The organism is Granulicella rosea (assembly GCF_900188085.1).
In the GTDB taxonomy this organism is placed as follows: domain Bacteria; phylum Acidobacteriota; class Terriglobia; order Terriglobales; family Acidobacteriaceae; genus Edaphobacter; species Edaphobacter rosea.
This window is the reverse complement of record NZ_FZOU01000001.1, coordinates 623,111-678,718: the sequence shown is the minus strand read 5'-3', so window position 1 is coordinate 678,718 and position 55,608 is coordinate 623,111. Positions and strand designations below refer to the sequence as shown.

Annotated in this window: 58 protein-coding genes (2 of these 58 only partly in view); 25 read left to right on the top strand and 33 right to left on the bottom strand. The window is 64.2% G+C overall.

Annotation, left to right across the window (positions count from 1 at the left end; genetic code table 11):
• From CHB87_RS03155 to CHB87_RS03125, 6 genes are all read right to left on the bottom strand, one after another.
• Window positions 1–650, bottom strand: partial view of an MSCRAMM family protein gene (locus tag CHB87_RS03155; RefSeq protein WP_089406911.1) — the start only. It extends 712 nt beyond the left edge of the window; the window shows 650 of its 1,362 coding nt (coding positions 1–650); its start codon is at window positions 648–650; its stop codon lies off the left edge, out of view.
• 240 nt (window positions 651–890) lie between these two features.
• Window positions 891–1,565: a PspA/IM30 family protein gene (locus CHB87_RS03150; protein ID WP_089406910.1), complete on the bottom strand. Its 675-nt coding sequence runs from the start codon at window positions 1,563–1,565 to the stop codon at window positions 891–893.
• A 28-nt stretch (window positions 1,566–1,593) separates the two neighbouring features.
• Window positions 1,594–1,818 carry a hypothetical protein gene (locus CHB87_RS03145; protein ID WP_089406909.1) on the bottom strand — a complete coding sequence of 75 codons (225 nt, stop codon included), beginning with the start codon at window positions 1,816–1,818 and terminating at the stop codon, window positions 1,594–1,596.
• A 62-nt stretch (window positions 1,819–1,880) separates the two neighbouring features.
• The gene (locus CHB87_RS03140) at window positions 1,881–3,323 is read right to left on the bottom strand and encodes a flotillin family protein (RefSeq protein WP_089406908.1); all 1,443 of its coding nucleotides are present in this window, start codon (window positions 3,321–3,323) and stop codon (window positions 1,881–1,883) included.
• A 252-nt stretch (window positions 3,324–3,575) separates the two neighbouring features.
• Entirely contained in the window at window positions 3,576–4,145 is a 570-nt protein-coding gene (locus CHB87_RS03130; protein ID WP_089406906.1) for an NfeD family membrane protein, read from the bottom strand.
• 32 nt (window positions 4,146–4,177) lie between these two features.
• On the bottom strand, window positions 4,178–4,660 hold the full coding sequence (locus CHB87_RS03125) for a helix-turn-helix domain-containing protein (RefSeq protein ID WP_089406905.1): 483 nt from the start codon (window positions 4,658–4,660) through the stop codon (window positions 4,178–4,180).
• 175 nt (window positions 4,661–4,835) lie between these two features.
• Here CHB87_RS03125 and coaBC point away from each other — a divergent pair, with 175 nt between their 5' ends.
• The 5 genes from coaBC (at window position 4,836) to CHB87_RS03100 (ending at window position 9,034) form a co-directional block, all read left to right on the top strand.
• On the top strand, window positions 4,836–6,068 hold the full coding sequence (coaBC, locus tag CHB87_RS03120; protein WP_089406904.1) for a bifunctional phosphopantothenoylcysteine decarboxylase/phosphopantothenate--cysteine ligase CoaBC: 1,233 nt from the start codon (window positions 4,836–4,838) through the stop codon (window positions 6,066–6,068).
• A 377-nt stretch (window positions 6,069–6,445) separates the two neighbouring features.
• Entirely contained in the window at window positions 6,446–7,345 is a 900-nt protein-coding gene (panB, locus tag CHB87_RS03115) for a 3-methyl-2-oxobutanoate hydroxymethyltransferase (protein WP_089406903.1), read from the top strand.
• The gene (gene panC, locus CHB87_RS03110; RefSeq protein WP_089406902.1) at window positions 7,345–8,184 is read left to right on the top strand and encodes a pantoate--beta-alanine ligase; all 840 of its coding nucleotides are present in this window, start codon (window positions 7,345–7,347) and stop codon (window positions 8,182–8,184) included. The genes panB and panC overlap by 1 nt, the downstream gene beginning before the upstream one ends.
• Window positions 8,185–8,189: 5 nt before the next feature.
• The gene (locus tag CHB87_RS03105) at window positions 8,190–8,585 is read left to right on the top strand and encodes an MGMT family protein (protein WP_245817785.1); all 396 of its coding nucleotides are present in this window, start codon (window positions 8,190–8,192) and stop codon (window positions 8,583–8,585) included.
• A gap of 23 nt (window positions 8,586–8,608) precedes the next feature.
• Complete coding sequence (locus CHB87_RS03100) at window positions 8,609–9,034, top strand: nuclear transport factor 2 family protein (RefSeq protein ID WP_089406901.1); 426 nt, start codon at window positions 8,609–8,611, stop codon at window positions 9,032–9,034.
• On the opposite strand, the gene CHB87_RS03095 is transcribed toward CHB87_RS03100, so the two are convergent.
• The 4 genes from CHB87_RS03095 to CHB87_RS03080 form a co-directional block, all read right to left on the bottom strand.
• Complete coding sequence (locus CHB87_RS03095) at window positions 8,985–10,070, bottom strand: nucleoside hydrolase (RefSeq protein ID WP_089406900.1); 1,086 nt, start codon at window positions 10,068–10,070, stop codon at window positions 8,985–8,987. The genes CHB87_RS03100 and CHB87_RS03095 overlap by 50 nt on opposite strands.
• A gap of 5 nt (window positions 10,071–10,075) precedes the next feature.
• Window positions 10,076–10,753 (bottom strand): tetratricopeptide repeat protein, encoded by a 678-nt coding sequence (locus CHB87_RS03090; protein ID WP_089406899.1) that lies wholly within the window; start codon window positions 10,751–10,753, stop codon window positions 10,076–10,078.
• 44 nt (window positions 10,754–10,797) lie between these two features.
• Window positions 10,798–12,180, bottom strand: a complete 1,383-nt coding sequence (locus CHB87_RS03085) for an ATP-binding protein (protein WP_089406898.1) — start codon at window positions 12,178–12,180, stop codon at window positions 10,798–10,800.
• A gap of 89 nt (window positions 12,181–12,269) precedes the next feature.
• Entirely contained in the window at window positions 12,270–12,614 is a 345-nt protein-coding gene (locus CHB87_RS03080) for a hypothetical protein (RefSeq protein WP_089406897.1), read from the bottom strand.
• A 53-nt stretch (window positions 12,615–12,667) separates the two neighbouring features.
• Between CHB87_RS03080 and CHB87_RS03075 the strand changes: the two genes are divergently transcribed.
• Window positions 12,668–15,115 (top strand): endonuclease MutS2, encoded by a 2,448-nt coding sequence (locus CHB87_RS03075; protein WP_089406896.1) that lies wholly within the window; start codon window positions 12,668–12,670, stop codon window positions 15,113–15,115.
• A 157-nt stretch (window positions 15,116–15,272) separates the two neighbouring features.
• Here the strand turns inward: CHB87_RS03075 and CHB87_RS03070 are convergent, their stop codons facing one another.
• Window positions 15,273–17,186, bottom strand: a complete 1,914-nt coding sequence (locus CHB87_RS03070) for an NHL repeat-containing protein (protein WP_142988187.1) — start codon at window positions 17,184–17,186, stop codon at window positions 15,273–15,275.
• Between the two features lie 174 nt (window positions 17,187–17,360).
• Between CHB87_RS03070 and CHB87_RS03065 the strand changes: the two genes are divergently transcribed.
• Window positions 17,361–17,897, top strand: coding sequence for an SRPBCC domain-containing protein (locus tag CHB87_RS03065; RefSeq protein ID WP_089406894.1), 537 nt, complete (start codon window positions 17,361–17,363; stop codon window positions 17,895–17,897).
• A 183-nt stretch (window positions 17,898–18,080) separates the two neighbouring features.
• On the opposite strand, the gene CHB87_RS03060 is transcribed toward CHB87_RS03065, so the two are convergent.
• Window positions 18,081–19,037 (bottom strand): DUF1700 domain-containing protein, encoded by a 957-nt coding sequence (locus CHB87_RS03060; protein ID WP_089406893.1) that lies wholly within the window; start codon window positions 19,035–19,037, stop codon window positions 18,081–18,083.
• 3 nt (window positions 19,038–19,040) lie between these two features.
• Window positions 19,041–19,427: a PadR family transcriptional regulator gene (locus CHB87_RS03055; RefSeq protein WP_089406892.1), complete on the bottom strand. Its 387-nt coding sequence runs from the start codon at window positions 19,425–19,427 to the stop codon at window positions 19,041–19,043.
• A 155-nt stretch (window positions 19,428–19,582) separates the two neighbouring features.
• Here CHB87_RS03055 and CHB87_RS03050 point away from each other — a divergent pair, with 155 nt between their 5' ends.
• Entirely contained in the window at window positions 19,583–21,178 is a 1,596-nt protein-coding gene (locus tag CHB87_RS03050; RefSeq protein ID WP_245817784.1) for a DHA2 family efflux MFS transporter permease subunit, read from the top strand.
• Between the two features lie 365 nt (window positions 21,179–21,543).
• Window positions 21,544–22,812 (top strand): glycoside hydrolase family 5 protein, encoded by a 1,269-nt coding sequence (locus CHB87_RS03045; RefSeq protein ID WP_176441551.1) that lies wholly within the window; start codon window positions 21,544–21,546, stop codon window positions 22,810–22,812.
• A 56-nt stretch (window positions 22,813–22,868) separates the two neighbouring features.
• Here CHB87_RS03045 and CHB87_RS03040 read toward each other — a convergent pair whose 3' ends face one another.
• Window positions 22,869–23,858 (bottom strand): hypothetical protein, encoded by a 990-nt coding sequence (locus CHB87_RS03040; RefSeq protein WP_142988186.1) that lies wholly within the window; start codon window positions 23,856–23,858, stop codon window positions 22,869–22,871.
• A gap of 234 nt (window positions 23,859–24,092) precedes the next feature.
• On the opposite strand from CHB87_RS03040, the gene CHB87_RS03035 reads away from it, so the two are divergent.
• The gene (locus CHB87_RS03035) at window positions 24,093–24,977 is read left to right on the top strand and encodes a hypothetical protein (protein ID WP_089406888.1); all 885 of its coding nucleotides are present in this window, start codon (window positions 24,093–24,095) and stop codon (window positions 24,975–24,977) included.
• Window positions 24,977–26,218 (top strand): radical SAM/SPASM domain-containing protein, encoded by a 1,242-nt coding sequence (locus CHB87_RS03030; RefSeq protein ID WP_089406887.1) that lies wholly within the window; start codon window positions 24,977–24,979, stop codon window positions 26,216–26,218. The genes CHB87_RS03035 and CHB87_RS03030 overlap by 1 nt, the downstream gene beginning before the upstream one ends.
• Before the next feature lie 126 nt (window positions 26,219–26,344).
• Here the strand turns inward: CHB87_RS03030 and CHB87_RS22135 are convergent, their stop codons facing one another.
• Window positions 26,345–26,515, bottom strand: a complete 171-nt coding sequence (locus CHB87_RS22135; RefSeq protein WP_176441550.1) for a hypothetical protein — start codon at window positions 26,513–26,515, stop codon at window positions 26,345–26,347.
• 100 nt (window positions 26,516–26,615) lie between these two features.
• On the opposite strand from CHB87_RS22135, the gene CHB87_RS03025 reads away from it, so the two are divergent.
• The gene (locus CHB87_RS03025; protein WP_089406886.1) at window positions 26,616–27,500 is read left to right on the top strand and encodes a helix-turn-helix domain-containing protein; all 885 of its coding nucleotides are present in this window, start codon (window positions 26,616–26,618) and stop codon (window positions 27,498–27,500) included.
• Between the two features lie 262 nt (window positions 27,501–27,762).
• Here the strand turns inward: CHB87_RS03025 and CHB87_RS03020 are convergent, their stop codons facing one another.
• Complete coding sequence (locus CHB87_RS03020; protein ID WP_089406885.1) at window positions 27,763–29,484, bottom strand: amidohydrolase; 1,722 nt, start codon at window positions 29,482–29,484, stop codon at window positions 27,763–27,765.
• Between the two features lie 226 nt (window positions 29,485–29,710).
• Window positions 29,711–30,178 (bottom strand): hypothetical protein, encoded by a 468-nt coding sequence (locus tag CHB87_RS03015; RefSeq protein WP_089407495.1) that lies wholly within the window; start codon window positions 30,176–30,178, stop codon window positions 29,711–29,713.
• A gap of 133 nt (window positions 30,179–30,311) precedes the next feature.
• Here CHB87_RS03015 and CHB87_RS03010 point away from each other — a divergent pair, with 133 nt between their 5' ends.
• Window positions 30,312–30,965, top strand: a complete 654-nt coding sequence (locus tag CHB87_RS03010; protein ID WP_142988185.1) for a hypothetical protein — start codon at window positions 30,312–30,314, stop codon at window positions 30,963–30,965.
• A gap of 183 nt (window positions 30,966–31,148) precedes the next feature.
• Here the strand turns inward: CHB87_RS03010 and dnaN are convergent, their stop codons facing one another.
• Window positions 31,149–32,321: a DNA polymerase III subunit beta gene (gene dnaN / locus CHB87_RS03005; RefSeq protein ID WP_089406883.1), complete on the bottom strand. Its 1,173-nt coding sequence runs from the start codon at window positions 32,319–32,321 to the stop codon at window positions 31,149–31,151.
• 383 nt (window positions 32,322–32,704) lie between these two features.
• Here dnaN and CHB87_RS03000 point away from each other — a divergent pair, with 383 nt between their 5' ends.
• Together CHB87_RS03000 and CHB87_RS02995 are read left to right on the top strand one after the other, a co-directional pair.
• Window positions 32,705–33,343: an NAD(P)-dependent oxidoreductase gene (locus tag CHB87_RS03000; protein WP_089406882.1), complete on the top strand. Its 639-nt coding sequence runs from the start codon at window positions 32,705–32,707 to the stop codon at window positions 33,341–33,343.
• Between the two features lie 20 nt (window positions 33,344–33,363).
• Window positions 33,364–33,945 carry a hypothetical protein gene (locus CHB87_RS02995; protein WP_089406881.1) on the top strand — a complete coding sequence of 194 codons (582 nt, stop codon included), beginning with the start codon at window positions 33,364–33,366 and terminating at the stop codon, window positions 33,943–33,945.
• 142 nt (window positions 33,946–34,087) lie between these two features.
• On the opposite strand, the gene CHB87_RS02990 is transcribed toward CHB87_RS02995, so the two are convergent.
• The 4 genes from CHB87_RS02990 to dnaA all read right to left on the bottom strand — a co-directional run bounded on the left by CHB87_RS02990 (window position 34,088) and on the right by dnaA (window position 38,221).
• Complete coding sequence (locus CHB87_RS02990) at window positions 34,088–34,486, bottom strand: very short patch repair endonuclease (protein WP_089406880.1); 399 nt, start codon at window positions 34,484–34,486, stop codon at window positions 34,088–34,090.
• The gene (locus CHB87_RS02985) at window positions 34,483–35,427 is read right to left on the bottom strand and encodes a DUF4928 family protein (RefSeq protein ID WP_089406879.1); all 945 of its coding nucleotides are present in this window, start codon (window positions 35,425–35,427) and stop codon (window positions 34,483–34,485) included. The genes CHB87_RS02990 and CHB87_RS02985 overlap by 4 nt, the downstream gene beginning before the upstream one ends.
• A complete protein-coding gene (locus CHB87_RS02980; RefSeq protein ID WP_217896999.1) occupies window positions 35,424–36,632 on the bottom strand; it encodes a DNA cytosine methyltransferase in 1,209 nt (402 codons plus the stop codon). The genes CHB87_RS02985 and CHB87_RS02980 overlap by 4 nt, the downstream gene beginning before the upstream one ends.
• Before the next feature lie 164 nt (window positions 36,633–36,796).
• Complete coding sequence (dnaA, locus tag CHB87_RS02975) at window positions 36,797–38,221, bottom strand: chromosomal replication initiator protein DnaA (protein ID WP_089406877.1); 1,425 nt, start codon at window positions 38,219–38,221, stop codon at window positions 36,797–36,799.
• A gap of 630 nt (window positions 38,222–38,851) precedes the next feature.
• Between dnaA and rpmH the strand changes: the two genes are divergently transcribed.
• From rpmH to CHB87_RS02945, 6 genes are all read left to right on the top strand, one after another.
• Entirely contained in the window at window positions 38,852–39,007 is a 156-nt protein-coding gene (gene rpmH, locus CHB87_RS02970) for a 50S ribosomal protein L34 (protein ID WP_089406876.1), read from the top strand.
• A gap of 103 nt (window positions 39,008–39,110) precedes the next feature.
• Window positions 39,111–40,034, top strand: coding sequence for a diacylglycerol/lipid kinase family protein (locus CHB87_RS02965; protein WP_176441549.1), 924 nt, complete (start codon window positions 39,111–39,113; stop codon window positions 40,032–40,034).
• Window positions 40,035–40,049: 15 nt separating this feature from the next.
• Entirely contained in the window at window positions 40,050–40,460 is a 411-nt protein-coding gene (gene rnpA, locus CHB87_RS02960) for a ribonuclease P protein component (RefSeq protein ID WP_089406874.1), read from the top strand.
• Window positions 40,461–40,523: 63 nt separating this feature from the next.
• Window positions 40,524–40,784: a membrane protein insertion efficiency factor YidD gene (yidD, locus tag CHB87_RS02955; RefSeq protein WP_089406873.1), complete on the top strand. Its 261-nt coding sequence runs from the start codon at window positions 40,524–40,526 to the stop codon at window positions 40,782–40,784.
• Window positions 40,785–40,885: 101 nt separating this feature from the next.
• On the top strand, window positions 40,886–42,763 hold the full coding sequence (yidC, locus tag CHB87_RS02950; RefSeq protein WP_089406872.1) for a membrane protein insertase YidC: 1,878 nt from the start codon (window positions 40,886–40,888) through the stop codon (window positions 42,761–42,763).
• A 185-nt stretch (window positions 42,764–42,948) separates the two neighbouring features.
• Complete coding sequence (locus CHB87_RS02945) at window positions 42,949–43,356, top strand: hypothetical protein (protein ID WP_142988184.1); 408 nt, start codon at window positions 42,949–42,951, stop codon at window positions 43,354–43,356.
• Between the two features lie 53 nt (window positions 43,357–43,409).
• Here the strand turns inward: CHB87_RS02945 and CHB87_RS02940 are convergent, their stop codons facing one another.
• From CHB87_RS02940 to CHB87_RS02905, 8 genes are all read right to left on the bottom strand, one after another.
• Window positions 43,410–44,330 carry an NADP-dependent oxidoreductase gene (locus tag CHB87_RS02940; RefSeq protein WP_089406870.1) on the bottom strand — a complete coding sequence of 307 codons (921 nt, stop codon included), beginning with the start codon at window positions 44,328–44,330 and terminating at the stop codon, window positions 43,410–43,412.
• 11 nt (window positions 44,331–44,341) lie between these two features.
• On the bottom strand, window positions 44,342–44,848 hold the full coding sequence (locus tag CHB87_RS02935; RefSeq protein WP_089406869.1) for an SRPBCC family protein: 507 nt from the start codon (window positions 44,846–44,848) through the stop codon (window positions 44,342–44,344).
• A gap of 93 nt (window positions 44,849–44,941) precedes the next feature.
• A complete protein-coding gene (locus CHB87_RS02930; protein ID WP_245817783.1) occupies window positions 44,942–45,352 on the bottom strand; it encodes a hypothetical protein in 411 nt (136 codons plus the stop codon).
• Window positions 45,353–45,451: 99 nt separating this feature from the next.
• Window positions 45,452–45,817 carry a hypothetical protein gene (locus CHB87_RS02925; protein WP_089406867.1) on the bottom strand — a complete coding sequence of 122 codons (366 nt, stop codon included), beginning with the start codon at window positions 45,815–45,817 and terminating at the stop codon, window positions 45,452–45,454.
• 225 nt (window positions 45,818–46,042) lie between these two features.
• Window positions 46,043–46,963 (bottom strand): bestrophin family protein, encoded by a 921-nt coding sequence (locus CHB87_RS02920; RefSeq protein WP_089406866.1) that lies wholly within the window; start codon window positions 46,961–46,963, stop codon window positions 46,043–46,045.
• Between the two features lie 102 nt (window positions 46,964–47,065).
• Window positions 47,066–47,722 carry a carbonic anhydrase gene (locus CHB87_RS02915; RefSeq protein ID WP_089406865.1) on the bottom strand — a complete coding sequence of 219 codons (657 nt, stop codon included), beginning with the start codon at window positions 47,720–47,722 and terminating at the stop codon, window positions 47,066–47,068.
• A 110-nt stretch (window positions 47,723–47,832) separates the two neighbouring features.
• On the bottom strand, window positions 47,833–48,216 hold the full coding sequence (locus tag CHB87_RS02910) for a hypothetical protein (RefSeq protein WP_089406864.1): 384 nt from the start codon (window positions 48,214–48,216) through the stop codon (window positions 47,833–47,835).
• Window positions 48,217–48,317: 101 nt separating this feature from the next.
• Window positions 48,318–48,722 carry a winged helix-turn-helix transcriptional regulator gene (locus CHB87_RS02905; RefSeq protein WP_089406863.1) on the bottom strand — a complete coding sequence of 135 codons (405 nt, stop codon included), beginning with the start codon at window positions 48,720–48,722 and terminating at the stop codon, window positions 48,318–48,320.
• 74 nt (window positions 48,723–48,796) lie between these two features.
• Here CHB87_RS02905 and CHB87_RS02900 point away from each other — a divergent pair, with 74 nt between their 5' ends.
• On the top strand, window positions 48,797–49,750 hold the full coding sequence (locus tag CHB87_RS02900) for an oxidoreductase (RefSeq protein ID WP_089406862.1): 954 nt from the start codon (window positions 48,797–48,799) through the stop codon (window positions 49,748–49,750).
• Here the strand turns inward: CHB87_RS02900 and CHB87_RS02895 are convergent, their stop codons facing one another.
• The 3 genes from CHB87_RS02895 to thrS all read right to left on the bottom strand — a co-directional run bounded on the left by CHB87_RS02895 (window position 49,751) and on the right by thrS (window position 53,408).
• Entirely contained in the window at window positions 49,751–50,047 is a 297-nt protein-coding gene (locus CHB87_RS02895) for a phytanoyl-CoA dioxygenase family protein (protein ID WP_176441548.1), read from the bottom strand.
• Window positions 50,028–51,188, bottom strand: a complete 1,161-nt coding sequence (locus tag CHB87_RS02890) for a Fic family protein (RefSeq protein ID WP_089406860.1) — start codon at window positions 51,186–51,188, stop codon at window positions 50,028–50,030. The genes CHB87_RS02895 and CHB87_RS02890 overlap by 20 nt, the downstream gene beginning before the upstream one ends.
• 189 nt (window positions 51,189–51,377) lie before the next feature.
• Window positions 51,378–53,408: a threonine--tRNA ligase gene (thrS, locus tag CHB87_RS02885; RefSeq protein WP_245817782.1), complete on the bottom strand. Its 2,031-nt coding sequence runs from the start codon at window positions 53,406–53,408 to the stop codon at window positions 51,378–51,380.
• Between the two features lie 313 nt (window positions 53,409–53,721).
• Between thrS and CHB87_RS02880 the strand changes: the two genes are divergently transcribed.
• The 3 genes from CHB87_RS02880 to CHB87_RS02870 all read left to right on the top strand — a co-directional run.
• Window positions 53,722–53,994 (top strand): hypothetical protein, encoded by a 273-nt coding sequence (locus CHB87_RS02880; RefSeq protein WP_089406858.1) that lies wholly within the window; start codon window positions 53,722–53,724, stop codon window positions 53,992–53,994.
• A gap of 502 nt (window positions 53,995–54,496) precedes the next feature.
• The gene (locus CHB87_RS02875) at window positions 54,497–55,114 is read left to right on the top strand and encodes an FMN-dependent NADH-azoreductase (RefSeq protein WP_089406857.1); all 618 of its coding nucleotides are present in this window, start codon (window positions 54,497–54,499) and stop codon (window positions 55,112–55,114) included.
• A gap of 332 nt (window positions 55,115–55,446) precedes the next feature.
• On the top strand, window positions 55,447–55,608 hold the 5' end (the start) of the coding sequence (locus CHB87_RS02870; RefSeq protein ID WP_089406856.1) for a bifunctional folylpolyglutamate synthase/dihydrofolate synthase. It continues 1,410 nt past the right edge of the window; only the first 162 of its 1,572 coding nucleotides appear in the window; it begins with the start codon at window positions 55,447–55,449; the stop codon falls past the right edge of the window.

Sequence of the window (55,608 nt, the reverse complement as noted above, 5' to 3'; positions counted from 1 at the left end):
CAGCCAGCGGCGGGGCTGCCGTCTTCGAAGAGCACGCGCCCGCTGATGGCCGCGCCAAGCTCCAGGCGCAGGTCGAGCCGCGCGGAGTCACGACCGGTGATGGTGACGACCGAGACGGCGCTCTTGATGCGCTGCTGCGTGGCGGGGTCGAGGCTGTTCACCTCGTCGCCGGCGAAGGCCGCGAGCGGATCGATATAGCCGGGCAGCAGGGCATGGACGTAGTAGCTGCCGGGCTTCACGCCGGTGAGCGTGTACTCGCCGGTGGCCGAGACGGTAGTCGATGCGACCATGTCGCCTACGGAGGACATGATGTTCGCAAACGCCGCGCCGGCGGCCTTGGTGTCGGCGTCCTCGGGCTTCTTCTTCGCGGGGTCCGCCTTGCCGAGCTTCACGGCCTTGTCGTTGGATTCGCCCAGCAGCTCGGCCAGCATGGACTCCGGGTCGTTGGCCTTGGGCTTCGCCGTCGCGCCATCCGGAATGCGCTTGATCAGCACATGCGCAAAGCGCGCGGGGCCGTTGGTGTCCGAGAGGACGACATGGCCGGTGATCGAGCCTTGTCCAGCGGGCGCGGACTGCGTCTGCGCGGTGATGGTGCAGACAGAGAAGATCCATGAAGTAACGAGCGTACCGCGGACGATGCGTTGCAGCATGTTGCCTCCAGTGTTGCGTCTTTCTTTAGTTGCGGAACAGAGTCATCGCTTGTTCTCTTGTTCGACTCAACCCATACAGCCTGTCATCCTGAGCGGAGGCGCTTACAGCTTCATCGTGAGCGCCGCAGTCGAAGGACCTGCTTCTCGTTTGTGCGGGAACCAGTGTTCGTGACGGAGCAAGCGAGAAGCAGGTTCTTCGCTACGCTCAGGATGACAAGCTGTCGGACGGATACAAATCACCTAAGTCAGCCGCTGTTGCCCCTTCAACTCCAGCAGCAGCGCCTCGATCTGATCCTCCTGCTCCAGCACCGCGAAGCGCTCTTCGAGCGTATCGCTGGTGTTGATGGCCGTGAGCGTGCGGCTGAGCGTGTTGCCCTGTTCGGCATCCTTCACCGAGCTGCTCAGACGATTCAACGTAGCCTGCTTCTCATGCGTGCCCAGCAGAGCCTGTGCGGTGGCGGCCTTGGCCGCGGTGCGCGCGCGGCGATGCTGTGCGATCAGCAGCTCCACCCGCGCCTTGGTCTCGGTCAGCTTCTGCTGCAGGCGTGTGTAGGCGCCGCGCAGCGTCTCGGCCTCCGCGGTCTGATCCTCAAGCTGCTGGACGTAGCCCTGCGCAAGCCTTTGGCTCGCGAGAGAACGTTCCAGCGCCGCGCGCGCCAGGTCGTCCTGCTGCTTCGCGACGGCGAGCTCGGCCTTGCGGCGCCACTCCGCCTGCGCGTCTTCGTGCTCCTTCTTTTTCTTCAACAGCAGATGCTGATCAGCGATCGCGATGGCCACCTGCGTCTTCACCTGCAGCAGTTGATTTTCCATATCGAGCACAAGCTGGCGAGCGAGCTTCTCGGGGTCTTCGGCCTTCGCGAGGAGGTCGTTGATGTTGGCGCGAAGCAGGGTTCCGACACGTTCGAGTAAGGCCATGATGAGACTCCGATCTATGTCGCGTGAACTACAGCAGATGATGGTGATGGTGGTGACCGAAGACATGCGAGAGCGCGAGCAGAACCAGCACGACCAGAATCACATGCCCGATCCCGCGACGGCGATGGTAGCCATAGCAGCCGCCATAACCGTAGCCATACGGGTTGTAGTGGCGTCCGCCGATGCGGAAGGGAAGCGTGACGAGCCGTATGACGGCGGAGACGGCGACGATAAAAAGAATCAGCAGGATCATGACGTTTCACATATGGATGCGGTTGAGGAAGGGCGTCCTGTTACGAACGCCCTTCGTGTGGTTTACTTGCTGTCGTCTTCGCGCGGCTTCATCTGCTTCACGTTCGACATCAGGTCGCTCATCTTCATGCCGCTGAGCGCCTCGAACAACGCGGGCACCTGGCTTGCGATCTTCGTCATCTCGCCGGTCATCTTGTGCGCGCCGATGTTGTCGTCGCCTCCAGTCGACACGATGGTGATCTTGTCGACCTTGCTGAGCGGCTCGGCCATCGCGCGGACCACGTCGGCCATGTTGGTGATGAGCTTGTCGACGACCGCGGCCTGCGTCCATTCCTGGTAGGCCTCAGCCTTCACGTTCATCGCTTTGGCCTCGGCCTCGCCCTTGGCGAAGATGATGTTGGCCTCGGCCTCACCCTGCATCTTCGTGACCGCAGCCTGCGCCTCACCCTGCACGCGTGTCGCCGCGGCGCGGCCCTCCGCCTCGCTGGTCAAGCGCGCCTTCTCGGCTCCGGCGATGTTCTGGATACGGCGTGCCTCGATCTCCGAGCCCTTCAACACGGTCGAGATCAGTTCGGCCTCGTGACGCGCAATCTCGGCCTCCTGCACCTTGACCATCTGCTCCTTCTCGATCTGCATGACCTTGACCTGCTCGGCGACGACCTGCTGCTGCATCACATTGGTCTGCAGCTCGTACGCCTTGTCGGCCTGCGCCTCCTGCCTGCGAGACTGCTCGAGATACTGCGCCTTCTGGATCGCAAGGTCGCGCTGCGCCTCGGCCTGTTTGCCGAGCGACGCGGTCTCCGCGATCACCCGGTCCTGGTCGCTCGCGGACTTCGCGATGGCCGCCTCGCGCAGTGCGTTGGCGCGGCGAATGGCGGTGTCGCGCTCGGCCTCGGCGGCGGCGATCTCGGCGTCGCGCTTGATGCGCGCTACGTCCGGCCGGCCCATGTTGGTGATGTACTCATTCTTGTCGCGCACCTCGCGGATGGTGAACGAGATGACCTCGAGCCCCATCTTGCTCATGTCGTCCATGCAGGTCGAACGCATGCGCTCGGCGACCATCTCCGGCTCCTTGACGATCTGCTCCACCGTCAACTGACCGATGATGCCGCGCAGATGGCCTTCCATCACAAGACGGATCAGGCCTTCGCGCTGCTCGGGACTCTTGGTGAGGAACTGCTCCGCGGCGGTGAGGATGGACTCGTTGTCCGAGCGCACCTTGATCTGCGCGACCGCCTCGACCGTGACCGCCACGCCCTGCTTGGTGTAGAGGTCCTGCTGAGGCGCGACGTCGAAGCTCATCAGCTCAAGCGTAAGTAGGCGGCTGGATTCGACGACTGGAAAGATGACCGCGCCGCCCGCCTTGATGACGCGCGGTCCACGGAAACCGTAGACGATGATGGCTTCGTTGGGGCCGGCTTTGCGAAACATCTTGCCGAGCAGCATGAGTAAGGCGACAGTGGCGACGATGAGCAGGCCTACGACGATTGCGACCGAGTTCTGCATGGCTTCCTTTGCTCTGCGTGGAGAGCTTGTGGAGGGTTAGAGGTTGAAGTTTCTTTTCTTGCTTGTCTTTTGGGCTTGTCATTCCCGCAGGGAATCTGCTTCTTTTGTTCTTGCTTCTCTTGCTTGTCATCCTCGAAGAGGATCTGCTTCTGTATTTGTTCTTGGTTTTGTTACAAACTGGCCAGACTGTCGCCCGTCCTAGCAAACCGCAGGTCCTTCGCTGCGCTCAGGATGACACGCGCCGTGCGTAGATCACGAGGTGCTCAGTTCATCCCACCGCCGCACATACGCGATGCCGCGTTCATACCGCAGCACAATTACCTCCGCGCCTCGTTCGATCGCGTCGCCATCCTCCGACCGGGCAGGCGTGGCCCTGCGCGCGCCGGTCTGCGAGAAGATGATCTCGCCCGTGCCGCCAGCCGCGCGGATCGGGTCGGCGACGCGTGCGACCACGCCGGCCATCTCCGTATCCTCGGGCTTCAGCACACGCTCATGCGGCAGCAGCAGCTTGAACAATGCGGCCCACAGCAGCAGCGCGCCCAGCAGTCCGCTGGCGATCGCAAGCAGCATGACGATCGTGACGCCGATGGGGCTGTAACGATGCAGCAGGTAGCCCGCGCCGCCGAACCAGCACAGGAACGCCGTGACGGTGAAGCCGTTGAAGGCGGACAGGCCGTGGCCGAGCTTATGCCCAATGGCCGCATGGCCATGACCAAGATGAAGATGTCCGATATGAAGATGCGCGAAGCCACCGAAGAACGAAAGCAGCGAAAGAATCAATCCAGTGACGAAGCAGATGAGGTAGAACGTATCCCAGTTCATGGGGTTGTCGTCTCTCGAACAACGGAAGGGGGTTAGGGTTTCGGTTGCGCCTCTGGCCGCAGCACCTGCATCAGGCGCTCCACCAGGGCGGGCGTTTCGAGGATCGACTCCAGCAGCAGCAGGCAACGGCGCGAGTCGTCGTGGTGCGCCAGGCGTAGCAGAGCGCGGCACAACTCCGGATCGGCCTTGCCAAACCGCTCCGCGCCGCCGATCAACCAGAGGTCCAGCTTGTCCTCGATGATCTCGGTGGTGCGCAGCTCCGACTGGAAGTCGTCCGGGTCGTCGACCAGATATCCCGGATGCACCTTGAAGAACTTCGCCAGCATCAGCCGCGTGGTGTTGGTCAGGTGCGGGCGCGCGCCCGATTCGATCTGCGAGAGATAGGACTGGGAGATGCTCTTCCCGGCCTCGTCCTCGATGGCGCGCACCAGCTCCTGCTGGGTCATCGCGCGGTCCAGCCCCCGAAGGGAGCCTTCGACCTCGCGAAGGTAGCGGATTTTGTCGGCGAGCTTCATATTGCGATCTGTAATAATTGTATTGCGGATTGCAATATTGCGCAAGAAAAAATGAATCGAATACTAAAAGCGGATTCCCTGCGGGAATGACAAACCAAAGAGACAAAGCCTGTCTTGTTTGTCATTCCCGCAGGGAATCTGCTTTTCGCCTTTCGCCAAGTGAGAGAATCGACCTATGAGCAGTGCACCGGAACGGGCGCGAGCCAAGGTAACCGTCGGAGTCTGCGGAGGCGTCGCCGCCTACCGCGCCGTGGAACTCGTACGCGCATTGCAGGACGCAGGGCTCGATCCGCACGTCGTCATGACCGCGTCGGCAAAGGAGTTTGTGACGCCGCTGACCTTTGCGGCCATCAGCGGCCACAAGGTCATCGATACGCTGTGGAGCGGCGGCGAGGTTCCCGGCGGCGCCAGCTCCGTCGAACACATCGAGCAGGCCCAGACCACGCAGGCGCTGGTGATCGTCCCGGCCACGGCCAACATTCTGGGCAAGCTCGCCAACGGCATTGCCGACGACTTTTTGACCACCATGTACCTCGCGACCAAGGCGCCGGTCATCATTGCCCCGGCGATGAACGTCGTGATGTGGGAGCACCCGGCGGTGCAGGCGAATGTCCGCACCCTGCAGTCGCGGGGCGTGCGCTTCGTCATGCCGGGCGCGGGCTATCTGGCCTGCGGGATGGAGGGTACGGGCCGGCTGGCGGAGATTCCGTATATTGTCAGCGCGGTTTTGAACGCCGTCGCCGGCAGGAACTTCGAGACCGGCCTCTCGCGCCAGACCGTGCTCATCACCGCAGGAGGTACGCGCGAGCCGCTCGACGGCGTGCGCTTCCTCGGCAACCGGTCCAGCGGGCGCATGGGCTACGCACTGGCCGAGGCGGCGGCCCGGCGCGGCGCACGGGTGATCCTCATCAGCGCGTCGACCGCGCTGCCGATCCCGGCGGGCGTCGAATTCCACAGCGTGTCCACAGCATCGGAGATGCGCGAGAAGGTGCTCGCATGGGCGCAGGAATCCACCATCGTGCTGAAGGCCGCGGCGGTCGCGGACTTCCGTCCGGTCACGAAGGCCGAGGGCAAGATCGCGCGCGAGGGCATGCTGACGCTGGAGCTGGAGCCGACCGAAGACATCGTCGCCGAGGTCGCCCGGCGCCGGCCGCCGGGTCAGCTCATCGTCGCCTTCTCGGCCGAGATGGGGGAAGGCCTCGAGCGCGCGCGGGCCAAGATGCTGCGCAAGGGCGTCGACGCCATCGTGGTGAACGACGTCTCTGCGCCGGGCATCGGCTTCGACTCCGACCGCAACGCGGGCACGATGCTGATCGGCGCCCGCGCCGTGCCCCTGCCCGAGATGACCAAGCGCGAGATGGCGGAGCGGATTCTCGATGAGGTGGTAGCTATGCGGCATCAGCCATAGCCTTAGAACCAGTGACAGGATCGTCTTGCTTAAGGGCACGGCTTCAGCCGTGCCACCGAACTGCTTCTGCCTTACGGCTTCAGCCGCTGAGGTACTCCTTCCTGCTGAGCTGGCTCCGTGCCGCACCAAGCGAAATCCGTACCCCAGCAGCTAAAGCCGGTCTCGTGTCAGCGCAGTAGCGGCACGGCTGAAGCCGTGCCCTTAAGCAAAACGATTCCGTGCAGTGATAAGGGTTGCGAAGTCCCTATTCCCTAAACCCTATTCCCTCGTTCGAGTCGTGACACACGTCGTCGGTTTGCTCGAACGCATCCCTTCAGAGTAGGCTTTCCCTAGGCGGTATCCAGCCGAACCGAGGCGGAACTGCACTGGAGCTTGCGATGAGTGTATGGTCTGCCCCTGGCAGCGGCCTGGATGGTTGTTCGCGTGTGAAGAAGGTGACGATCCCCTCTTTGCTTGAGAAGAAGCGGCTTGGACAGCGCATCTCGGCCATTACGGCTTACGATTTTTCCTCTGCAAAATTGATCGATGAGGCTGGCCTGGACATCGTCCTGGTGGGCGACTCCGTGGCCATGGTGATGCAGGGCCACGAGAGCACGCTCGAGGTCACCCTGGACGAGATGCTGGTCTACGCGCGCGCCGTGCGCCGTGGGCTGAAGCGCGCTCTGCTGGTCGTCGACATGCCATTTGGCAGCTACCAGGTGGACGACGCGGACGGCATCCGCAATGCGGTTCGCCTCGTGAAGGAGGCCGGCGCGGAGGCCGTCAAGCTCGAAGGCGGCATCACCCGCGCGCCGCTCATCCGCAGACTGGTCGATGCTGAAATTCCCGTGATGGGCCACGTCGGCCTGACCCCGCAGGCAGTGCATCGCATGGGCGGATACAAGGTGCAGGGACGCACCCTCGCTGCCGTCGAGCTGCTGCGCAGGGATGTGCAGGCGCTGGCCGAGGCAGGCTGCTTCTCCATCGTGCTCGAAGGCGTGCCGCGCGAGGCCGCCGCGATCCTGACCGCCGAGCTCGACATCCCCACCATCGGCATCGGCGCCGGGCCGGACTGCGATGGACAGATTCTCGTCTGGCACGACGCCATGAACCTGACCGGCGCCGCGCCCGCGCGCTTCGTGCGCCGCTACGCCGACGCGGGCAAGCTGATGCGCGACGGTCTGGTGCGCTACCGAGCGGAGGTCGAAGACGGTTCCTTCCCCTCGGACGCCGAGAGCTACCACATGAGCGGCGAGGCGAAGGAGCTCCTGAACCTGCAGCAGGCCGTAGCCTCCTGATGCGCATTCTGACCACGATTGCCGAGGCGCGTATCGCCTGCCGCGAGGCGCGGATGCGCGGCGAACTGGGCCTTGTGCCGACCATGGGCGCGCTGCATGCGGGACACATCTCGCTGGTCAGGCGCGCGCGGGAGGACTGCGAGACCGTCGCCGTCTCCATCTTCGTCAACCCGCTGCAGTTCGCCGCGAACGAGGACTTCGGCAAGTATCCGCGCCAGTTCGAGCAGGATTGCCGCATGCTCGAAGCCGCGGGCGTCGAGCTGCTCTTCGCGCCCACCGCGGAAGAGATGTACCCGGCGGGCGCGGCCACCTTCGTCGACGTCGGCGAACTGGGCGCGAAGCTCGACGGCGCCAGCCGCCCCGGCCACTTTCGCGGCGTGGCGACGGTGGTCTCGAAGCTGCTGCACGTCATCGCACCGGACAAGGCGTACTTCGGGCAAAAGGACGCCGTGCAGGTGGCCGTGCTCGCACGCATGATGCGCGACCTGAACTTCGAGGCCGAGCTGGTTCGCTGCCCCATCGTGCGCGACGCCGACTGTCTGGCGATGAGCTCGCGCAACGCCTACCTGAGCGCGGCCGAGCGGCAGCAGGCGCTGGCCCTGCCGCGCGCGCTGATCGCCATGAAAGCCGCGATCGCGGCAGGCGAACGCTCGCCGGTGCGTGTGCTGGCCGAAGGGCTGATCGTACTGGCCGCCGAACCCGGCGTGGCGTTCGAGTATCTGGAAGCCGTCGACGCCGATACGCTCGAACGCGTCACGAAGATCGAGCCGGGAACGCTGATCGCCGTCGCCGCGCGCGTGGGCGGCACGCGGCTGATCGATAATATGCTGGCGGAGTAACAGCCTTGACGAAGAGACCGGCGCCGACGCAGTTCGAGTTTGAACAGGGCAAGCGGAAGCTGCTGCGCGACGCCCTGCGGCCAAACGACCAGCGGGACATCGCCTTTCGGCACATGATCCTGTCCATCCCGCCCGGCAAGGTGAGCACTTACGGCGCGGTGGCGGCGGCGGCGGGCTATCCGCGCTATCACCGCGCCGTCGCCCGGCTGCTGCGCGTCGACCCCGCCGATCGACTGCCCTGGCATCGCGTGCTGGGCGCCGGCGGCGAGATCAAGCTGCGGGACGACGCCGCGCTCGAACAACAGGCGCGTCTGAAGCTCGAAGGCGTAACCTTCAGCGGCAAGCGGGTCGACATGGACCGCTTCGAACATCGACTCAAGCCGTGGGAGATCGATCGTTAGGCGTCAACGAAAGGGAGCGAAGCATGCGAGACGAAGAGATACGCGAAGCCCTGAACGCGCACTGGCGCGCCTCCGCGGCCGGCGATGCGGAGGCCGAGCACGACATCTACAGGGACGACGCCATCTGCGACTACCCGCAGTCGGGCGAGCGCATCGCCGGGCGGAAGAACCTGCAGGCTCTGCGGAGCCACCATCCCGGCCGGCCGTCGGGCTTCGAGGTGAAACGGATTCTCGGCAGCGGCGATCTCTGGATTACGGAGTACGTCATCCTCTACCAGGGCCGGCCCGCGCATACCGTCAGCATCATGGAGTTCCGCGACGGCAAGGTCGCCCATGAGACGCAATACTTCGCCGAACCCTTCGAGGCGCCCGCATGGCGAAGCCAGTGGGTGCAGCCGATTACTTCGCCCCCGGCCCGGCCTTCATCAGATCCACGAACATCCGGTTGAAGCGCGGCAGGTCGAGGTCCATCTGCACATGCACGGGCTGCAGCGTGAACTTCGGCTTGTTCTCCGCCGTCCACGTCAGCGTGTCGCCGTAGTTCGGCCCGTGGTTGGTGTCCACGTCGACGTAGAGCACCTGCTCCTTCGTGATGATCGACGGGTCGAGCCACGCGGCGGCTTCGAGCTCGTCCCACAGGTAGTAAAGCTCGTGCGTGTACTTCGCCAGATACCGCGCGGAGGGCGTCTTCGCGGCCTTCAGCTCGTCGAGCATCGCCTGGGTAAACTGCGTCTTCACCGAGATATCGACGGTGGTGAGATCGATGCGCGGCCATGGCGCACGCAGCGCGATGTGCGCGGCCTCGGGGTCGAACCAGAAGTTGAACTCGTGCCTGGGGTGCGTCGCGAACTCGGGGTCGCTGGTCTGCGGCGCCAGGCTGCCGCCCATGATGACGATGCCCTGCGTCAGCTCGGCAAAGCCGGGGTCGATCGAGAGCGCGAGCGCGATGTTGGTCAGCGGCCCAGCCGCGTAGATCGTCACCTGATGCGGATGCGCATGCACCTGCCGGATGAGGAAGTGCGCCGCGTCCTCGTCGAGCGGCTTCAGCGACGGCTCGCCCTCCACCTGCGGAGGGAGGACATACGGTCCGTGATACGGCTGCGCACTGGTCTTCGCCGCGAGGTCTCCCCATGCGCCGTACCAGGGAAAGCTGCCGACCTGCGCGCGTTCGAGGTTCGTCTCCACCTCGGTGCGCATGAGCGGAAAGACCGCTCCGGGCACGACCGGCACGTCGGTGTGTCCGGTCAGCTCCAGCATGCGCAGCGTGTGCCGCACCTCTTCGGTCTCCCACGCGTTGCCGCTGACCATGGTGATGCCGAGCACCTTCGCCTTCGGCGACTGCAGCAGCACCATCATCGACATCTGGTTCGAACCCGCCGGGCCGGAGCCATCCTGATCGATCAGGACAAGACGCGGGTTCTGGGCCAGGGCAGGCAGCGTCAGCAGGGCGAGAGCGGCGGAGAGAACGGCATGAATGCGGGGCATGTCTTTCAGAGTAACAACTTCGCGAAGGCCTGCACCTCGGGAAGGGGCGCGCGCAGAAAGAACGCGGCAGCCTTCTCGAGAAACGCCGGCGTGGCGGTCTCCGGCACCTTGCGGACCCAGACCTCCGCCTCCGCGAGATGGCCTGCCTCGGCGAGGACGCGCGCATAGTGGAACTGCCCGCGGAAGTCGCCCAGCTCCGCCGCGCGCTTGTAGTGCGCGACCGCGGCCTGCTGGTCGCGCGCGACGATCCAGCCATCCTCGTAGAAGCCGCCGAGCACATTGATCGACTTCGCATGCTCCATGCCCGCGGCGCGGCGCAGCCAGTAGAGCGCCTGCTCGTTGTCCTGCGGCACGCCGTCTTCGCCCCGAGACAACAGGGTCGCGAGGTTGTACATGCCCCAGTCGAGCCCGCGTACCGCAGCCTTGCGAAACCAATGCGCGGCCAGCACAGCGTCGCGCGCGACGCCCCAGCCCTGGTCGAGACACCGGCCCACCATGTTCATCGCCATCGGGTCGCCGCTCTTCGCGGCCTGCTCGAACCAGTGCAGCGCCGCCGCCGGGTCGCGCTCGACTACCTTGCCGTCGAGCAGCATCTGGCCGAAGAGAAGCTGGGCCTGTTGCACGCCACGGATCGCCGAGTCGCGCACCAGCTCCACATCGTTTTGGTCGGGTTGATTCGTCATCGCAGCAATCTAAGACTAATTTAGTCCGCGATCTCGTGCAAAATCTAACCCTCGGCCACAGGCAAGCTGACGCGGAACTCCGTCACACCCGGCGCGGAGTCGAACTCGATCGTTCCGTCGTTGTGCCGCACCAGCCGCCGCGCGATATCCAGCCCCAGCCCGACGCCCTGGCCCTGCGGTCGCGTGGTGAAGAACGGGTCGTAGACCTTGTCGCGAATCTCCAAGGGAATGCCATGACCGTTATCGCGCACGCGCACCACGACGCGTTCGCCCTGGCGGCAGGCCAGCATCTCCACCAAGCCGCCGTGGGGAACGGCGTCGAGCGCGTTGTCGAGCAGATTGCCCCAGATCTGGTTCAGCTCCCCGGCATAGGCCCGCACCCTTGGAAGTCCGGGCTGGAGCTGAAGCGTCACGTCGACCGCCCGCTCCTGCGCCTTCGAACACAGCACCGTCACGGTGTTGCGCAGCGCCGGCCCCAGGTCGACCCACTCGGGAATGTTCGCCTGATCCATGTGGGTGAAACCCTTGACCGCGTTCACCAGCCGCGAGACGCGCCGCGAGCTCTCCTGGATGCCGCCCGCAAGCGTACGCAGCACGTAGGCGCCGACGGCCCAGCGCAGCGCCGCCGCCAGCACAGGGCCGGACAGCTCTTCGGCGAGCCGGTCGAGCGATGCGAAGGTGACCTCGGTCTCGGCCATCGCCGCCGCGTCGTCCGCCGCCACGCCATGGCCTGCGAGCCATGCCGCGATCGCCTCCTCGCGGTCCAACTGCTCGAGCGCCGGTCGAGCCGCCGCGACGCACTGCGTGCGAAACGCCTTCAATGCGGCGGACTGGCGATCCGTCAGCGCGGCGGCGGCAAGCGCGCGCGTCGCCTCTTCAAAGTCCGCGAAGCGCACCCGCAGGCCGTCCGCGCTGCGCTCGATCGCCGAGGCCGGATTGTTCAATTCGTGCGCCAGGCCGGCCGAGAGCTTGCCCAGCGAGATCATCTTCTCATTCTGCAGATCGCCGGCCGTGAACGCCCGCGTGCGGTCGAGCATGGTGTGGACGAGGCTCGACGTGACGCAGAAGCAGGCCTGCGTCAACGCCTGAAAATGCTCGCGCGGAATGGCGAAGACCTCCAGCGGCTCCATGGCCCGCGCATCGCCGGGGATCGTCGTCACCCGCGAGTAGGGCAGCGCGCCGGTGACCTCACCCGCGCCCCACTCCGCCATCCTGACCGGCCCGGCGCCGCGATCGACGAACAGCGCCAGCCGGCCGGAGAGGATGATATGCATCCAACCCACCGTGGACCCCTTGGCGGCTGTGAGGTCGCCTTCCCCGTACCGGCGATACTCGCCATGCGCAAGCAGCCACTCCAGCTCCGCGCGCGGCGCGGCGCTCAAAGAGCGATGTGCCGCCAACCGGTCGAACAGATCTTGCGTCTCCATGGGAATTTCAGTATTCCACGAAAAGGGGCGCGCCCCATGTCTCGCGTTTGCGACGTGGAGCGGGATTGGCGACGATCGGTTGAAGATTCTTACTGCTGACGAGGGGCCGAGGTCGAATCTCGCTGCAGACGCTCCAACTGCTCGAGGCGCTTGTCAATATCCAGAGAATGCAAAATGCTCGCATGATTGGAATCGACCTTGCCTTCGAGCGATTTCGTCTGGGCAACCAGAACATCTTTCGTCCCGAGCAGCGCCCCTTCCAGAGCCTTCATTCGTGCATCCATCGCTTCGAATTGAGCCTTTGTCGTCTTGTCCGAAGCGGCAAGAGAGCTGAGAATCGATCTTTCCATGGAAGAGACCTGGACCTGAAGAGCCTTGAGTTCAGGCGCTATCAGGTCTTGCATCAGCTTCCGGGTATTGTCGATCACGCTCATCGTTGGAATATCCTATCAGACGAGATGAGGTGGGCAGGCCTGATAATAGACCTGTGCCTCTGCTTCCCGAAATCCCGTCTCCACTGCTCGAATCGAGCGCAATCGCCCTCGAATGGCCTCGCCTGCGCGAGCACATCGCCTCCCGCGCCGTCAGCCCGCTGGGCCGCGCGTGGACGCTTGCCCTTGAACCCACCACCGACCTCGGCTGGATAGATGCCCAGCAGTCCCGCACCGCCGAGCTGCGCGGATTCCTCGCGCGCGGCGGCAGCTTCGACTTCCACGGGCTCTTCGACCCCACGCCGCTGCTCGACAAGGCGCGGGTCGAGGGTTCGGCGCTCGAAGCGCTCGAGATCCTCTCGCTCCTGAACGTCGTCGAGCGCGTCGCCGCGTGGCGCAACCTGCTGTCGCCGTCCGAGGCGCAGCGCGCCATGGGCCCGAGCATCTCGAAGCTCACCGACCCATTGCTGGAGTACGATCTGGCCGGTCTGCTGCGCATGCTGCGCGGCAAGATTGAGCCCGACGGCAGCCTCTCGGACGACGCCAGCCCCGCGCTGCGCGGCATCCGCAAGGCGATGGAGCGGCAGCACCGCGCCATCGAAGACTCGCTGCGCCGCGCCGCCCGCCGCCTGCGCGACGACGGCGCATCGCAGGAGGACGTCATCACCGTCCGCGGCGAGCGCTTCGTCATCCCCGTCAAGGCCGAGTTCAAACGCAAGGTCGCGGGCGTCATCCATGGCTCGTCCGGCTCCGGCCAGACCGTGTTTATCGAGCCGCTCGAAACCATCGAGCAGAACAACGAGCTCGTGCGCCTGCTGGACGAAGAGCAGGCCGAGATTCACCGCATCCTCGTCGCCATGACGCGCGCGCTGGCCGAGCATGCCGGGCCGCTGCATCTGGGCGCCTGCATCCTCGCCGAGGTGGAGTCGCACTGGGTGCGCGCGCGCTTCGCGCAGGATCTGGACTGCGCCCGCCCCAGCTTCGGCGCGGGGCTGTCGCTGAAGTATGCGCGGCATCCGCTGCTCGAACTGCGCATGCGCTCTGAAGGCGCAAGACCCGTGCCGCTCAGCCTCGCGCTGGAGCCGGACGCGCGCCAGCTCATCATCTCCGGCCCCAACACCGGCGGCAAGACGGTTGGGCTGAAGACCACCGGGTTGCTCGCCCTGATGGCGCAGGCCGGCCTGCCCGTTCCGGCGGACGAGGCGGTGCTGCCGCTCTTCCACCAGATCTTCGCCGACATCGGCGACGCGCAGTCGATCGAGCGCAACCTGTCGAGCTTCTCCGCGCATGTCGTCAACGTGGACCATATCTCGCGCCACGCCACGCCGGACTCGCTCGTACTGCTGGACGAACTCGGCTCCGCCACCGACCCCGAGGAGGGCGCCGCGCTGGCCGTCGCGGTCGCACAGCACTTCCTCGACCTGCGCGCCTGGACCTGCATCACGACGCACCTTACGTCGCTGAAGGTCTACGCGGCGAGCCACGCGGGCGTGCTGAACGCCGCCGTCGGCTTCAACCAGCAGACGCTCGCGCCGACCTACGAGCTGCGGCTCGGCGTGCCCGGCGCCTCGGCCGGCCTGAACATCGCCGAGCGGCTGGGCATGCAGCCCGAGATCGTCGCCGCCGCGCGCGCCCAGATGACCTCGCAGCAGGCCGACATCGGCGCCTTCCTCGACCAGTTGCACGAGCAGATCTCCGCCGCGACCGCCGAGCGCGTCATGCTGAAGCACAAGACCCAGCAGTTGGAAAAAGAGAAGCTGCGGCTCGAAACCGAAGGCCGCGCCGAGCAGAAGGCCCGCACGAAGGAGCTGGAGATCAAGCTCACCGGCCTGCTCGAAGACTTCGACGAGCAGTTGCGCGAATCGGTGAAGCTGATCGCGGATAAGACCGTGGCGGCCAAGATCGCGCGCGACTCTGCGTTGCGGATGTCACGCGCCAAGCGCGAATTTTCAGAGCAGTTCAACTCCACCGTGCTCGCGCACAACACCGGCGCCGACCGCAACGACCCAGTCGCAAAGGCCCGGGAGCCGAAGCCGATCAAGCCCGGCGACCTCGTCCACCTGAAGAGCATGGGCCGGCCGGCGCGGGTCGAACGCGCGATCGACGCCAACACCTTCGAGGTCTCGATCGGCCAGATGAAGATGCGCATTCCGCGCTCGGACATCGCCGAGGTGGAGACGGTGAAGGTCGCGACGCCGCTCGAAGCCGCGCGCCGCCGTGGCAACGTGACGATCCAGACCAGCCAGAACCCGGACTACCTCGCAAGCGAGATCAATGTCATCGGTCGCACGGCGCAGGAGGCCAGAGAAGAGGTCGAGCGCTACCTCGATCAGGTATTCCTCGCCGGCCTGCCACGCATCCGCATCGTCCACGGCACGGGCATGGGCGTGCTGCGGCGAACGCTGCGCGACTGGCTGAAGTCGCACCCGCACGTCGCGAACGTCACCGAACCTAGCCACAACGAAGGCGGACAGGGAGCGACATTAGTCGAGCTGCGCCAGTGATGTTTCGATCCGCCGGAACTTCCTGTAGTCCCTGGAAGGTCCTGTCATCCTGAGTGAAACGAAGGATCTGCTTCTCGGATCGCCCGTGAGTTTGGGCGCCACAAGAAGCAGATCCTTCGCTGCGCTCAGGATGACAGACTTTTGGGGTTAGACCGCATTACGGTCGCGACCCCAGCAGGTTGTACTTCACCGCATAAGCCAGCGGCGTCACCACCGGCGTCGCGGCGCCGACGATCTGCTGGATCACGTTGCCGCTCGACACCCACACGTTGCCCGAGCCGTCGATCGCCACATCCGTACCCGCGGTGAAGATGCTGTACATCCAGCCGTTGCTCGGGGAGATGGCATTGCCGGAGTTGTCGAGCTCGCTGATCGCGCCGCCGGTGTTCGCGACCCAGACATTGCCCGAGCCGTCGATCGCCAGGCCTCTGGGCGCTGAGAGGCCGCCGCCCGTGAAGCCGGTGCTGGGCGACAACGCCACGCCCGAGCTCGAGATCTTCGACACGCTGTTGGACTGGTTCGTCACCCAGATATTGCCGCTGTTGTCGATCGCGATGTGCTGCGGCGTGGAGAGACCGCCGCCGGTGTAGCCCGTTCCCAGCGGAGAGACGGCGCTGCCGGCGCTGTTGAACTTGCTGATCGAGTTGAACTGGTTGGCGATCCAGGCATTGCCCGAGCCGTCGATGGCGATATCCGCCGCAAGTCCGGCGAGGCCGCCGCCGGTGAAGCCCAGAATGCCCGAAATAGCCGTGCCCGCGCTATTGAACTCCGCGATGTTGAGGTTGTTGGTGGCGACCCAGATATTGTTCAGTCCGTCCACCGCGACAGCCTTGGGAAGCAACAGGCCGCCTCCGGTAAGCCCACTGCCCGAGAACAGGAACGAACCGGAGTCGGTCATTCCCATCACGCTCGTGGAGGTCAGGATGATGGCGTCGCCGGTGATATCAGGGATGACGCTGATGGGCGCCGCGAGCGCATTGAGATTGGCCGTGGTGTAACCCGAGGCCGGCGAGAGCGGCTGGCCGACAGGCGAGAGCGAGCTGATGCTGTAAGCGCCTGTGCCGGATGTGCCGGAGTTCGCCGTCAGCAGGTCACCGGCGGCGTCGATGGCGATGCCGTTCGGGCCGTTCACGCCGCCGCCCGTATAGCTGATGGCGATGAGATAGTCGACCGGCGTGATGCTGTAGTACGGAACGAACGGCGCCACCGCCGGCGTCAGCGCGAAGAGCGTCGCGATGTTCGCGGCGGGATTGTGGACGATGTTGAGCATCGCGGTCGCGGTATCGGTCGGCGCCGTGCCGGTCGTGCCGCCGCTGAGGGCGTTCGCGAACAGAATCGAGCAGGGCGAGGATGCAGGGCCGGCCGAGTTCACGCATGACGAGATGATATTGGCGACCACATTCAGACCCTGGTTGTTCACCGAGCCGTTGCCATCGGGCGTAACCGTCAGCGCCACGCCGGAGGGCAGATCCACCAGGTTGGCCGCCATGGCGAACGCATTGGCGATACCCTGCAGGCCCAGCGCGGTCCCGGAGCTCGAGACATGCGTCGCATCGGTTGCAAAGCCGGCGATCGCATGCGCCGCGCCGGCGGTCGAGACCTCGTTGATGAAGATGAACGGCGTCGCGGCGAGGAAGTTGCCGGCGGCAGGGCAGGCGCCGAGGACCGCCAGCAGGCCGGAGGCGGAGTTCACACCCGCGCCGGGATCGCCGCCGAGCGAGTAGAGGTAGACCTGCTGGCCGGGCGTGCAGGTGTAGTCGCCCGTGATGTTGAAGTTGCCGTTCGCATCCGTCAGGACGTACGCGCCGATGGAGTCCGAAAGGCCGGTCGCCACGGGATCGAGCAGCGAGAGCGACGCCGCGCCGTAGCCGATCGTGTTCGCCGCCAGCATGTAGACATGCGCGCCGCCGATCGGCTGTTGACCGCCATGCACCTTGCCCTGAATCGCCATGCCGGAGACGGCCTGCCGCGGAGACGGGTTGGACGAAATCCCGCAGCCAGCCAGGAACAAAGCTCCGCAGGTAAGGGAGCCCGAAAGAATCATGCGAAGAGTACGGGACGCGCCAATCATGGTGAACCTCGGGGAGTGGAAACTCTCACCTATCAGATCGACTCGTTTTTGGACATCTTTACCGAAATGCGACACCTTTGCGCGCAAACCGGTTACTAAAGACAGGGAAGGGCGATTGCCGCGCACTCATGAATTATTTCGCGTCTTCCGGCCCCTCTGGCGCGTCCAAGCAGGATGACGACCGCGACACAGCCCACCCCGACGAGCGAACTGACCCCAGCCCAGTCAACCGCAGTCCGCTGGCCCGATCGCTACGCCTCCACCGACATCCACCTCTTCGCCTCGAATGAGATCGTGATTCCCGCGCCGCCCGAGACGGTCTGGGCGTGGCTGATCCGCGCCGACGCGTGGCCGGATTGGTACCCGAACGCCACCCACATCCACTTCCGCTCGGTCTCCGGCCCGGACCTGCGCAACCGCGTGAAGTTCGCGTGGACCACCTTCGGCATCCGTGTCTTTTCGAAGGTGCTGGAGTTCGAGCCAGCCACGCGCATCGGCTGGGAGTCGCAGGGTATGGGCGTCCACGCCTACCACGCCTGGGTGCTGACCCCGACCCCGGACGGCGGCACGCACGTGCTCTCGCAGCAGAAACAGCGCGGCTGGCTCGCCAAGCTGGTAAAAAAACTGATGCCCAATCGCGTCGAAACCCAGCACCAGATCTGGCTGGAGACGCTGAGCCGCGTGGCGCAGGCCGGGCCTCCGACGGCGTAGGTTTCTAACCGCTGGCGCGATGTCTGTCATCCTGAGCGGAGTGGCGTGCGGCTTCATCGCACGCCACGGAGTCGAAGGACCTGCGTCTCGGGTCGGCCCGGAGTTCTGAGGCGCGCACAAAAGCAGGTCCTTCTCTTCGCTCAGGATGACAAACCAAAACTGTCCACGCACGAACCGGCGCCGCTACGCCGACACAGCCCCGCCATCCCGCCGGCCCTTCCACAGATTCCACACCAGGCTGGCAAAGCTGATCGCCAGCGCGATATGGAAGCCCAGGCTGATCCACCGATTCAGGGCGTACGCGGAGAGCAGCGACTGCCCGGGTCCGGTCGCGATGAAGTAGTGGCGCATCCCGATCACCGTCGCCAGCACGATGATGCCGAAGCCCTGAATCGCCAGATCGAGCACACGATGCCAGGCGCGCGTCGCCGTGAAGAGCGTCACCACCTTGAGCCCCAGCCGGCACAGCAGCAGCGCGACGATCTGCCAGTAGAAGAGCCGCCACTCCGGCGCGAGCGCCAGCGGCTGACCATGCAGCAGCGCGGCGCCGGGGCCCAGGATCAGCCACGGCTGGTTCGGCGCCTCGATCAGCCAGGCCACGAAGAGCGCGCTCACGACGGCGTCGGCGATCCGGTTCGCGCGGCTCTGCCGCTGCGGCTGCCTCTGGAGCGCCGGCAGATCCCGAGGATCCCACTCCGGCAGGCGGCTGCCAAAGCGCGTCCACGACGCCTCGAACGCGGCGAACGCAAGCGTGATGCCCGCCCAGACCACCAGGATCGTCAGCGGCAGACCATGCAGCGCCGCGCCCACATCCCGCGCCAGCAGCGCCTGCGAGATCGCGACAACCAGCACGATCGGCGGCAGAGCCTTGCGCACCGCCAGCCAGTAGAAAGGGAAGATCGCCGGGCCGATGAGGTGCTGCTGCGCCTGGTAGCGTGCCGCCACCACCGCCGGACGGCCATGCTCGCGCAGAATCTCCGCCAGCTCCATCTGCGTGAGCGGACGCCCGTGCTCCTGCTCGCTGTCTTCGACGCGCGCCATCAGATTCGCGCGCAGCTCGGCCAGCACATCCTCCCGCCGCTTCGCGGGCAGATACTGGCCCACCGCCTGCAGATACCGTTCGATGAGTTCGAATTCCATGGTCTACCTCACACCCTCAAGTTCCGTCTCAGCTTCCGAAACAACGACCCGTCCGACGATGCCATCGATCGTCGCATTCATGCCGCGCCACTCGTCCAGCAGCCGCGCCAGCATCCGCTCACCCGCGCCCGAGAGCCGGTAGAAGCGCTTGTTGCGCCGCTCCTCCTCCCGCCATTCGCTGGTCAGCAGGCCCTGCGTCTCCAGCCGCCGGAGCAGCGGGTAGAGCGTGCTCTCCTCGATGGCGAGGCCGCTTTCGGCCAGCGCCTTGCGCAGGGTGTAACCGTAGTGCTCCCGCCGAAGCTGCGCCAGCACCGCCAGCACCAGCGCGCCCCGGCGAAGCTCCAGCCGGAGGGCGTCGAAGAGTTCTGCGTCTTGGATCTCGTTATGCATCGCTACATACACTGTATGCCGCACAGTGTACGACGTCAAGTGTTTACTCCCCGGAATTTTATGCGTTGCAACACCGTCGAACTGCATCCAAGCATATGACCGGCCAGTCATTCATCGACCGGCGACTCCACACCGATTCCGCGAGGACGAGACCTTTGGCCGATACAGACCACGACCAGAACTGGCGGCCCAAAGCCAACCCCTGGGCCATCGCGGCCACGGTGGCGCTGGCCGCCTTCATGGAGGTGCTCGACACCTCCATCGCCAACGTCGCGCTGCCGCACATCGGCGGCGACCTGGGCGCCTCCACCGACCAGAGCACCTGGGTGCTGACCAGCTATCTCGTCTCGAACGCCATCATCCTGCCGGTCGGCGGCTGGGCCTCGTCGGTCATCGGCCGGCGTAACTTCTTCATGCTCTGCATCGTCATCTTCACGGTCGCGAGCTTTCTATGCGGCATCGCGCCGTCGCTGCCGATCCTGCTGATCTGCCGCGTGATCCAGGGCATCGGCGGCGGCGGTCTGCAGCCCATGGCGCAGGCCATCATGGCGGACAGCTTCGAAGAGAAGAAGCGCGGACAGGCCTTTGCGCTCTACGGCCTGGTCGCCGTGCTGGCGCCGTCGGTCGGACCGACCATCGGCGGCTGGATTACGGACAACTACTCCTGGCGCTGGATCTTCTACATCAACATTCCGGTCGGGCTGCTCGCGCTGTTTATGGTCGTCAGGCTCGTGCAGGACCCGCCCTGGATCAAGGCCGACCGCCAGAACTTCTTCAAGCTGGACTACATCGGCCTGGGCCTGCTGACCATCGCCATGGGCGGCCTGCAGATCATGCTCGACAAGGGCGAGGAGAACGACTGGTTCGCCTCGAACTTCATCCGCACCTTCGGCATCATGTTCGTCGTCGGCATGACCGGGCTGATCTGGTGGGAGTGGCGGCACAAGAACCCCGTCATGAACCTGAAGCTCTTTCGCTACAAGAACTTCGCCATCTGCTGCCTGCTGATGATGCTGGTGGGCGGCGTGCTGAACGCGGCGACCGTGCTGCAGCCGCAGTATCTGCAGCAACTGCTGGGTTACACCGCGACCAACGCCGGCATGGCGCTGACGGCGGGCGGCATCGCGCTCGTCATCGTGATGCCGGCGGCCGGCATTGCGACGGGCAAGTTTGCCGCGCGCAATCTGGCGGCGGTGGGCTTCGGCTTCTTCGCCGTCGCCTACTACTGGGTGTCGACGCACATCACGCTGGACATGAGCTTCGGCGAGGCCAGCTTCCTGCGCGTGATCCAGATGATTCCGATCCCGTTCTGCTTCATCTCCATCACCAACGCGGCCTACGTGGGCCTGCCGCGCGAGTCGTCCAACCAGGTTTCGGGCCTCATCAACTTCGTGCGCAACGTCGGCGGCAGCATCTTCATCGCCGTCACCGGCGCGCTGGTGACGAACCGCTCGCTCTTCCACCAGGCAAGGCTGGTCGACAGCATGCAGCCGGCCAACCCGGCCTTCGCCCAGCAGACGCAGCAGCTCGGCAGCTACCTCGCCGGCCGCGGCATGGGCGATCTCGCGCAGGGCAAGGCCGCCGCGCAGGCCATGATCTACCAGCAGCTCAACCAGCAATCGAGCGCCATGGGCTACCAGGACGTCTACCGGATGCTGTGCTGGATGTCCTGCGGCATGGTCCTGTGCGCGTTCCTGCTCAGCAAGAACAAGCCCGGCCAGGGCGCGCCCGCAGGCGAGGCCGTGCACTAGACCGAATTACCTTTTGGTAGCGAGCACCCGCCTGAAATATTGTCATCCTTCGCGCAGCGGAGGATCTGTTTTGGCTTTTGTCGTTGTTTGTTCTTGCTATGGACCATCACGTAATCCGCTTCAACGCTTTGAAAGGGCGGGACTGAACTCCCGCCTTTCAAAACAAATCACCGTGATGAGCTTTCCTGTCATTTGCCCAGGCTATGTTCTCGATTGAAACTACGCGTTAGACCATGTCGTTTCGACAGGTCTATGGTTCGTGCTGCCTGAAACCGCGTGGTCCCTGCGTATGCCAAACAGGACCGGCGTGGCGCGTATCCCCTTCCGGGAGGCGCGGGCTATCCCAGCACCTCCGGAGCGAATCAATGTCGATGAAGCACCTCGGAACGCCCTCCCCACGCCGCCACGCAACGTGGCTTTTGTCTCTCGCCGCGCTGCTGCTGTGCGGCGTCACCGGCCAAGCGCAGTTGACCGCGCTGCACGCCAGCGGCACGAACATCGTGAACGCGGCCGGAACCACCGTACAGCTCAAAGGCGTCAACCTCGGCGGCTGGTTCATCATGGAGCCGTACATGACGCCGATCGACAGCTCCGGCACGTACAACACGGACATGCACGGCATGATGGTCGAGCTGGACTCGCGCCTCGGCGTCGCCAACGAGCAGGCGCTGCTGAAGACCTACCAGCAGAGCTGGATCACCACCGCCGACCTTGACAACATCCACGCCGCCGGCCTGAACGCCGTGCGCATCCCCATCTGGTGGGGCATGTTCTTTCCCATGGCCAGCCAGAGCACCTCGAACATGCGCTCGGACTCCTTCACCGTGCTCGATTCCATCATCAACGCCTGCGCGTCGCGCAACATCTACGTCATCCTCGACATGCACGGCGCGCTCGGCAGCCAGAGCGGCAACGCCGACACCGGCCACGCCAACGACGGCGGATCGAACGGCACCTACTTCAGCTCCGGCGCCGACCAGAGCCTGACCCTCTGGCTGTGGGAGCAGATCGCCAGCCACTACAGCGCGGCCAACTTCGCCAACTCCGCCGCCATCGCGGGCTTCGACCTGCTGAACGAGCCGACCGGCGGCACGACGACCCAGGTCGTCGGCGCGTACAACAGCCTCTACGCCGGCATCCGCGGCGTGGACTCCACCCGCATGCTCATCATGGAGACCATCTCCTCCACCTCCTGGGCGTGGAACAACCTGCCCTCGCCCGCGACCAATGGCTGGACCAACGTCGTCTACTCCACGCACCAGTACACCGGCGTGGGCTCGACCGCCGCGCAGGTGGAGGCAGGCAACACCACGACCATCAACGGCTTCAACGCCATCAACACCGCCGGTTACAACGTGCCGGGCTACGTAGGCGAGTACACCGCCTACGCCAGCGGCTACAGCGAGTGGCAGTCCACCCAGACCGAGTACGCCAACGCCGGCCTGAGCCGCACCGCATGGGCCTACAAAGTCAACACCGCCTCCGGAAGCGACTTCTGGGGATGGTACTGCCCCGGCACGACGCGCCCCACCACGCCCAACATCGCCACCGACCCGTACGCCACCATCCAAAGCGACTGGAGCGGCTGGACCACCTCGCCCGACTTCGTCGTCAACACCAACATCCATATGTAGAAGCTCCGGCGTGCCACCCACCGTTCGAGATCGAACGGTGGGTGGCACGCCCAGCTTCAGAAAACACAGAACTTCAGCACTCGTTCCCGGTCGGACGGACTCAGCCGCCCATCGGCCAGCATGGCCTCGATATGTCGAACCGTGTGATGTCCGGGATCATAGTGCTCGGCGATCATCCCGCCAAGGCTCGCCGTAGCACGATCTTTGGCGGCCAGCAGATGGACCCGCTTCTGTGAGAGCGCGACCTTGCGCCTGTTCTCGTCATACGCCCGCTTGTAAGCCCGCGACTGGTCGTCCGCCGGCGACGAGCTGGGCGGAGGAAGACTCAGGAAGCTCCTGCCCGCCGGGGCTGGCGGAATGAAGCCATCGATATCCTCGATCAGCCGCAGCCAGAGCTTCACCAGGACGTCGCACGCCAGCCCTGTCTTTGCAGAATCGAAATCCGTGCCGCAGGCTACCTTCTCCAGGTCGGAGATGGCAGCCTCCGCGCTGGCGAGGTCGTGCCGCGACTCGACCCGCTCGATGCCGCGAACGGCGGTTGACTCGCTGGACGTGGGCGGTTGCAGCTCGCGATGCCAGACGATCTTGTATCTCGTACTGGCCGCCGGCCTCCACATATGCTGCGGCGGAATGTCCGTTTCGAAGATCGTCAGGTCGAGCTCGAAGTTGGTATGCGCCGGGAGCTTCGCCGGTTCGATCGAGATGCTGAGGTTGTCGAACTGGATCCCGCTGCTCTGTTCGCCGGTTGAAGTCAGCCACGGCTGACTGGGCGATGAATAACCCGGCGCGGAGAAACGTACCTCTACGCTGACCCCGGTGATCATCTTCTCCCCGATCGTGATCTGCACCGTCTCAAAGCTGGCCGGATCGATCTCGTATGCGACCGGACCGCCACGCTTCACAATGCGCAGCCGCGTGGGCACCCGCACAGTCTCCGGATGACGGACCGACGGGTTCGCATCGGCCACCGGACCGGGATGCGGGAACGGCTGTGCCGGCAGCGCGAGGACGAGGCACAGCAACGACGAACTCCAGAAAGCGCTCATGTGCAATGGCCTCTCACATCCTTGGACACCGGACAAGGCAAAATTGCGCCGACACAAAGGTTGCGGGTGCCCCATGATCACGGAGGCGAAGCCGACGTGATCGTGGGGTCGGTCTCTACGGCCAGGTCCAGGTGCTCCGCCCCACGATTGATTGCAGGGAAGATAGGCCGCCCACAAGACGCACGGGCCGGCATGGCGTTATATTAGCTGCAATCAAGTCACCGAGGTGCGCCGTTGTCCTCTGACCAACCGCCGCTGCCACGCTCCGCTCCCGACCCCAACTACCTGCTGCGCCTGCGCGAGCGCGCCTTCGCCCGCATGCGGCAGGATGAGGACGCCGTCGCCCCTGCTTCCGAAACTTCCGTGACCCGCCGCTGGGCCTTGCAGCGCATGGCGTTGGCGGCGGCCGCATTGACGCCCGCGGCCGCGACGTTGCAGGCCGCTGCCGCCGGATTCCGCTGCCCGGCCCCGCAGTATGGCGCGCCGGGATTTTACCCAACCGTACCCGCGCCGATCACGCCCGACCTGACCACGCACGCGGATCTGGGAGCGCCGGAGAACTGGAAGCGCGCCAACCGGCTTGTCCTGCACGAGCCGAATTCGAACCTCTGGGGTTCCAACGGCTCCGAGACGTGGACTCTCGCCTACCAGTTGCCGAAGGGGCCGGAGCTGGCTCTGAGCGCGATCCTCATCGGCAACCCCAACTCGTATGTGATGAACGGCAAGGCCGCGCTCTTCATTCGCGATGGCGACGAACTCTACGGCGTGCGCTTTGGCGATCAAGAGCTGATTCTCGCGCCCAGCCTCTACAAGACGCATCTGCCCCCCAACGGCATGGAGGGGCTGGTGGCGAAGTTCGCCGCCGAGGTGAACGACCGCGAACTGGCCCAGGCGGCGGAGCGTGAGTACCGCATTCCGCTGACCGGCGATGGTGTGCCCGATGGCTTCTGGAAGCCGGGTGCAGGCGACGACCGGAAGGACTTCGAGCCTTATTTGCAGTCCGCTGGGATCGCCGACGGTGTCTTCCACTTCACCTGCTCCGGCCGGTCGAACAAATACTTCGGCACGTTTTACGTCGATCTGCGCAAGAGGCGTTTGATGAGCTACAAATCCTACTGATGACCGCTCCGCTGCGCACGACCTACGCGGTCTGGGAGCTGACGCTGGCCTGCAACCTCGCCTGCGTCCACTGCGGTTCGCGCGCGGACAAGGCGCGACCCGCCGAGCTTTCCACCGCCGAAGCGTTCGACCTTGTAAGACAGATGCGCGACGCGGGTATCGCCGAGGTGACGCTGATCGGCGGCGAGGCCTACCTCCGCGCGGACTGGCTCGAGATCGTCCGCGCCATCCGCGACGCCGGCATGATCTGCACCCTGACCACCGGCGGCTATGGCATCTCCGCCGCGACCGCGCGCGCGATGGCCGACGCCGGGTTGCAGCAGGTCTCGCTCTCGATCGACGGCACGCGCCGGACCCACGACCAACTGCGCGGTCGCACCGGAAGCTGGGACGCGGCCTTCCGCAGCTTCGGCCACCTGCGCGACGCGGGCCTGCGGCTCTCGTGCAACACGCAGATCAACCGCCTCTCCGCGCCAGAGCTGCCGCTGATCTACGCGGACATCCTCGCCGCAGGCTGCCGCGCCTGGCAGATCGGCCTGACGGTTCCGATGGGCCGCGCCGCCGACCGCCCTGAGCTGCTGCTGCAGCCGCCCGAACTGCTCGACCTCTTCCCGCTGCTGAACGAGCTGGCCGAACAGGCCGAGCGCGACGGCCTGCTCTTCTACCCCGGCAACAACATCGGCTACTACGGCCCGTACGAGCGGCGGCTGCGCGCGATGCAGGGGGAAAACGCCATCTGGGACGGTTGCCAGGCCGGCATCACCTCCATCGGGATCGAGGCCGACGGCGCCATCAAGGGCTGCCCCTCGCTGCCGACGCGCCCGTACACCGGCGGCAACATCCGCGACACGCCACTAGCCGAACTGTTGCAAACCAAAGAACTTACCCTGAACGACGCCATGGGTACGCCCGAGGGAGTCGCGCCGCTGTGGGGCTTCTGCGCCGGATGCGACTACGCCGAGCTGTGCCGCGGCGGCTGCACCTGGACCGCGCACGTCTTCTTCGGCCAGCGCGGCAACAACCCCTACTGCCACCATCGCGCGCTCACCCAGCAACGGCGCGGCGTGCGCGAACGGCTGTCTTTAAAGACTCGCGCCGGCGGCGAACCATTCGACCACGGCATCTTCTCGCTGATCGAAGAACCCTTCGATGCGCCCTGGCCGGCGGACGACCCGCTGCGGTTTTCGAAGGGGATGATCCAGCGAACGGCCATAACGGAAAGTTTTCCGATCCTCCCCTAACGCCAGGGCGCCCCATCCTTCGTTCGGCTCCACCGAGCGAAGGGTGGGAAGTACGACGCTCGGGCAGGCTACGTCCCACCCTTTCGATGAAACCGAAAGAATGGGGCACCCAAACGTTCGTGCAGCCTACAAAAAGTGCGTCATCAGGAAGAAGAACATCCCCACCGCACCCGCGACCGAAAGCACCAGCGTCGTGGTGATGTACACCGCCGCGCGGTGCTCCTGTCCCTGCCGCGGACGCGTGATGCCAACTCCCCAGATGAACCCTTCGCTGACCAGATTGCTGAGCGATCGCATATCGTTCCTCCTGCGTGTCTGAGTTAAGGATGAGGCGGACGGGTGTGGGGAATATGCAAATCCTGCTGCGTTCGACTTGCCACGGCGCGCGTGACGGGCCATGGTTAAGCCTGTGCCCGCTGGCAGTCCAACCCGCATCTCCGTGCTGCGCGACAACCGCGTCGTGCCGCTCATCCCGACTGCTCGCGCCGGGAAGGCGACGCCGCAGCCGTGGCGGCACATCAAGCTGGAACGCCACGCCGTCGGGGCCATCGAGATTCCCGAGCACGTCCACGGCGAGTTCTGCCTGCACCTGCAACTGAGCGGCGCGGACGACTTCGAGTGGTGGTCCGAGGGCCGCAACCGCGTCGAGCGCACCGCGCCGGGGGCGATGATCCTGCTCGCGCCGGGCACCCGCGACCGCCTGCACTGGCAGGGCGCGTCGGAGCGGCTGATCCTGTCGTTCGAACCCGAACTGCTGGGAGACGCGGCGCCCAGCTTTCGCAACCGGTGGTCGCTCGACGACCCGGCGCTCGCCCATCTGCTGCGCGGTATGGAGGCCGAACGCGCCTCCAACTGGCCGCTCGGCGCGCTCTACGCCGACCTGCTCGGCCTTGGACTCGCCCGCCACATGCTGCAACGCCACGCGTCCACGCCGCGCAGGTTCGAGCTGCAGGGCAAACTGCCCATGCCGAAGCTGCGCCGGACGCTCGAGTTCATGACGGACAACCTCAACCGCGACCTGCGGTTGGAGGACGTTGCAGCAGAGGCCGGGCTGAGCCCCTTCCACTTCGCCCGCGAGTTCCGCGCGACCACCGGGCAGACGCCGTATCAGTACCTGCTCGACCAGCGCATCGACCGCGCGAAGCATCTGCTGCGCGCGACGGACTGGCAGGTCGGCGAGATCGGCCAGCAGGTCGGCTTCGCCTCGCCGGTGAACTTCGTGCGGGCGTTTCGTCAAAGAGTAGGCGCGACGCCGGGGGCCTGGCGCAGCGGGTCTTTCTGACGCAACCGCACCTCAGAAGCTTGTCATCACCTCAAAAGCTTGTCATCCTGAGCGAAGCGAAGGACCCGCGTCTTGCCCGAAGCGGCAAGGGCGCTACAGACAAAAACGCAGTTCCTTCGACTGCGCGACGTGCGGGTGCCCCATCCTTCGTTCGGCCTCTTGAACGAAGGGTGGGACGTACGCGGTCCAAGCTGGCTACGTCCCACCCTTTCGATGAAGCCGAAAGGATGGGGCACCCGAACATTCGTCCCTGTCCGGGCATTTAGCCCTGATAGGTCGTCCTGCCGCCCATCACCGTGCGGAAGATCTTGATGTCCTTGATCTTGTCCGCGGCAATCGTCATAGGGTCGTCGGCCAGCACGACGAAGTCGGCCAGCTTGCCCGGCGTGATCGAGCCCTTGATGTTCTCTTCGAGCGAGTTGTAGGCGCCGTTGATGGTGTTGACGCGCAGCGCCTCCTCGCGGGTGATCTTCTGGTTTGCGCCCCAGGTCTCGCCGTTCCAGCCCGTGCGCGTGACCATGCCCTGAATCGCCATCAGCGGCGAGAACGGACCAGGGCTGAAGTCCGAACCCGCGGCCGGGACGATGCCCGCGTCGATCAGCGAGCGGAAGGCCGTCATGTGCTCCATGAACTCCTCGCCGTAGAAGTGGAACTTGTCCGAGTTGTAGTAGGAGTAGGTGCTGAACTCCGCCGGCACCGCGTTGATCGCCTTCATCCGCGCGATCAGCGCCGGCGGCGTCAGGCTGCAGTGCGTGATCTTGGGCCGCGTGTCCGGTCTGGGGTAGAGCTTCATCGCGCGCTCGTAGGCGGTCAGCACATGGTCGATCGCAACGTCGCCGTTGGCGTGGCAGTTCATGCGGATGCCCGCGCGATGCACGCGTTCGCACCACGCGTTCAGGTCCTCCTGGCTCTCGGTGACGTTGCCCTGGTAAGGCGGGCTGATGTCCTTGTAGGGCTTCGAGATCGCCATCGTGCGCTCGGAGAAGGAGCCGTCGGCCGTGTGCTCGCTGGTCGCGCCAAGCTGGATGAACTCGTCGCCGAAGCCGCTTTCGACCCCGTTCTTGATCATCGCCTCGAGCAGATCGCCCGTCGGCTCGTAGCTGACGCGATGCACCAGCCCGCCGGCCTTGCGCTGCTCCTGCATCGCCGGCAGCACGCCCACCTCGTCGTGGTGGACGCTGGTGAGTCCGTAGCGCGCGAAGGTCTTCGACATGTAGCCGACGCCGTCGAAGACGCGTTTCTCCTTGACCGCCGGATCGTAGGTCACACGCTCGCCAACCTTGTTGAGCACCTGCATGGCGCGGTCGGTGACGCGGCCGTTCAGCTCGCCCTTTGCGTCCTTGTCGTACGTCCCGCCGAAGGGGTTGGGCGTTGCCTTCGTCACGCCGGCCATGGCGTACGCCTTGCTGTTGTAGAAACCGGTGTGTCCGCCGCGATGATGCACGCAGACCGGATGCACGGCCGATACCTTGTCCAGATCCTGCGCGTTGAGCGGCCGCTTGTCCTTGAGCTTGGTGTCGTCGTGGAAGTAGCCCTCGACCCACGCGCCCGGCGGCGTGATGGCCGCGCGCTCGCGCAGCTTGTCGATGATGCTCTGGATCGTGACGAACTCCACCTCGAAGGGGTTGCCGACCAGTACGTTGTAGAGCAGGCCCTCGCCGCCGCCGTGGTTGTGCGTGTCGATGAAGCCGGGCACGATCGTCATCTGCTGCGCGTCGAAGCTCTGGGTCTTTTTGCCGATCAGGCCCCTGATCTCCGCCGTCGTGCCGACCGCGACGAACCGGCCATTCTTCACCGCGAAGGCCTCGGCCCTCGGCGCGCGCGTGTCGACCGTGTAGACCTTCGCATTGAAGACGACAAGGTCGGGATCCTTGCTCTTGAAGTCGGCATCCTGCGCCCGGGCGTTCGCGGCAAGGGCGAATCCGGCAAGACTGGTTCCACCCAGGTTGAGAAATCCTCTGCGGCTAAGGCGGCGATGGGTCATCGAGCGTCATCTCCTGGCGTGGCTGGGGCTATGAAATTTCGGGATTGGCCCGATCATAGCCCAGCACGCTTCGGCCCTTGGAGCACTATGGATTTTGTGTATCCGGCAAATGTTCGGGTGCCCCATCCTTCGGCTTCATCGAAGGGTGGGACGTACGAAGGCCGAACCTGATCCGTCCCACCCTTCGTTCAAGAAGCCGAACGAAGAATGGGGCACCCGGGCATCGTTACCGCTTCACCCGCGTGGCTTCGTAGTACACCCCGCACGCACTCACCACGATCCTGTTCGGTCCGGCGAGCAGCACGGAGTCGCCCGGAACCTCGGTCGTCGAGCCGGTGATGTCCATGTCCTCGTGCTGCAGGTCGACCTCGGTCACGCTGGCGGAGAGGATCTTCAGGTCGGCGAGCTGCAGTTGGCTGGAGGCGTTCTCACTGGCAAACGTGTCCGGCGTCTGCAACCGGGTCACGACCCCAAGGAGCGGCACCTCGCCGCCCTGCCAGCGCATCGCGCCGGTCCGATAGGTCAGGGTCGAGCCGACCAGCTTGGCCGCCTGCTCGGCGCTCCAGCAGGCGGCGTTCTTCGTCGGCAGAATGCGCGCGATGCGCCAGCTTCCCGCAAGCTGCGCAGGCATGCGGTCCGCCGCACGCGCCGTCGTCGCCAGCATGATGACTGCAAGAGCCTGAAATCGCCGCATCGCCGAACCCATATTTTTTGAGTTTACCGTAGACGCTTCACGGGTGATTCAAACCCGGACATCCGCCGCGCGCGTCCGGCGGCAAGCCGATTCACTCCCTGACGCCCGTACACGGGCCGTGGGGTTTCGGTCGATGAAGGCGCTTCGCACCTTGCTTCTGCTTTGTACACTCGCGCCGGCTGCCGGATGCAGTCTGGAGATGGTTCCCGCGCCGGCGGCCGCTGCCGCCGCGCCGGGAGGCAGCACTCCGCCCGCAACGCCAGCGGCCTGCACCGTTCCGGCGATGTCCAGTCCGGGCTTCGCCGCGCCCAGCCAGACGGCGCTCTTCAGCGGCGGCGAACTCACGGTCGACTGGCCCGTGGCGCGTGTGATCGCCGGCGGCGGCATGTTGGCCGACGAGATCGCCTCCGCCCCGGTCGTGCTGGCCGATTCGACGCTCGACCGGCTGATCGTCGCGGCAGGCGAGCGCGACCTGATCGCCGGCGCCTCGGCCGCCGAGGCAGGAGCGAGCTACGACCGGCTCGTCCAAGCGATCCAAAGCCCGCGGCGCCAGCTCGTCCTGCTGCAGTTGCCGCATCTCTTCGGGACCTATGCCGCGCTGAATCCGCAGGTCGACCTCTTCAACCAGCATCTGTGTACGCTCGCCCAGCCCGGGTCGGTCTGGGTCTTGGACCTGACCAGCGCGATGGCGGATCAGGCGGACTTTACGGGGCAGTCAGGGTATCTGGAGCCGAGTCTGGCGGGGAATCAACTGCTCGTGCGGGCGTATGCCGGGGTGAACCAGTAGGGTTTGAAGAGGACAGATACAGAAGCAGATTCCCTTCGGGAATGACAAACAAAAAGGATAATGGCGAAAGGATCAGGGCGACGGAAAAGCACGAACGGCCCGGAACCGAAGTCCCGGGCCGTTTGCCTTTGCTGCTGTCTTTTAAGGTTTCACCACGAAGCGGTCGAGAACGGTGCGAAGCACTCAGATGCGCATGGGCATGAGGATGTAGCGATACTTGACATCTTCGTTGCCGTCTTCGGGGCGCATCTGGCCGGCGGACTGGGCGTCCTTGAACTCCAGGCGAACTTCGCCCGTGTTGCCGATGGCCTTGAGGAAGTCGATCAGGTACTGCGAGTTGAATCCAACGACCAGCGGATCGTAGTTATAGGGCGTCTCGATGGTGTCTTCGGACTCACCCGCGTCGGTCGAGGAGGAGGAGAGCTTCAGCTCGTTCTGCTCCAGCCGGATCTTGATCGCGCCCGAGCGCTCGTCGGCGAACTGCGCCACGCGCTGGATGCAGCCCATCAGGTCTTCCGAGCGAACGATGACGAACTTGGTGTTGTCGCGCGGCAGGACGGCCTCGTAGTTCGGGAACTGCCCGGTCAGCTTGCGGCTGGTCAGCACGCGTCCGCCCACCTTGAAGAATAGCGTCGAGTCGTCGTCGCCGAAGTCCATCGTCTCGGCGTCGGTCGCGCCCAGCAGGGAAGAAAGCTCCGCCAGCGCCTTGCGCGGGATCAGCGTCTTCTTCTCGCCGGAGATGCCGTCGATCGTCTCGCCCAGCTTTTCGATGTGCGCCAGGCGGTGGCCGTCGGTCGCGACCATGGCCATCGACTCTGCCTTCAGGACCAGCAGCGCGCCGTTCAGCGTGTAGCGCGACTCCTCGTTCGAGATGGCGAAGATCGTCTTCGAGACCATGTTCTTCAGGCTGGCGACCGAGAGCCGGTACGCGCCGCTGGTCGGGAACTCCGGCACCTGCGGGAAGTTCGCGCGCGCCATGCCGACCATCTTGGTGTTCGAGCGGCCTGCGCGGATCTGTACCCAGTGGTTGTCCATCAGCTTGATGGAGATCTCGCCCTCAGGCAGCAGCTTGATGTAGTCGTAGAGCTTGCGCGCGGGAATGGTGCAGGCGCCGGGCTTCTTCACCTTCGCCGTGCAGCTCGTCCGCATGCTCTGGTCCAGGTCGGTCGCCGTGATGGTCAGGCGGCCGGGGGCATCGCCTTCGCCAAGCGTGGCCTCGAAGAGGAAGTTCGAAAGAATCGGGATCGTGGTCTTGCGCTCGACGACGGACTGGGCCGCGGTGAGTTCGCGCAGCAGTTCGGCGCGGGAGACGCTGATCTCGAGGTTGCCCGTCGGAGCAATGGCGGAAGACGACATATCGGTCTCCAGGCTTTCAGTCAGAATCGTCACAGGGCGGGTCTCCGGGTGGTGCAGACGCGACCGATACGATAACGGTACACCCGAACGCAGCCGGATCGCGACACCTACGATTCTATGGATGCAGAGGATACACGCGCGATACATTTCTGTGTGGGAAACTGAGGGGTTATGTGGGGATGGGTCACTTCGTGACGCGGACCGGGCTTCGCATTGTCCTCCCGCCGGCCGGCGGAATTTCGTATCGGCCAGCGTAGCGTCCGATATGAAGCCCAGGACGATACGAAACACCCGCTTTGTTGACAGGCCGAAATCGCTCCGCCCACAGCGGGGGGAACAGAGAATAAACTCGGCTCTGCACGGTATGACAAGGGAGCTACGAGATGAAGATCGCACTCTTCGGCGCAAGCGGCGCCACGGGCAGATTGCTGACGGAACGCTGCCTCGCCGCCGGCCACACAGTCAGCGCGCTCGTCCGGACGCCCGAGAACTACCCCTTTGCCGACCGCGTCCGCGTGGTGAAGGGCGACGCCTTCGACCCGGTCGCGATCCGCTGGACGCTGACCGGGGCGGACGCGGTCTTATCCGCGCTGGGCGCCCGTTCGCTGCGGCGAGAGGACGTGCTCGAACGCGCCGTGCCGCTGATCGTCGCGGGCATGATCGAGCAGGGGATCTCGCGGATCGTGGCGCTGGGCTCGGCCGGCGCGCTGGATTCGGCGCTGGACAAGCAGCCGGCCTACCGGCGCTGGATCGTGCAGCACATCGTCTACAACACGTTTCTGAAGTGGCCCGTGGCGTCGCAGGTTGCACAATACAAGGAACTTGCAGCCAGCCCGCTCGACTGGACGATGGTCATGCCGCCCATGCTGATGAACACCGCCGGACGCGGCCGGTACCGCATCGATGGCGACGCCCTGCCGCGCGGCGGCTCGCGCATCGCACGGGAGGATGTCGCCGACTTCATGATGGACCAACTCGGTACGGAACAATGGTCGCGGCGCGGCGCATATATCTCCTGGTAGACGCTCGCCCAAAGGAATCCATGACCATCCTCCGCGCTCTCGCCCTTTCGCTCGCGCTGTCCGTCCCCACCGCCGCTCAGGTTCCGCCCTCCCCGGCGTCGCGGGCGGCTGGCGTCACCCAGCTCAACACCTCCTTTCACGGCAGATGGGTCGGTCAGTTGGAGTACCGCGACTTCCAGACCAACGCGCAGACCTTTCTGCCGACGTGGCTCGCCATGACGCCCAGCGCCGACGGCAACGCCGTCACGCTCGACTATATCTACGACGACGGCCCGGCCAAGACCGTCCGCGAGCGCGAGACGCTGGCCTTCACCGTGGCGAGCGCCGGGGGCATGACCGCATCCGTCACCAGCGACCGCGACCACACCAGCGAGACCTACGCCGTCGCCGGCCTGGAGGAGTTCCGCAAACTCGGCCGGGGCGTCCTGACCCTGACCGGCCCCGGCAGGGAGAACGATAAGCCCGTCGATGTGCGGATCACCCTGACCATGCGGCGCAACCTCTTCACCTGGCGGAAGGAGACGCGCCCGTCGGGCGGCACGGAGGAGTTCAAGTTCCGCGATGCCTACACGTTTACGCGGAGCGAGCCGCCTGCCCTCTGACGTGCGGTCAGTCGCAAGCCCAGCCACAAAATTCTGTCATCCTGAACAATGCTGTCATCCTGAACAATTCTGTCATCCTGAGCGGAGCGAAGGACCCGCGTTTTGTTCGAGTTGGCGACGGACTCCCACTCGCGGGTCGCACTCAACCCAGAAAGGCCTGCAACCGCTTCGCCAGCCGGGTTGGCTCCTTGATCTGGCACTCCCAGATCGACAAGACGCCCCAGCCCAGCTTCCTCAGCTCCGCCCGGACGCGTCGGTCGCGGCTGCGGTTGCGTCCGATCTTCCGCTCCCAGTACTCCACGTTCGTCCGTGGCTTGCGCGCGCCGCGAGCGCAGGTGTGTCCATGCCAGAAGCAGCCGTGGACGAAGACGACCTTTCCGCGCGCGGGGAGGACGATGTCCGGCTTGCCCGGCAGGTCGGCGCGATGGAGGCGGTACCGGCCCATGGCATGGAGCAGACGGCGCACAGCCATCTCCGGCGCGGTGTTCGAGCTCTTGACCGCACGCATGGTGCGGCTGCGCTGCTCGGCGGACTCGGTCAACGGAACTCGATCCTTAGGCTGGGGTCGGTCTCGACCTCATTGACGATCTGGTTGTATCGCTCGACCAGGGCGAGGACCGCCGTCTGGCGGCCAGCGGCGGAAAATCGCCCCATCTCATACAGGTTGAGCGCGATGAACTGCTCGATTTCAAAGAGATCGATACGATCCGCGAGTCCGGCGTTCCCGGCCAGTCCTTCGGCGACGGCCAAACCACGTTGCAGCGTGATGAGCATGGCTCGAAGACCATCGTTCAGATTTTCGCGGCAACGCTCGATGACAGCCTCTCCCGGCGATGTGGTGACGTGGATCGCCACGTCCCCGATGAGAAAATCGCCCGAGCGCCCCGTCTGCGAGTCTGAAGTGGAGAAGCTGTTGTGTGTGAACTCACCCTTGCCCATGGCGCAGTCGAGCTTTGCGCCGATCAGATGCTGCATGACCGCACCGGCGGAGTACATGCCCCCAGCCGAGCGCTGCCTCTCTTCTGCCTGGGCGATGACGTCGCGGACGATGTGGCGTACACTGCGCGAGGAGTCCAGCTTGATTCTGAAGGGCTTGCCTGCGAAGAAGTCGTGCGCCCGCGCGATCCAGAATGCCTCGATGGCTTCGATATCCGCGAGACCGCGCTCCTGCAACTGGTTCAAGAGGGCGACATAGGCCCGCATGTTGTTGAGACTGCCCCGGCTCGTGCGACCGCCTTCTTTCGCAAGAATGCGAGTGAGGCCATGCCGGCCGAGGATGTTTTGCACGGCCCCTCTACCGAGTCCCACCACCTGACCGCCGGCGCCGCCCTCGGTGATCAGTTGATCGGCGTTGAGGGGAAGACCCGATCTTCGCGCGTGTTGCGTGACGACCAACGCGACGCAGAGCGGTCCCTGACCCAGAAAATTCTTCTCTTTCCGAAAGGATGACAGTGCGGCCAGCAGCTCCGGACGGTCGCTCATGCAGCCTCTTGCCGCCCTGCTCGGATCGCCCGTACGAGCGGCTCCAGAATGTGTCTCGCGATGTGCCTGACGACGGGAACCACGAGGCCGTCGCCCGCGAGGTGGTAGGCCTCGTTGTACTTCTGCGGCAACACATACTTCTCGGGAAGTCCCATCAATCGGGCGGCCTCCCTCGGCGAGAGCAGCCGCGAGCGCACCTTTTCCCCTTCCACCACCACGATCAGTTGACGGCTCGAGCCGCCCACCGGAGTCCGCAGGCAGCCAGCGATATCGTCGAAGCGGATCTCCGCACGCACCTGGCGCACGCCCGCCTCATCGAGCCGCGTGCGCTTGTAGACCGCGCCGACGACGCGGCGCCCGGCGCGCTTCGCCTCCAGCAGCTTCTTGCGGTTCAGGGGGCTCATCATGTCGAGCAGCTTCTTCGTCTCCGCCCTGGTGTGCCATGCGACCTGGCTTGGCTCTTCCTCGATCAGCTCCGAAAAGAGGGACTGCCTGAGTTCCGGCTTGGGCAGGTTCCACCAGAGCCACCGCTTCCTCTGCTGCTCTTCGAGCGAGTCGCAGGCCTTCAGCAGCGCTGCGGGGGTCCAGGCCGCATCGGGAACCTTCCCGGTGAGTCCGCTCGGAAGTTTGACCTCGTCCGAAACCGCCACGATGAACAATCTTGGCCGGGACTGCGGCACAAAATGGACCGCGTCGATCACCAGCGCGCCACAGCGGTAACCGGTCTCGGTCAGGGCGGTGATCAGCGCACGGAAGTCTGCCCCGTCGTGCGAGGTGAGTGCTCCGCATACATTCTCCAGCACGATGATGTTCGGGTTTTTCCGCGTCTGCTGAAGCTGCTGCATGAGACGCCAGAAGGGCCAGAAAGATCCGGATCGAGCCCCCTTCAACCCCGCGCCCATGCCGGCCAGCGAGAGGTCCTGGCAGGGAAACGAAGCCCACGCCAGATCCGCGCTACCGGGAAGATCCTCGCTGTTCAGCGTGCCGACATCCGCCAGAACGAGCTCGCCATCACCCCAGTTTCGGCTGTAGGAAGCTGCTTTCTTTTCGTCGATGTCGTTGGCAAATAAGCATTTCCACGATGGACCAAGGCCGGCGCGAGCCATGCCGCCACCCGCGAAGAACTCATAGAAATCGCCTGCGGATGGTCCATCCGGCAACGCCGTGGGCGTCGCCAGACAGGCGCCAAGCTGAGTTGGGAACAAGCCTCCGGCCGACTTCCGCATGGCTTAGTGTACCTCTGACAGCCAGTGGGAATCATGTCCCGATGGACAGGCACTTTGTGCCGTCCTGGTCCTCCCGTTGGTCGGCATAGATATCTGTGCCGACCGACGGGAGGGCGACGCGAAGCCGAGAACGGCACGAAGTGCTAGCTCAAAGTCTCCATCAGCTTGTTGATCGTGCGGTTCAGATCCTTGTCGGCCCGGCGCTGGTCGTCGATCTTGGCGATCGAGTGCATCACCGTGGTGTGGTGCTTGCCGCCGAACTGGCGTCCGATCTCGGGCAGGCTGGCTTCGGTCATTTGCTTTGCCAGGTACATCGCAATCTGCCGCGGCACGACGATCTGGCGGGAGTTGTTCTTCTGCTTCAGCTCCGGCACGCGCATGCCGAACTGCTCCGCCACCGCGCGCTGGATCGCCTCGATCGTGATCTTGCGCACCTGGGTGTCGATGAACTGCTTCAGGCACTGCTGGGCTACGACGAGCGAGCACTCGACGCCGTGGTGCGAGCACCACGCGATCACCCGGATCAACGCGCCCTCCAACTCACGTACATTCGTCCGCACATTCGACGCGATGAAGAGAGCGACGTCCGTTGGAAGCTGCGTCTGCTCGGACTCCGCCTTGCGCTGCAGGATCGCGACCTTGGTCTCGAGATCCGGTGGTTGAATGTCGGCGATCAGACCCCACTCGAAGCGCGAGCGCAGGCGATCTTCGAAGTCCGCCAGCTCCTTCGGGGGCCGGTCCGACGCGATGACGATCTGCTTCTGCATCTCGTGCAACGTGTTGAAAGTATGGAAGAACTCTTCCTGGGTGCGCTCTTTGCCGGCGAGGAACTGGATGTCGTCGATCAGCAGCACATCGACGTTCCGGAACTTGTCCCGGAAGCTCGTCATCTTGTCGTACCGGACCGAGTTGATCATCTCGTTGGTGAACTTCTCGCCCGAGACGTAGGAGATGGACGCATGCGGCTGGCGGCGCTTCACGTCGTGGCCGATGGCGTGCATCAGGTGGGTCTTGCCCATGCCGACGCCGCCGTAGACGAAGAGCGGGTTGTAGGCCTTGGACGGGCGCTCGGCGACGGCCTGCGCGGCGGCCATGGCGAACTGGTTGCCGCTGCCGATGACGAAGGTGTCGAACTGGTAGCGCGGGTTGAGCTGCGAGGCGGCGTTCCAGTCGAAGCGGCTCTGCTCGGCGCCGGGCAGGCTGGGCGCGCTGGCGCGATTGGCGCCGCCGCGGGGCGCGTTGGCGCTGTGGCTGGGGACGGGAGCGAATCCGCCGTCCTCGCGCACCTGCTTGGCGGCGGGATCCTGCGCGGGCGTCTGGAAGACGACGGTCTCGATCTCGAGGCCGAGGTTTTCAATGGCCTCTTCGATGAGCTGGCCGTACTTGTCGCCGATGTGCTGAAACTCGGCCGAGGGGATACGGACGTAGAGCGTGGAGCCTGAGATATGCGAGAACCGGGTGGGCTTCAGCCAGGTCTCATACGACTGCCGGTTGATCTTTTTTTCAAGCGCGCCAAGGATGCGCACCCAGTAATTCAACACAGCGGTTGCCGTAGGAACAAATGACATGTCGTGACGTTTCCTTCTCTTTCTGTTTTTGATGCAGCCGTGGGTCTGACGCTTCCAACCCGTCCTGAAAAGTGAGGACGGAAAACAGAAAACAAATATCCGGACCCGCCGCCATGGGCAGGTGTTGATCGTGACGAAGATTGGTCAAGATTCCGGGTAAAACTCCGTTGACGCCGGGGCAGAAAAGGCGTTAGAGCGAAAGTGAAACAGAGGTGCGTGAGGAGGTGCTTTCGCGTTGGATAAACAGCTTGAAACTTCTTACTGAGCGGGTTTGATACTAGCAGGAAAAGTTAGCTTTTTCTCAGGAGAATCGGGAAAAAAGTGCTTTGCACCGTTCATGGTGAAGATGCAATTCCCGTCTTTTCTTTGCGTTCCATATGTGGCCCGATCTGTGGTATCAATGCGACACCTCGACGGATTTTCTTCCATATTTCCACGTGGTCGGGTATACTCAGAAACTGTCGCGGCTGTTCCCATTCAGTCGCCGTGTGCGCCCCCGTAGGTCGCGTCTGCGCGTCTTTCCGGGTGAGTCCAGAAACGGTACTGCACAGCACCGCGGCCACCCAGTTCCGGCGTCAGGTCTTTGAGGACGCCAATTCAAGATTCTTCGGAAGATTTTTAGGAGTAGTCATGCCCAAGCGTACCTTTCAGCCCAACCGCCGCCACCGCGCGAAGACCCACGGATTCCTCTCCCGCATGAAGACCAAGGCCGGCGCAGCCGTCCTGAACCGCCGCCGCGCGAAGGGCCGTCACAAGATCGCCGTCTCGGCCGGCTTCCGCGACTAGTCCCACCGCGTGATGCGGGTGACATTTCAGCTTCATCGAGAGCCCATGCTCGTGCGTGGGCTCTTTTTGTTGTGTCCGGGCGTCACTACATGGGAGTACTTCTGTGATTGAAGCCGGCGCCGGTATCGCCAGTCTGATCGTCAACCCGGCGGCCGGTCGTGCGAGGCTGCTGGCTGCACAGCTTTCGGCCATCCGCGAACTGCTCGCGCGGCGCGGCTACCGGACCGAGATCTTCGCCACGACATCCGAGCCGGGATCCGCCGAGGCGTGGGCAAGGGAAGCGGCGGAGCGATCGGCCGCGGTCTTCGCCTGCGGCGGCGACGGGACGGTTCACGGCGTCGTCCAGGGAATGGCCGGCAGCGCGTGTCCGCTGGGCGTCGTACCGCTAGGAACGGCAAATGCGCTGGCGCGCAACCTGGGCCTGCCGCTCGATCCGCTGGGCGCCTTGACCCAGTTGATGAACTATCAGCCGCAAGCGATTCCGCTGGGCGAGATCGTCTCCTCTGCCGGGACGCGGCGCTTCACGGTGATGGCCGGCTGCGGCCCGGACGGAGCGCTCGTGCATGCGCTCGACTCGCGGCTGAAGTCGCGCTTCGGGCGCCAGGCGTACTACCTGCACGCGGCGCGACTCTTCACCACCAGGCGCTGGCCGGCATTCCGGGTCTCGTACCGTCTGGCCGGTTCGGCCGAGTGGCGGCATGCAGAGGCGGCAGCGGTGATGGCCTCGCGTATTCCCGACCTGGGCGGACTGTTCTCCGGGCTCACCCGCGCGGCGCGGCTGGACCACCCCCACCTGCACGTGCATCTGCTGCGCGCTCCTGCCCAGCTTTCGTTTCCGGCGTGGTTTGGGCTGACGAAGCTCGGCTTGCCCAACCCGTGGCTGACTACGGTCGACATGGAGGAGCTGCTCTGCACGCCACTCGGCGCCCGGCCAGTTTACGCCCAAGCCGACGGCGAGCCGCTGGGCACGCTGCCGATGACGCTGCGGATCGTTCCGGGCGCGCTGCGTTTGCTGATGCCGGGCTAAACTGAAAGGACCAACATGCCGACCGGCTCTCCCAACTCGGTGCTGCGGCTGCGCAAACATGCGGACTACCAGCGTGTGTATACGGCCAGCCGCAAGCAGTTTTCGAAGCAGATGAGCTTCTTCTACGCGTTGCGCACGCCGGACCGGCGCTCGGACACGCCGGGACCGCGCATCGGCCTGACCGTCGGCAAGGTGATGGGCAAGGCGCACGACCGCAACCGCATCAAGCGGCGCATGCGCGAGTGCATCCGGCACAACGCCGCGCTGCTGAGCGGCCCGGTGGACGTGATCCTGCACCCGCGCCGCACGGTGCTGGAGATGGAGTTCGTGAAGTTGGAGCGGGAGATCGCAAGCGTCTTCCGCACGGTGCAGAGTGCGCTGGATAAGGATGCGCGGGCGGCGATGCCGTCCGATCCCACCCCCTAAGGAATTGTCATCCTTCGCGCAGCGGAGGATCTGCTTTTCTTCCAAGGCCGCGAGTCGACAACCATGGCAACCACCCCCGAGCGCCGGCCGAATCCGATCACCGCCGTCGTGGCGGGCGCGGCCTTCGGTATCTATAAACAGGTGATCTCGCCGATCCTGCATGCGGTGGGCGTCTCGAACTGCATCTACCTGCCGACCTGCTCGGAGTACGCGCATGTGGCGATCCTGCGGCACGGCGTGGTGAAGGGAACCGCGCTGGCGGCGGCGCGGGTCGCGCGGTGCAATCCGATGAGCAAGGGCGGGCTGGACCCGGTGCCGGAGTAAGTCTTACCTCTGCAAATCCCCGCACCATTTATCATCTTCTTTAGGTGTGCGTAGGAACGCCACCAGCGCGGTACTTGCAAGACAGAACAGGAATCCTTAACGTGGCAGAGTTTTCGAATCCCAATCAGAAGGGCGGCAGCCAGGATAACGGCTCGCTCTTCATCCTGATGGCCGTGATGGTCGTGATCTTCTTCGGCCTGCAGTATTACAAGGCGAAGCATAATCCCCAGACCGAGTCGCCCGCGAAGCAGGCCGCCAGCAGCCCGACCCAGACGCCCGCCCCGCTGCCCACCGCGACCGCCCAATTAGGATCACAGATCGGATCGCTCGGCGGCCAGACCGTGACCATTCCCGCCGTGCAGGGTACGGCGGAGTCGACCACCACGGTCGAGAACGAGCTCTACAAGATCACCTTCTCGAACCGCGGCGCGCAGGCCACCGAGTGGATTCTGAAGCGCTTCAAGGACGTCGACGGGCAGCCGCTGAACCTGATCCACGCCGAGGCGGCGAAGACCGTGGGCTATCCGCTCTCGCTCTATACCTACGACGCCGGCCTGACCGCGAGCCTGGCGCAGGCGCTCTACGTGCCTTCGGCGACCGGCGCCCTGACCGCTCCCGCCAACCTGACCTTCAAATACGCGGCCGGCGGGTATGAGGTCACGAAGACCTTCTCGTTCGACGAGAGCTATGTGCTGCACGCCGATACGCTGGTCACGAAGGACGGCGCGCCCATCCGCTCGCTGCTCGCCTGGCCGGGCGGCTTCGGCGACCAGGCCGACGCGATGGCCTATGCGGGCTCGCAGCTCGACACCAGCACCTATGGCAAGGAAGAGCACGTGGCGCCCAAGAAGATCTCCGGCGGCAACACGCTGACCGGGCCGTTCGACTGGGCCGGCGTCAGCGATCTCTACTTCGCCTCGATCTTCCTGCCGGATCATGCAGAGACCTCGACCGTCGCGACCCTGGAGACGCAGTTCTCGGTCCCGAAGGTCGCCCCGCCGTCCCGCAATGCCGTCGATACCCGTCCGGCTCTGATCCGCTGGTTTGCGCGGGTCTTTGGGCATAGCAACACGACAACCCTCGATCCCGTCAAGGATTACGTGAAGGTGCCACTGATCGGAGCGGCGCTGGGCGATGCCTCCGGCCATACGAAGACGCGCATCTTCGCCGGTCCGAAGGCCGTCGACGTGCTGAAGAACATCCACGCGGCCGACCCGAAGGTGACGCTCGAGCCGCTGCTCGACTTCGGTTTCTTCGGCATCATCGGCAAGTACCTGTTCCTGGCGCTGCGTGCGATCAACGAGCATGTGTCGAAGAACTGGGGCTGGGATATCGTCTGGCTGACGATCCTGATCAACCTCATCATTCTGCCGCTGCGCATCAAGACCATGCAGAGCGGCCTGAAGATGCAGCGGATTCAACCGCAGATGGACGCCATCAAGGCCAAGTACAAGAACCTGAAGATGACCGACCCGAAGCGCAACGACATGAACGCCGAGATCATGGAGCTGCAGAAGCGCGAGGGCGTGAACATGTTCGGCGGCTGCGTGCCGACGCTGATCCAGATGCCGCTGCTCTTCGCCATGTTCGGCATGCTGCCGAAGGTGGTCGAGATGCGGCAGGCGCACTGGTACTGGCTGCCGGATCTTTCGGCCGCGGACCCGTATCACATTCTGCCGATCGTCATGATCCTGTCGCAGTTCCTGGTGCAGTTCTATACGCCGTCTCCCGGCGTGGACCCGCAGCAGCAGAAGATGATGGCGTTCATGATGCCGGCGTTTTCGGGCTACATGACCTGGAACTACTCCTCCGGCCTGGCGCTTTACTGGTCGGTCGGCAACCTGATCTCGATCGCGACCCAGCAGATCATGAACCAGACGAGCATCGGACGCGAGATGCGCGAGATCGCCGCCAAGCGCGCTCGCCGCAAGGGCGGCAACGGGCCGCAGACGATTCAGGGCAAGCCCGGAAAGCGGTAGTTTCACGTATCTGTCTGATTACAAACCCCGGCGAGTTTGCCGGGGTTTTCTTGGTCCGCGAGGGGAGATGAATCGCACAGTTTCAATCTGGGAATTCTTGTGATCAAAAAAGATTCTTCTGCTTTTTTGTTTCATCCCTTGCATCGATAAGCCTAGAATCGCTTCGCAGCCGGATGGGGGCCACAATGAAAGACCTGCTGTTTTCGCTTTCTGCCTTGGATACTTTGCTTACCAGATTGACTCGGGATGCCGGCTTTCGTATCGGCCACAGCATCCGAACCTCAAAGGCAGAACCTAACCTCCGGATCATCTTTAGCGGTCCGGATTCCAGTCTCCTGCTGGAGGACGATTGCGCGCTGCTGGACGCAATCCAACACTTTGTCGCGGAGGCGTTGCGACTCGACGAGTTCGAACGCTCCCGCATCGCCTACAACCTCAGCGAGGAGGAAGCCGACCTTTGCTGGGAGTTCTATCGCAACTACGAGGGAGAGCCCGAAGCGCCAGCCAGGGCCAACCGCTCCTGTATCTCGGATGAGATGTGGCGGCATCTGCTGCACCATCCCCACGGAATGAGTTCGCTGTCGATGAACTAAGAGGGAGGGCTCAGGGTCCAGTTTTTCTAAACCCTGAGCCCTGAACCCTGACCCTACGGCGTCAGCAACACCTTCCCGATACCGCCCTTTTCCACCACGGCGTGTGCGAGCGCGGCGTCCGCCAGCGGAACCATGCGGTCGATCGGAATCCGCAGGTGGCGTTCGACGACGGCCTGCGCGAGCTTCGCCAGGGTCGGGACATCCGGCTTCGCCATGATCGGCGAGATCGTGAGCGTCGGGTGCAGCGCCGCGTTCGCCGGCGGGCCGACGACCGAGGCGTACGTGCCGCCGGGCCTGATCTTCCCCAGCAGCGTCTGTGCCGTCTCGCCGCCAACCGTGTCCGCGACCGCGTCGATGAAACCAAGGCTGCCCAGAGCGTCCTTGTCGTCGAGCGCCAGCAGCCGGTCCGCGCCCCACTGGTTTACGAGTTCAGCGGCCTTCTTCAGGTCATGCTCCCGAACCCCCGCGATGACGCTCGCGCCGGCGTTCTTCGCCGTCCAGACCGCCGCGCGCCCGACCGCGCCCAGGGCGCCCGTGATCAGGATCGTCTGCCCCGGCTGCACCTTTGCCCCCAGCCGGATGAGCTGCTCGCCGGTCTGCAGCACCAGCGGCAGCGCGGCGGCCTCCACCTGGTCGAGCCCCTCGGGCAGCTTCAGCGCGTCGGCGGCCTTCACGACGACCAGCTCCGCGTAGGTCTTCCACGTGAGCGCCATGACGCGGTCGCCGGGTTCGAAGCCCTGCACACCCGCGCCGACGGCCATGACCACGCCCGAGACGTCGCGTCCCAGGACCGCCGGAAAGGTGACCGGAAAGCGGTCCTTCGCCGCGCCGCTGCGCATCTTGTAGTCGATCGGGTTGATGCTGGCGGCGGTGGTCTGGACCAGCAGCTCTCCCTCGCCCGCCACGGGATCGTCCCACTCCTCCAGCTTCAACACGGACGGGCCGCCATACTCGTGAATCGCCACAACCTTCATCGCATATCACCTCACGGAGTTGAGATGCGATGCGCCTCCACGACGTCTTGCGCGGCGGAAAGATACTCGCGCCAGCCGTCGCCCTCGGCCAACTCCTTCAGCATGGCGAAGCGCCGCTGCAGCAGGTCGCGGACGTGCGGCACGATCAGCGACCGGCCGACCAGTCTGCCGGCCGGCCCAAGCGGCATGGAGAAGCGGACAGTGTCGTGCAGGAAGGTGTGGCCGTCGACGTAGTCGAACCGGTGGTCATGCTGAAAGTAGCTGAATCGCCCCCGGCCCATGGTGTCCTGAAAGAAATGCGGGTACTCGTAGCCGGTGATGAGGGTCTCGTGCATCTGCGGCAGGCCGAACTTCCATCCGCGCCAGATGAGCTGATCGCCCTCGACGACCAGACCCGAGGTCTTACCCGAGACGGCGCGCATGCCCAGCACCTTGCCGACCGCCTCGATACTGGTCGAGAGCAGGAAACAGCGCTCGACCGGCGCCTCGATATGGATATGATCCTTGACGAAGAACATGCAACCTCTCCAGCCTGCGGAGAAGAAGCGCAGGGGCCCATGCACCATGATCGACCTTCGCCGGACCGGGCGTCAAACGGCCGCGGAACGTGGCTACCGCGCGTAGGCGTAGGCGCCGCAGAGAGTCGAACTGTCGTTCATCCCCTCGACCGTCAGCGCGGGCGGCTTGGCATCGGAGAAGAGCGCGAGCCGCAGGGTCTTGCCCGCATAGTAGGTCGCCATCCACTGCGTGTCTTCCGCGCCGCAGAGGGTGTTCTTATGGAGAAATCGCTTGTCCCCAGGGATGTTCAGCCGGTAGAGATGGCCGCCGCCCACGCCCGCCTCGGAGTCCGAAAACGCCGCGGCGATCTCCGCCTGCGTCAGCGGACGAATCTCCGCGATGGGAAAGGTGAAGAAGTTGATCGTCATCTTCTCGGCGGCGATGGTGATCTCGCCGGTGGTCTGCTGCGCCGTCTTGTTCACGGGGCGCCATGTGCCGCGCTCCTGCGCCTGCGCCGACAACACGCAACCGATTCCGAGCAAAGAGGTTGAAAGTAAAGTCCGCAACTTCATCCATCGAGCATGACAGCTAGGGGGGAGGGTAGGCAAGCGCAGGCCGCGCCGCTACTCCAGCGCTACGCCGCTTACGTCCGACGCCTGCACCCGTTCGTGGCAGGCCCGGCAGAGCAGCATGGTGTTCGCCGCCGTGTAGCCGTCGATGGCCTTCAGCCGGTGCAGCTCGGCGCCGCGATCCGGCAGGCGCTGGGAACACATCGCGCACAGACCTTTCTGGTACTTCACCTTCTGGTCCTTGAGCTTGCGCCGCTGCGTGGGCGTGCCGCGCTCGTCGAACTCCAGCCGCTTGGCGATGTAGCGCCGCATCTGGAAGCGGATCGCCTCGTCCCCGGCGGCGGTCGCGTCGATGGCGGCGCGCAGCTCGTCCAGCAGGGCGATGGCGCGGGCGCGGTGTTCGTCGGAGAGGCTCGGCATACAGGGGTTCAAGGAAAGCTAAGTCGTGTTAAGGGCACGGCTTCAGCCGTGCCATGGTCCGATTGAGCAATGCGGCTTCAGCCGCTGAGGTACGGTTTTCGAATAATGCGCCGCGAATCGAACCGTACCTCAGCGGCTAAAGCCGCAATACAACTGCGAAAGCTACCGGCACGGCTGAAGCCCTGCCCTTAAGCAAAACCGAGCCGCACCTTCAACACATCTCGTTTACCAGAGCACGCCGTGGATCGGTTTTTCCGGCTCCGGCAGCTTCGTTTCGCCAAGCATCTGGCGCAGGTTGATCTCGATCGTCCGGCAGATCGCGGTCAGCGGCAGGTCGTAGATCTGGTTGTCGAACGGATCTTCCAGGTCGCGGCCGATCTTGTCCAGCGCCAGGAACATGAACCCCACCAGCGTCGACCCAAGCGGCGTAAACCAGCCCAGGTTTTCAACCATGCCGATCGGCAGCAGCAGGCAGTAGATCTGCACGAAAAGCATGGGGAAGAAGTCGTACTGCTTGGGCATGGGCGTGTTTTTGATGCGCTCGGCGCCGCCCTGCGCGTCCATCAGGTCGTCGAGATTGCGGTCCATCGCCTGCCATTCGAGGTTGTCCATCCAGCCCCGGCCGCGCGCCTCGCGCAGCATGTCGCCCATGCGCAACTGCAGGGTCAGCGAGACGTTCTTCTGCCCGGCGAGCGTCGCCAGCTCGGCCTCGGGAATCTCCGGCACATTGGCGCGAATCTCCGCGATGGGGTCCAGCCCGCGCAACTGCTGGCGCAGCGCATGCACGTACGCCACCTGGTGATGGACGAGGTTTCGCTGCATCGCGATCATCTCGGCCGCGTCCGAGGCGCCCGGCCGCATCGTCGCGCAGACCTGCCGCGCAAGGCTGCGGCTGTTGTTCACGATCTGCCCCCAGAGCTGGCGGCCCTCCCACCAGCGGCCGTAGGAAGAATTATTGCGGAAGCCCACGATGATGCCGATCGCCGAACCATAGAGCGCCAGCGGCACATGCTTCGAGCCGACCCACTCCCAGTGCATCACCTTGTAGCCGAGCACGATCAGCACATCCCACGCGATCAGCGCCAGCACCGGCAGGCCGACGTACTGCACCATCCGTTTAACTTGTGGAACCTGGGGAACAATCATCGGAGAATCCTCGGAAAGAAAATACGCCGCGCAGAGGGGTCCCGTGGCTTTGCCGCCGGCGATCTCTCCTCTGCGCAGTGGTTGAGCCTGCTACGGTTATTGTTACCTCTTCGCTTCGATCACCGGCACGAACACGCGGCTGCCGTCCTCGGCGATCCGCACCTCGCCCGTGCCGATCTCGTACACCCAGCCGGAGACGCTGACATCTCCGCGGGCGAGCGCGCCGGCCACGCTGGGGTGCGTCTTCAGGTGCGCGACCTGCATCAGAACGTTCTCCTCCGTCAGCCGGTGCAGCTTTTCGCTTGGCTTTTCGTCGGGGGCGCCAAGGCTCGACGCCACCTTCAACGCCGCCTGCCCATTCGTCAGCCAGCTCTTCACCGTGGGCATCGAATCGGTCGAGGACGGACTCAGCAACGCCTTCATCGCGCCGCAGTCCGAGTGCCCCACGACGACGATATGCTTCACCTTCAGCGCCGAGACCGCATACTCGATCACCGCGCTGACGCCGCCCAGCATCTCGCCGTACGCGGGCACCATGTTGCCGATGTTGCGCGCGACGAAGACCTCGCCCGGGCCCGAGCTGGTGATCGTCTCCACATCGACCCGCGAGTCCGCGCACGCGATGATGAGCGTATGCGGCTGCTGCTGCGTGGAACCCGCCTTCAGGTAGGCGTCCCTGTTTTCCGCATGAACCTCGGTCTGGAATCGCCGAATGCCGTCCTTCAACCGCGCGAGAATCTCTTGTCCTTCTGCCGCCATCGTACCCCCACCTCGTTGTTTTGCCGTCACTTAACTGTCGGTGTTAAGACTGGCATCCCCGGACAAGGTTGGCAAGCATTCTGTAAACGGCGGATGAAAACCGGCGTTTTTCAGTCCGGCTGGCTCTGCTCGATATCGGCCGCATGGTGCGACTCCAACAGCGCGATCACCCTGGCGACAGCCTCGGGATCGTCGTCCACCGTGACGGCCAGCAGCGCGCCCTCCTTGCCGGCGCCCTCGGTGTCGTTGCCCTCCATGGTCGTGCGCTTGTTCAGCGCGCCCAGAACGAACTTGCCCACCTTCTCCTCCAGCCCAACGAAGCCGCCCTCGCCCTCGGTGTCGCGCTCGAGCTTCGCATCCTCCGGCGGCGCCGGAGCCTGGCGGTTCGACATCACGATCATGTCCGCCGCGGGGTAACCCTTGACGATCAGCGCATCTTTGACCGAATCGGCCACATCACGGCTCTGAAACGTTCCCAGAATCTGTTTGCTCATTTCGCTCTCCTTCACACCTGAACGTGAGATGCGGATGAGCGCGCCGGCGTCGGCGGCACGCGGGATTTTGAAAGATCGATACACAAACTACCGTGCCGGATTTACTTCCGCCGCTTGTCGTACGCCGCACGCGCGGCCTGAAATTTGCCCACATTCGACGACGCCCAGGCCCACAGCGGATGCACCAGCTCCAGCATCTCCAGCGCGATCTCCGTCGTCTGGTACTCCACCCTGGGAGGCACCTGCGCGAAGACCACGCGCGTGACCAGCCCGTCGCGCTCCAACTGCCGCAGCACCTTGGTCAGCGACTTCTGGCTTACGCCCTCCACCCGCTCCATCAGGCGAGAAAAACGCATGGGCGCGTCGGCGGCCGCCAGCTCGGCCAGCGTCCACAGGGTCCACTTCTCGGCCAGGCGCGTCACGATCTCGCGCGTCAGGGAGTCTTCGTTCTCGTCGAGCGCCTCACAGGCGGCGTTGACCTCGACCCAGTCGATGTGTCGTTTCATGGTTACCTCAAGGTGGGTACGGCACAAAAAGGTGCCTTATTGCCAAACGATACTGTCCGCAGGATACTCCATTCATGACGACGAAGAACTCTACCCCATTTACCGCGAACGACATTCCCAGCCAGCAAGGCCGGCGCGTCCTCATCACCGGCGCCAACTCCGGCATCGGCTTCGAAGCCGCGCTGGAGCTGGCGCGCAAGGGCGCCGAAGTCATCCTGCCGGCGCGCTCGCTCGACAAGGCAAACGACGCCGTCGCGCGCATCCGGCAGAGCGTTCCGAACGCGGCCGTCACGCCGGCGATACTCGACCTGGCCTCGCTCGCCAGCGTGCGCGCCTTCGCTGCTTTCTATACAGAGCGCTCTCCGGGCCAGACGCTCGACCTGCTGATCAACAACGCGGGCGTGATGGCCGTGCCGCGGCGCGAGCTTACGGTCGATGGCTACGAGCGGCAGTTCGCGACCAACTACCTCGGACCGTTTCTGCTGACCGCGCTGCTCTACCCGCACATGAAGCAGCGGCACGGCGCGCGCATCGTGACGGTAGCGAGCGGCGTGAGCAACCAGGGCAAGATCGAGTTCGACAACCTGCAGTCGGAGCGCGTCTACAGCCCGATGTTCGGCGCGTACTCGCAGTCGAAGCTGGCCGACCTGATCTTCCAGCTCGAGCTGCAGCGCCGCCTGACCGCCGCAGGCTCGCCGGTCCTGAGCACCGGCGCGCACCCGGGATACGCGATCACCAACCTGCAGACCAGCGGCCCGGCCGGCGTCCTCCCGCTTGGCATGCGGATCGCCATGACGATCCTGAAGCCGCTGGCCTCGCAGGACGCCGCGCACGGCGCGCTGCCGACACTCTACGCCGCCGCCTCGCCCAGGGCCACCACCGGCGGGTACTACGGCCCGAACGGATTCCAGGAGTTGAAGGGCCACCCCGTTCCGGCAAAGATCGCGCCGCTGGCGAAGGATCTCGCACTGGCGAAACGGCTTTGGGGGGAGACGGAGAGGCTGGTCGGGGCGAGGTTCGAGCTGTAGCTACCGGCGCTCCGCCCAGTCCATGCCATCGGGCAGGGAGGCGGCGGCGTAATCGAAGTGCAACACCCGCCGATGCTTCGCCAACGCGGACGCCGACGAAGCATGCACCAGCAGAGGACGCATCACGAGCGCGTCTCCCGGCCCGGCGGCGCAGGTCACCGGCTCGACTTTGTCGACGTACGCATCCACCTGCGAGGCGTTCAGCTTGCCCGCGGTATGGGTGCCGGGCAAAACGCGCAGGGCGCCGTTCTCCGCCGGGCAGTCGTCCAGATGACTTTTATTTTGATCTCCTGGCAACCGTGATTCCAGAGCGCACTTTCGATGTTCGAGCAGAGGGTTTGCTTTCACAGAGTTTGACCAGTTCATGGAGGGAGTACACCGTTGCGCGGCGACCGCTGCCTACCGTAAGCACCTTCAAGACTTTTGTGTCTACGAGAGCGCCCAGTTGTCTCATAAGATTCGCTCTCTGAGGCATACCCTTCTGTTCGAGAAGCGATCCCGCCTGAAAGATAGGTTGAGCGAACATGGCGTCAAGCATAGGGATGGTGAAGCGTGAACCATTACGCGCCAACATATCGTCTTTGAGACGCTCATAGAGGTCCAAGACCGCCTTAACGCGAAGGACGTTGCGGTCGGCCTGCAGGGTCAATCCATGGAGGAAAAAGAGACACCAACGCGTCCATGAAGCATTATCTTTTCCCAACTCTCGAAGATGTCCGATATATTCATCGCGATTCTCCTCCAGGTACTCCGAAAGATAAAAGGTTGGACTGGAGAGAATCTGCTTGTCATAAAGGAAGAGCGGAATGAGAATTCGTCCGATACGACCGTTGCCGTCCAGGAAAGGATGCAAATACTCGAATTGTGCATGGATGAGCGCAAGTTGAGTAAGAGGATCCTTCTCCGTCGAGTGGTAATACTTTTCCCATTCACCCAGTGCGTCTTTCAATACCTCTGGCGCGGGAGGAACGAACTCCGCTTCTTCCAGCTGCGAACCGGGGCGCCCAATGTGGTTTTGAAAGCGGCGAAACGAGCCGGGCGCTTTGTTCTGCCCGCGAACGCTGGTAAGGAGTATCTTGTGCAGCTTTAGAACAAGATTCAAACAAAAAGGACGCGTCCCCAGATCCCATTGTGCCGACCGAAGCGCCATACGGTAGTTGACGATCTCTTCAATGTCGAGACGCTTCGATTCCTGCTCTGGCTCGTCGCCCGCTTCGAAGCGCAGGACTTCTCCCACCGTAACAACCGTGCCTTCAATCTTCGACGACAGCACAGCCTCACGAGTCGTGAGGGGAGTCGTCAAGAGTTCTGGATTCCGAAGGTGGGTCAGGATTCCGTCGAACCGTGCGATGGCACGATTCGCTTCGCTCAATGCGGGAACGAGTGTCTCCCAATCAAGTTGCAGCGATGGTAGATGGATCGGAATAGCGGGCTTCACAGGACATTTGTATATCTTTTATGGCCGAAAAAGATATACAAAACTTCTTGGTGTCCAAATCGGATATACAAAGCTTTCTTCTTCTTCGAAGAACACAATATCTTGTGGGGGCATTGCAGATGGAATTGCGAGAACGCAGCGAAATACAGCATCACCGCGCTCTCGCGTCTTCGATAGACCACAAGCCAGCTACAGCTCTACGGACTTCGATTCCAGCAGCGCCTTGCACCGAGCGATAAACATCTCAAGCGGCACGCCGCCCTCATCGCCCTTGCCGCGTGTGCGGACGCTGACGGAGTCGGTCGCCATCTCCTTGTCGCCCAGGATCAGCACGAATGGCGTCTTTACCACGGCGAAGTCGCGGATCTTGGCCTTCATCGCGTCGTTGCGCTCGTCGAGTTCGACGCGCAGGCCGATCGCTTCGAGCTGGGCCTTCACCTTGCGGCCGTAGTCCAAGTGCTTGTCCGACGAGATCGGCACCAGGCCAACCTGCAGCGGCGCGAGCCACAGCGGGAAGGCGCCGGCGTAGTGCTCGATCAGCACGCCAAAGAAGCGTTCGACCGAGCCGAAGAGCGCGCGGTGTACCATGACCGGCTGGTGCAGCTCGCCGTCCTCGCCCTTGTAGGCGAGTTCGAAGCGCTTCGGCAGGTTGAAGTCGAACTGCACGGTCGAAAGCTGCCACATGCGGCCCAGCACGTCGACCAGCTTGACGTCGATCTTCGGGCCGTAGAAGGCGGCCTCGCCGGGGAAGCTGTCGAAGGTGAGCCCGCGGCCGGTGAGCACGTCGCGCAGCGCGCCTTCGGCGTTGGCCCAGTCCTCCGTGGTGCCGAAGAAGTCGCCGGCCTTGTTTGGATCGCGGGTCGAAAGCTCGACGCGGTACTCCTTGAAGCCGAAGGTCTTCAGCACGGCGTCGGCGAAGTCCAGGCAGCCTTCGATCTCGCCCTTGATCTGGTCGGGCGTGCAGAAGATGTGGGCGTCGTCCTGCGTGAAGCCGCGCACGCGCAGCAGACCGTGCATGGTGCCCGACCGCTCGTACCGATAAACATTGCCCAGTTCCGCGTACCGCTGGGGCAGGTCGCGGTAGCTCTTGGGCGAGTTCTTGTAGATGAGGATGTGGCCGGGGCAGTTCATCGGCTTCAGCCGGTACTCGGCGTCGTCCAGCTCCATCGGCGGGAACATGTCCTTCGAATAGACGCCCTCGTGGCCGGAGATGCGCCATAGCTCGCGCTTCATGATGTGCGGCGTAAAGACCATGGAGTAGCCGCGCCGGATGCACTCGTCGCGCATCCAGTCCTCCATCGCCTTGCGGACGAGGCCGCCGCGCGGATGCCAGAAGATCAGCCCCGCGCCTGCAACCTCCTGAATGGAGAACAGGTCGAGCTGCTTGCCCAGCACGCGGTGGTCGCGCGCCTTGATCTCCTCCAGCCGCTTGAAGTGCGCGTCGAGGTCCTTGGCGTTGAAAAACGCCGTGCCGTAGATGCGCTGGAGCTGCTGGTTCTTCTCATCGCCCAGCCAGTAAGCGCCGGCGACGGACATCACCTTGAAGGCCTTCACCCGGCCGGTCGAAGGCACGTGCGGGCCGCGGCAGAAGTCGACAAACTTGCCGTTGCGGTAGAGCGAGATCTCCTCGCCCGGCTTCGTGAACTTTTCGATGAAGTGGACCTTCATGAACTCGCCGGACTTTTCGTACTCGGCCAGACCGACCTCGCGCGGTTCTACTTCTCGGACAAATTTTTCATCACGAGAGACGATCTCGGCCATGCGCGCCTCGATGGCGGCGAGGTCGGTCTCGGTGAACGGGCTTTCGCGGTAGACGTCGTAGAAGAAGCCGGCATCGGTCGCCGGGCCGTGGCCCAGCTTGGTCTCGGGGAAGAGCTCGAGGATGGCCGTCGCCATGACGTGCGCGGCGGAGTGCCGGACTACTTTAAGCGACGCCTCGTCCTGTTCCTTCAGGAGCCAGAGTTCCACATCCTCTTCGAGCGGAGTGGAAAGGTCGACCAGCCGCTCGCCGCCAGCGGGCGCGCCGGAGTACATGGACTCCTCGGTCTGCGAGCCGCCGGCGTCCTCGCCTCCCAGCTCCGGCGTTGTATTCAAAGGCTTGATGCGCGCGACGACGACCGCCGCGGCCAGCCGGGGCGAGATGCTCGTCGCCATGTCAAAGGGGGTGGTTCCACGCGCAACCTCGCGCACACTGCCGTCCGGAAGCTGTACTCGAATCATCTGCTCACTCATCTCGCTCACACTCTAAGCATATCTTTCCTTGACTTGAGCCGCAGCATGGCGGAGTCTGAAAGTACGCCATCGACCGCTGTCAAGCATTTTTTCTTCCATCCCCTAACAGTGGTACATGGCGCGTACGCCCGTGTGATTGCCTCACTTAGAGGCCGCCTCTAATGTGAAGGCTCACGGGGGAGAATCGAAAGAATCACTGCCTCTCGGAACAACCGGCTCTGGAAAATCTGCATCCATTCACGAAACACCCGATTCGGATCTTCACCCTAACCAAACAAGACCTCGAAAGGGCTGCCCATACATGCAAGTTCTCTGCAAAATCTCCAACACCGCCAGTGATGTACGTTGCCGCGTCTGCGGCCAGGGATTCCTCGTTTACTGGTCCCGCACCTCCCGCGCCGAACAGGCCGAAGCACGCACCAAGGTGATTGAAGCCCTTGCGGCACAACACCACGAAGCCTCCGATACCGAACATGTCCATCCCCGCACCGGCTTCAACGTGCCCTCGTGGGGCGGTCTGCCGAAGTTCTCCGGCGCCGCGCTGCTGGGCGGATCCTCCGAGTGGGCCCTCTAATTTTTCAGCGACGTTTTCAGCCCTCCCCCGGAACCCGGCCCCAAAAAGGCCGGGTTTTCCTTGTTCCCAAGACAGCCCTGTTAGAAATCGGCTTAATCTAAACGGTTGATTCGAATCGCCTTGCTCGGCATTAACACCGGTCGCGCCGGGTCTTCTCAGAACCTTGTGGACCGGGCTGTGAAGAAGTGGGAGAAGCCGGTACCGGTTCAGGGGTTACGCACAGGCTTTACCTTCGGTCCGGTTTTCCACCAGCCGTTTTCTAAATGAGGACGGAGTCATAAATCCCTCATTCCATAGGCCCTTAGCTTTAAATCCACATTTCAAGCGCAAACGGCTGCTGCTACTAAGTATGAGTACCTTTTCTTACTGTTTTTAAAGCACTTAGAGCACGCAGACGGCGGCCGGTTGAAAGAATCGAAAACGTTCTGCATCCGGCGGTCATGGCGCTCATCTATAGTGGAGATAGCTGTTGAAACACCCATATCAGCATCAGGAGCGCACCATGCCTACCCTTCTCAAGATCGACGCCAGCCCTCGCGGCGAGTACTCCATCTCCCGCAGCCTCTCCGCCGCGTTCGCCGCGGAGTGGCAGAAGAACAACCCTGAAGGTACGGTCGTGGTCCGCGACCTGATGAAGACCACGCTGCCCTTCGTCGACCTGCCCTGGATCGCCGGCGCCTACACCCCGGCCGAGGCGCACTCGCCCGAGATGCACAACGCGCTCGTGATCTCGAACGAGCTGATCGCCGAGCTCTTTGCCGCCGACCACATCGTCATCTCGACGCCGATGTACAACTTCTCGACCCCGGCCGTGCTGAAGGCGTACATCGACCACATCGTGCGCTTCGGCGTCACGTTCTCGGCCAGCTACGAGGGCCTGATCAAGGGCAAGAAGGTCACCCTGATCATCGCCAGCGGCGGCGTCTACACGCCGGGTTCGCACATGGAAAGCTACGACCGCGAGACCGCGTATTTGAAGCAGATCTTCGGCTTCATCGGCCTCGCCGAGAACCTGGAGATCGTCCAGGCCGGCGGCTCGAACGACGTCGCGCAGGGCAAGAAGACGCAGGCGGAGCTGGTCGCCAGCTTCGTTCCGCAGGTCGTCGCCGCAGCGAAGTAAGCCATCGCAACGCAAAGAAGGGGACAGTCGCGGCCCGCGGCTGTCCCCTTTTGCGTCAACACGCTCGCCCTTTCAGCCCCGGGGAGCGTCCTCGGCAAAACCCTTGATTGCGTTCTTCATCGCGACCATGCTCGGCGCCGCGACCATCGCCAGAAAGCTCAAAGCCACCAAAATATCCCACATGCGCGCTTCTCCTTTAGGTTGAGACTTGTGCGGGTCACTCCGCTGTTTGCCTTATCGGAGAGCTTCGGCGCGCGATGCGCTCACGACACAAAAATCGATACACGTCCGTACCGCGACGTTCGTACCGTGCGGCAAATTACAATAGCCGAATGACTTACGCCGCCGCGATCGAACACCTGTACGCCCTCGGGCAGGAACTTGCGCCTCCGCCAGGCGGCCAGCCACGGCGGAAGTTCGACCTGGCCTACATGCGCGTGCTGATGGAGGCGCTGGGCGACCCGCAGGACGAGGTCCCATCGGTCCTGATCGCC

Bases quoted from the DNA above. Each gene is read 5' to 3' on its own strand.
- CHB87_RS22135 (WP_176441550.1), bottom strand. From the start codon at position 26,515: ATGCGATCGCTCAGCAATCTGGTCAGCGAAGGGTTCATCTGGGGAGTT.
- CHB87_RS03130 (WP_089406906.1), bottom strand. From the start codon at position 4,145: ATGAACTGGGATACGTTCTACCTCATCTGCTTCGTCACTGGATTGATT.
- CHB87_RS03025 (WP_089406886.1), top strand. From the start codon at position 26,616: ATGGTTAAGCCTGTGCCCGCTGGCAGTCCAACCCGCATCTCCGTGCTG.
- CHB87_RS02995 (WP_089406881.1), top strand. From the start codon at position 33,364: ATGACCATCCTCCGCGCTCTCGCCCTTTCGCTCGCGCTGTCCGTCCCC.
- CHB87_RS03095 (WP_089406900.1), bottom strand. From the start codon at position 10,070: ATGCCCCGCATTCATGCCGTTCTCTCCGCCGCTCTCGCCCTGCTGACG.
- CHB87_RS02910 (WP_089406864.1), bottom strand. From the start codon at position 48,216: ATGAGCAAACAGATTCTGGGAACGTTTCAGAGCCGTGATGTGGCCGAT.
- CHB87_RS03125 (WP_089406905.1), bottom strand. From the start codon at position 4,660: ATGAAGCTCGCCGACAAAATCCGCTACCTTCGCGAGGTCGAAGGCTCC.
- CHB87_RS02940 (WP_089406870.1), bottom strand. From the start codon at position 44,330: ATGAAGGTTGTGGCGATTCACGAGTATGGCGGCCCGTCCGTGTTGAAG.
- CHB87_RS03145 (WP_089406909.1), bottom strand. From the start codon at position 1,818: ATGATCCTGCTGATTCTTTTTATCGTCGCCGTCTCCGCCGTCATACGG.
- CHB87_RS02880 (WP_089406858.1), top strand. From the start codon at position 53,722: ATGCAAGTTCTCTGCAAAATCTCCAACACCGCCAGTGATGTACGTTGC.
- rnpA (WP_089406874.1), top strand. From the start codon at position 40,050: ATGCCGACCGGCTCTCCCAACTCGGTGCTGCGGCTGCGCAAACATGCG.
- CHB87_RS02900 (WP_089406862.1), top strand. From the start codon at position 48,797: ATGACGACGAAGAACTCTACCCCATTTACCGCGAACGACATTCCCAGC.
- CHB87_RS03055 (WP_089406892.1), bottom strand. From the start codon at position 19,427: ATGCATAACGAGATCCAAGACGCAGAACTCTTCGACGCCCTCCGGCTG.
- CHB87_RS03100 (WP_089406901.1), top strand. From the start codon at position 8,609: ATGCGAGACGAAGAGATACGCGAAGCCCTGAACGCGCACTGGCGCGCC.
- CHB87_RS03065 (WP_089406894.1), top strand. From the start codon at position 17,361: ATGACGACCGCGACACAGCCCACCCCGACGAGCGAACTGACCCCAGCC.
- CHB87_RS03060 (WP_089406893.1), bottom strand. From the start codon at position 19,037: ATGGAATTCGAACTCATCGAACGGTATCTGCAGGCGGTGGGCCAGTAT.
- CHB87_RS02915 (WP_089406865.1), bottom strand. From the start codon at position 47,722: ATGGCGGCAGAAGGACAAGAGATTCTCGCGCGGTTGAAGGACGGCATT.
- CHB87_RS03150 (WP_089406910.1), bottom strand. From the start codon at position 1,565: ATGGCCTTACTCGAACGTGTCGGAACCCTGCTTCGCGCCAACATCAAC.
- thrS (WP_245817782.1), bottom strand. From the start codon at position 53,408: ATGATTCGAGTACAGCTTCCGGACGGCAGTGTGCGCGAGGTTGCGCGT.
- dnaN (WP_089406883.1), bottom strand. From the start codon at position 32,321: ATGTCGTCTTCCGCCATTGCTCCGACGGGCAACCTCGAGATCAGCGTC.
- CHB87_RS03020 (WP_089406885.1), bottom strand. From the start codon at position 29,484: ATGACCCATCGCCGCCTTAGCCGCAGAGGATTTCTCAACCTGGGTGGA.
- coaBC (WP_089406904.1), top strand. From the start codon at position 4,836: ATGAGCAGTGCACCGGAACGGGCGCGAGCCAAGGTAACCGTCGGAGTC.
- CHB87_RS02945 (WP_142988184.1), top strand. From the start codon at position 42,949: ATGAAAGACCTGCTGTTTTCGCTTTCTGCCTTGGATACTTTGCTTACC.
- CHB87_RS02875 (WP_089406857.1), top strand. From the start codon at position 54,497: ATGCCTACCCTTCTCAAGATCGACGCCAGCCCTCGCGGCGAGTACTCC.
- panC (WP_089406902.1), top strand. From the start codon at position 7,345: ATGCGCATTCTGACCACGATTGCCGAGGCGCGTATCGCCTGCCGCGAG.
- CHB87_RS03085 (WP_089406898.1), bottom strand. From the start codon at position 12,180: ATGGAGACGCAAGATCTGTTCGACCGGTTGGCGGCACATCGCTCTTTG.
- CHB87_RS03140 (WP_089406908.1), bottom strand. From the start codon at position 3,323: ATGCAGAACTCGGTCGCAATCGTCGTAGGCCTGCTCATCGTCGCCACT.
- CHB87_RS03070 (WP_142988187.1), bottom strand. From the start codon at position 17,186: ATGATTGGCGCGTCCCGTACTCTTCGCATGATTCTTTCGGGCTCCCTT.
- rpmH (WP_089406876.1), top strand. From the start codon at position 38,852: ATGCCCAAGCGTACCTTTCAGCCCAACCGCCGCCACCGCGCGAAGACC.
- CHB87_RS03080 (WP_089406897.1), bottom strand. From the start codon at position 12,614: ATGAGCGTGATCGACAATACCCGGAAGCTGATGCAAGACCTGATAGCG.
- CHB87_RS03015 (WP_089407495.1), bottom strand. From the start codon at position 30,178: ATGCGGCGATTTCAGGCTCTTGCAGTCATCATGCTGGCGACGACGGCG.
- dnaA (WP_089406877.1), bottom strand. From the start codon at position 38,221: ATGTCATTTGTTCCTACGGCAACCGCTGTGTTGAATTACTGGGTGCGC.
- CHB87_RS02985 (WP_089406879.1), bottom strand. From the start codon at position 35,427: ATGAGCGACCGTCCGGAGCTGCTGGCCGCACTGTCATCCTTTCGGAAA.
- CHB87_RS02905 (WP_089406863.1), bottom strand. From the start codon at position 48,722: ATGAAACGACACATCGACTGGGTCGAGGTCAACGCCGCCTGTGAGGCG.
- CHB87_RS03030 (WP_089406887.1), top strand. From the start codon at position 24,977: ATGACCGCTCCGCTGCGCACGACCTACGCGGTCTGGGAGCTGACGCTG.
- yidD (WP_089406873.1), top strand. From the start codon at position 40,524: ATGGCAACCACCCCCGAGCGCCGGCCGAATCCGATCACCGCCGTCGTG.
- CHB87_RS03045 (WP_176441551.1), top strand. From the start codon at position 21,544: ATGTCGATGAAGCACCTCGGAACGCCCTCCCCACGCCGCCACGCAACG.
- CHB87_RS03010 (WP_142988185.1), top strand. From the start codon at position 30,312: ATGAAGGCGCTTCGCACCTTGCTTCTGCTTTGTACACTCGCGCCGGCT.
- CHB87_RS02935 (WP_089406869.1), bottom strand. From the start codon at position 44,848: ATGTTCTTCGTCAAGGATCATATCCATATCGAGGCGCCGGTCGAGCGC.
- CHB87_RS03000 (WP_089406882.1), top strand. From the start codon at position 32,705: ATGAAGATCGCACTCTTCGGCGCAAGCGGCGCCACGGGCAGATTGCTG.
- CHB87_RS03040 (WP_142988186.1), bottom strand. From the start codon at position 23,858: ATGAGCGCTTTCTGGAGTTCGTCGTTGCTGTGCCTCGTCCTCGCGCTG.
- CHB87_RS02925 (WP_089406867.1), bottom strand. From the start codon at position 45,817: ATGCCGAGCCTCTCCGACGAACACCGCGCCCGCGCCATCGCCCTGCTG.
- CHB87_RS02920 (WP_089406866.1), bottom strand. From the start codon at position 46,963: ATGATTGTTCCCCAGGTTCCACAAGTTAAACGGATGGTGCAGTACGTC.
- CHB87_RS03090 (WP_089406899.1), bottom strand. From the start codon at position 10,753: ATGACGAATCAACCCGACCAAAACGATGTGGAGCTGGTGCGCGACTCG.
- panB (WP_089406903.1), top strand. From the start codon at position 6,446: ATGAGTGTATGGTCTGCCCCTGGCAGCGGCCTGGATGGTTGTTCGCGT.